Below are 57,295 nucleotides of genomic sequence, written 5' to 3' on the forward strand. Positions count from 1 at the left end.
AGTGTTTTTTCGCATCTGGCGGCCCCGCGCGGCAAATTGGGTTGTGCCGGGACGGGGCATGACGTATGTTGAAGAATAGACAGGTGTTCCGCGAGAGGGGGCGTGTGGTCCAGTGCAGCCAGAGGGGGTATGGAGGCAATGCGCAGACAGGACGGGGAGCAGCCATCCCTGCATGGCGAATCCTTATATGATCATCTCAGAACCTACGCGGAAATCGGCATGGCCCTCTCCGGCGAAAAGGACGTGTCGCGCCTGCTGGAGATGATCGTCTACGAGGCGCGCAAAATCACTGCCGCAGATGCAGGCACCCTCTACATGGTCAGCGACGACGGCTCCCACCTCAACTTTGTCATCCTGCAAAACGACACCATGAAAACGCGCATGGGCGGCACATCCGGCGTTCCCATCAATCTGCCGCCTGTGCCCCTTACCGTGGACGGCGCGCCAAACCACGCCAATGTGTCGTCCCATGTGGCGCTGGAAGGCGACATCGTCAACATCCGCGACGTGTACACGTCCGAGGCCTTCGACTTTACCGGCCCCAGAAAATACGACGAGGCCACGGGCTACCGCTCCAAGTCCATGCTGGTCATCCCCCTGCGGAATCACGAGAGTGAAATCATTGGCGTGTTGCAACTGCTCAACGCCATGGACCAATCGCAGGACGACGGCATTGGGGAGTTTACGGACGACCGGGTCATGCTGGTGGCGTCCCTTGCCTCGCAGGCCGCAGCGGCCCTGACCAAGACCCAGCTCATTCAGGATCTGAAGGACCTGTTGTACGCCTTCATCAAAAGCATCGCGAACGCCATTGAAGAAAAGTCCCCCTACACGGGTGGGCACATTAACCGCGTGGTGGACATCACCATGATGATTGCCCGCGAAATCAACGAGATGGACGACGGCCCCTTCAAGGACGTCTTCTTTACCGAAGACGAACTGGAAGAACTCAAGCTGTCGGCGTGGCTGCACGATATCGGCAAAATCATCACCCCCGAATATGTGGTGGACAAGGCCTCCAAGCTGGAGACCATCTTTGACCGTGTGGAGCTTGTAAAGCTGCGTTTCGAGCTTATTGAGACCGCGCTGGAGCTGGAATTTCAGCGGCGCAAGGACGAACTGCGCGCGGCGGGTGCGGCCAGTGCTGCGGCCATGAGCGCCCTTGCCGATGAGCACGACGCCGCCATTGCCGAAGTGCGCGGGGACCGGGACTTCGCCCTCTCCTGCAACGAGCCGGGGGAGTTTATGAGTGACGACCGGGTCGAGCGCCTGAAGACCGTTGCCGCCAAAACATACTCCATCAATGGCGAGGAGCGCCCCTACCTGACGGATGACGAGGTGGAAAACCTGTGCATCCGCAAGGGCACGCTCACCGGGCGCGAGCGGGGCGTCATTGAAAACCACGCCCGTATGACGGGAAAAATGCTGGGGGAGCTTCCGTTCCCAAAAAAACTCTCGCGCGTGCCGGAGTTTGCCAGCGGCCACCATGAAAAAATGGACGGCACAGGCTACCCCGAGGGCCTTTCCGGCGAGCACTTGGCCCTGCAATCGCGCATCATGGCCGTGGCCGATATTTTCGAGGCCCTCACCGCCAAGGACCGCCCGTACAAGAAGCCCATGCCCCTATCGCAGGCCGTGAAAATCCTCGGCTTTATGCGCAAGGACAACCACATTGATTCCAACGTCCACGACCTGTTCCTCTCCTCCGGGCTGTTCCGCCGCTACGCCGAAAGCGAACTCAACCCCGACCAGTTTGATGACGTGGTGGTGAACCCCACCCTCACCGAGCGGCGGGTGTTGCTGGCCGGGACGGCTGGGATGGAGGATATGAGCGCGCTGCTTGGCGAGTGGGGCGCGCGCATTGAGCATGTGGACGACGGGGAACAGGCGCTGGATATGCTGCGGCAGGCGTGGCACGACGGCTCGCCCTACACCTTTGCCGTGCTGGATGCGGACTTGCCGGAGCGCGGCGGATTCGATGTTGCCAAAATTCTGTCGCATGTTGCGGGGTTTCCGGTGTGGCGGCTGGCCGTGAGTGCGGCGCGGCATGCCCCGGGCAACGCCAGCCTTGCCGTGGCCCTTGGACTGGCCGGCTACGTCACCTCGCCTGTGGAGGCGGACGACCTGCGAAAGCTCCTCTTTGGCGTGGAGCACCGCAGCCGCGAGGCCCGCACGGCGGCCCGCGCGCGTCTGTGCCGGGTGCCGGAGGCGGACAAGCCGGAACGCCCCTCCCTGCTGGTGGTGGAGGACGCGGCCAACGCCCGTATGCTGGTGTCCTATTACCTCAAGGACATGGACGTGGACATGGACTTTGCCGAAAACGGCCGACAGGGGGTGCTGGCCCTGCGCAAGCGGCGCTACTCCGTGGTGCTGACGGGAACGCACCTTGCGGACATGAGCGGCGCGGCATTCATCCGTACCGTGCGCGAATTGGAGCGCGAGGCCGGAGTGTGTGAAACGCCCTTTGTGGGCCTTGTGCCGCACTTTGTGGTCGGCGCGGGAGAGGAGTGCTTACAAAGCGGATTCAATAGCTACCTGACCAAACCCATCAGCAAGCAGGAACTGGTGGGCACGCTGTCCGAGTACCTGCGCGCGTGACGCAATCATACTGACGGGGCGGCGACGGCCAGCCCGGGAAGCCAGCTTATGGATATCAATTCCTCCACCAAGTACAGAACGCTGCACAAGGGGCACATCGTCTACCGCGAGGGGCAAAAGGGCACCGTGGCCTATATGCTCAAGAAGGGCCTTGTCACGCTGTACAAGACCCAGAGCAACAAGCGGCTTATCCTCGCGCGCATCCGCCCCGGTGAGGTGTTTGGCGAGGACGGCCTGTTCACCGCCGGGGCGCGCATTTCCTCCGCCGTGGCAGAGGAGCCGTCGGAAATCATCGTCATTGATCAGGATGTGTTCAAGACGATGCTCCTCAAAAGTCCGGGACCGGTGCAGCGGCTGATGCGTTCGCTTATGGCGCAGGTGTCGGCCATGAAGGACAAGCTGGCCGTGGGCGTGAGCGGCAACGTGTTCCTCAGCGTCTGCGCGGTGCTGGAACTGATGCACCGCGTGCACTGCGCCAAACTGCAGGCGCGGCAGGAGGGGGAGAGTCTGCCGCTGGGCGTGAGCTATGCGGAGTTCTCGCGCGAGTGCAAGGACATCGTCCTCGTCTCGCAGTTGGAGATTGACGAAATCATCACCCGCCTTGCCAAGTTGCAGATTCTTTCCGTTGCCGACGTGCGCGAGCCCATCATGAAGCGCGACGCCCTTGGCCGCCTGCGCCGCAAGTCGGACTTCCTCAAGGACCGCGCCATCACCATTCCGGAGCCGGAAAAGTTTCTGTCCGTGGTGCGCAGCCTGTCGCAGGAGCTAGGCCCGGTGCGCGCGCCCTTTACGGAGTGCCTTGAATTTGTGGACGTGTACGACTTTGCCCGCAGTGTGGACGCGGACCCGGAAATCATCTTCCGCAAGATGAGCTACAAGGAAATTCCCGAAACCATGTTCTTTTTCCACAAGCCCACGGTGGAGGAATGGGCCAAGGACATGGGCGACGAATTCTTCCGCCGCGTCAAACGCAAACGCGTCTCGCCCGAGGACCTTGAAACCGTGGACGACATCGTTCACGTGGACAACGCCACGCTGCAGGAGGCGTTTTCGCGCCTTGGGTACCACAAGCTTGCCGTGCTGGCGGCCATGGCCGGGGAGGAGGCCAAGGAGCGCCTCTACGGCAGCCTGTCCCAAAAGATTGCGGGCGTGGTACGCGACCAGGCCGGAAGCCTTGAAGGCGTGGACGAAATGGAGGCCGCGGACATCGAGGAGGAGCTCATTGACACCATCAAGGACATTAAGGGGATAGGGCGGTGAACGTCGCCACCATCATCGGCATAGTCATCGGCATGGCGGTGCTGGGCTTTGCCACGTGGTTTTCCACGGCCAGCGCCCTTGTGTTCCTCAACCTGCCGGGGCTGGCTATCGTCCTTGGCGGCACGGCGGCGGCCACCTTTATCTGCTACCCCCTCAAGGAAGTGGCGCGCGTGCTGCAAATCTTTCTCATCGCCCTTGGGCGGGAGGAGCTCCCCATCGGCGAGTACATCGGCGCGCTGCATTCCTTTGCGGATGTGGCCTCGCGCGGCGGGACCATGCGGCTGGAGAAAAAGCTCCCCGGCATTGAAAACGAATTCCTCAAGGACGCCATGCAGATGGTGGTGGACGGCTACCCGCGCGAGGAAATCCGCGAGATTTTGGATACCCGCATCCTGCAGGCCTACGAGCAGGAAATGTCCGCCGCGGGCATTTACCGCACCATGTCGCGCCTTGCTCCGGCCTTTGGCATTATCGGTACGCTCATCGGGCTGATTGGCATGATGCAGGCCATGGGCGCGGACCTGCGTGAAATCGGCCCGGCCATGGCCACGGCGCTGACCACCACCCTGTATGGCATTTTGCTGGCGAACATGGTGTTTTTGCCCATCGCTGTGAAGGTGGAAAAGCGCATTGAGGAGCGGGCCATTCTCATGTCCGTCATCCGCGACGGGGTTTTGCTTATCAAGGACCGCACGCCGGCGCTCATCGTGCTGGATAAGCTGAAGGCCTACTTGCCGCCACGGCGCTGGGGGTCCATTACCGTGCAGCGCAAGGCCGCGCCGCCGCGTCCGGGGAAGGAGCGGTCATGATACGCTTTTCGCGCCGCCGCGCACGCCTGAACGCCGAGGGCGGCGGGTGGGAACTCTCCTTTGCGGACATGATGACCTTGATTCTGTGCTTCTTCATCCTTGTGGTCTCCGTGAGCGAGGTGGACGACTCCCACTACGAAACCGTGGCGCGCTCCCTGGGCGAGGCCATGAGCGCCCCGCCGCCAGAGGGCGAAGCGACCATGCCTGATGAGGTTCGCGTGCGCCTGCGCACGCTGCGGCAAATCCATGCGGACCTTGCCCGGCGCGTTGGCCCGGCCAACGCCGTGGTGGAACTGAGCCGCCGTGATGACGCTGTGGCCGTGAACCTGCACGGCGCGGTACTCTTTGATTCCGGCAGCGCGGAACTCACGCCCCTTGCCCTGCGGGCGCTGGAGAATGTGGCCCCGGTGCTGGTGGGCATCCCCTACCGGGTGACCGTGGAGGGGCACACCGACGACAACCCCATCCGCTCGCAGGAATTTCCGTCCAACTGGGAGCTGTCCGCCGCGCGGGCGTCCGCCGTGGCGCGCTACCTTATTGGCAAGGGCTTTCCCAAGGACAAGTTGCAGGTGAAGGGGCTTGCGGATACGCGCCCCGTGGCGCCCAACCGCGACGCGCAGGGCCGCGCCATTGAGGAAAACCAAATGCGCAACCGGCGCATTGTCATCCTCGTTGCCCCGGCGGCGGGGGAGCGGAACGCGCCAAAGGGATAACACGGTGGATGGATGACGCGCGGCCAGACGGTGCACCGGCCAGACGACACAAAAAAAGGGCGCGCGGCAAATGCCGCGCGCCCTGAATGCGTTCTGTGTGGCTAGGCGTAGCGGGGTTCTTCTTCCCGGACCACCTGAAAGCCCTTGCTGCCTTTCACCCGGCCGGGCAGGCCGTAGAATTTCTTCACGCCCTCCACCTCGGCGGTGAGGAGTTCCTCCGTGTCCGTATTCAGGAGCAGGATGTCCCCCACGTCAAGGTTCAGGAGCTGGCGGCCCGTAATTTTAGTCTGCCCCAGTTCTATGACCATTTCTACCGGCGTTTCAAGCAGGCGCTCCTTGAAGCGGGCAATCCACGCGTGGTCCACTTCCAGCCGTTCGGACTGGAAGGAGGCGTGCAGCTTGGAGCGGATAGGCTCCAGCGTCGCGTAGGGCAGGCACACGATAAGCGAGCCGATGGCGTTCTCCAGCTCCACCTCAAAGGTGACAACGATAACCACGTCCGAGGGCGGCACGATGGCCGCAAACTGCGGGTTAATCTCGGAGCGGGTCTGCTCAATGTGCACGTCGTGCACCGGGCGCCATGCGTCCTCTAGGTTGGAGAGGGCAATCTTGACCACGCGGTCCACAATGGCTTGTTCAATGGCCGTAAAATCGCGGCCCTCCACCTTGGGCTGACTGCCAGCGCCGCCAAAGAAATTTTCCACGAGGGCGAAAACGAGCCGGGAGTCCACCACAAGCAGCGCGTTGCCGCGCAGCGGGTCCATCTTGAAGATGTTAATGGACGTGGGCACCGGCAGGGAGCGCATAAAGTCGCCGAACTTCGACATGTCGATGGAGATCGGGTTCAGGTCCACGCGTTTGCGCATGGCGTTGGCCAGTGCATTGGTGCACAGCCGCGCAAAGCGGTCGTTCACGATCTCCAGAACCGGCATCCGGCCACGGATGATTCGGTCCTGATTGGCCAGGTCGAACGAGACGACCCCGGTATCGTCCTCGGGGATTTCCGCCTCCGCTTCGATTTCGCCTCCTGAAAGGCCTCGGAGTAACGCGTCGACTTCGTCCTGATCGAGAATCTTGCTCATAATATCGCCTGTAGGGTTCTTGCGGCGGCAAAAAACGCCGCCTGCTGAGATTCGGTGTCTAAGTACAATACGCCGCGCCGCGTCATGGCGCAAGGCCCCGGGCCTGTGGTGAAGCCGGTGCACGGCGCATTTTGAGGCCGTGCCCGCTGCCGCCGGATGTGCCATATCCAGCGCCGGCGCGGGGTTTCCCGTAAGTATGCAAATGCCGAACCACTTTTTTTACATCTCCTTGTGCCGCGCCCGGAGCGGGGACGGCAGGCGGCCTGTCCTATGGCCCGGCATAAAGAGTGACATGATTTTGACAGGTTGCACGTGTGGCGCACGCGGCGGGCGGCGCGTGGGCAGCGGGAGTGCGCCCGGCTCCAGCGTGCAGGGGACGGCATCTTCTCCCCCGAAATGTTGCCAAATGCGGGCCAGCCATCTACAAAAGAAAGAGTGTCCCCCTGTGCGGCATGTGGCTGGCGCGTCCCCTGCGCCGCTACGGCTGAGGCCGGTTCAGGTTGGGGCCGCATGGACGATGAACGGCTAGCCGAGGAGAACCTGTGGGGTCATCGCTTGGTCATGTTGCCATTCTGTCCGCAGTGGACGACCATCTGCGGCGGGATAAGCAAACCATGCAGCGCTTCCGCCCGAGGCGCATTTATGCCTTTGCCAAGGGGGGCGAGGGCTTGACCCGCCTCAGTGAGGCGGAGGTGGACCTTGTCATCAGCGACATGGAACTTGGCGACATGGACGGCGTGCGCTTTGTGCGCACCCTGCGCCAGTACGCCCAGTTTCGCAAGGTTCCCGTCATAATGGTCACCCTCGTCAATTCCAAGAACGAAGTGCTGGACGCCATTTCCGCCGGGTGCACGGGCTACGTGCTGCGGCCCTATTCCTTCGAGACCTTCCAGCGCCATATCGTCATGGCCCAGCAGCTCCAGCGCTTTAGCGAAATTGAGGAAGAACAGCTCAACGCCGCCAAGGAGATGGTCAACCAAGGCGACTTTGACGACGCCATCGAGGAGTTTGAGGAAATCCTGTCCCTGCAGGATGAGGCGCAGAAATATTATGATATGGGCTGCGACTATCTGCTGCGTCAGAAGTACGGCAAGGCCATTATCGCCTTCAACAAGGCCATCAAGATTAATGACCTGTATGCCGAGGCCTATCAGGGGTTGGCCGAGGCCTACAGGGGCAAGGGCGACGACCGGCGCTTTCAGAAGTACCTCCAGCGCGCGGCAGAGGTGCATGCCCAGTTTGACAGAATGGAGGAGGCCAAGAGCGTCTTCATCACCATCCTCAAGCACGATGTGCGCGCCCCCAACCCCTACAACACGCTGGGCGTCCGCCTGCGCCGCAACGGGGACTACCCCGGCGCGGTGCATGCCTACCAGCGAGCTCTGGAGCTGACGCCGGAGGACGAAAACGTCCATTACAACCTCTCCAAGGCGTTTCATTATATGGGGGAGATGGACGAAGCCAAGCGGGAAATTGCCGAGGCGCTCAACTGCAACAGCGAGTTCCCCGAGGCGCTGAAATTTTACGACGAACTGTATGGGACGCCATGGCAGGGACCAAAGCGCACCCGCCCGCCGGAAACGGTGCCCCAAACCATCAAGGACGTGTAGCGGCCAGCCCGCATGCACCAGCGCCCCGGTGGAGCCATGCTCCGCCGGGGCGCTGGTGTGTTGATGAGGGGAAAAGAGTTAGATGACGGCGTTGAACACAAAGCCAACCAGCAAAATGCCCGAGGCCACAACGCCGACGAACACGGCGATAAGCCGGGGTTTCAGGACTTTACGCAGGATAATCATCTCCGGCAGGGACAGGGCGATGACGCTCATCATAAAGGCCAGCGTGGTGCCCAGCGCCGCGCCCTTGGCAAATAGGGCGGACACGATGGGGATAATACCCGCCGCGTTGGTGTAGAGGGGCACGCCCATGATGACGGCCGCCGGGACGGACCACCATGCGCCGCTGCCCATGACCGAGGCCATGAAGCCTTCGGGCACATAGCCGTGGATGCCCGCGCCGATGGCGATGCCAATCACGACGTACAGCCACACCTTGCCCACGATGTCCCGCACGGATTCCGCGCCCATGTCGAGGCGCTGACGCCACGTCAGGGCGTGGTTCTTTTCGGCTTCTGCGGTGGCAAGGCTGACCCAGTCCTCAATGTGGTGTTCCAGCCGCAGGCGGCCAATAATCCACCCGGCAACAATGGCGACCAGTAGCCCGGTGCCAAGGTAGAGCGCGGCCACCTTGAACCCGAACAGCCCGTAGAGCATGACGAGGGCAATCTCGTTGACCATGGGCGCGGCAATAAGGAACGACAGCGTCACTCCTAGGGGGATGCCAGTGGTGATAAAGCCGATAAACAGCGGTACGGCGGAGCAGGAGCAAAAGGGCGTGACAATGCCGAGGCATGCCGCAAGGCCGTTCCCCACAAACTCGCCGCGCCCGGAGAGGATTTTCCGCGTCAGCGCCGGGGTGACGAAGGACCGGACAATGCCCACGGCAAAGACCACAATGGCCAGCAGCATGAGCACCTTTGGTCCGTCGTAGATGAAAAAGCGGACGGCTTGCCCAAGGTGCGAGCTCTCGGCAAGGCCCATGAGCTGGAAGGTGATGACATCCGCCAACCGGGGCAGATTTATGTAGAGCGCTATCCAGCCCACCAAAAGCAGGGACAGAAGCAGGGGATGCGAGAGACGGAAGTGCTGGGGAGCGGACTCGCTTTGGCACGCGCAGGGCGCGGCGCTCAGTTCGCTGACGTCCACCGTCTCCTGTTCGGAAAGGGGTTTCAGGTCAAAGGAATTCATAGGGGGGCTCCTTTGGTCAACGCGGTGGCGCGTCGCTTACTTGGTGGTGTCCGTCGTGGCGGGGTTTGTGGGGTCAGCCCCGGTGGGCGCGCCGCAGATGGTGAGCCTGTCGAGGTGCGGCAGCTGGTCCAGCACGCCGCGGATGTCCGGCGTGTCGTTCAGCCAGCCGTCCAGATTGTCGAGCATGGCCGCCGCGTAGGTGCCTGCCTCGTGGCGCAGGGCGTAGTTCACCCACTGCCCGTCCTTCTTGCGCGTCAGCAGGCCTGCGCCCTCCAGCACCTTGAGGTGCTTGGACACTGTGGGCTGGGCAAGGCCAAGGGCGCTGCGCAGTTCGCACACGCACATATCGCTGCGGTGCTGGAGCATCTTGATGATTTTGACGCGGCTTGGGTCGGCCAGCGCCTTCATAACGTCGAGGAATTCTTGCATAGGCATATCTCCATGTAGCTATATTGCTATATGGCAATATACTCACCTTTGCGGCGGTGTCAACACGCCGCGAAGGGCGGGGCGGTGGTGCGGGCAGAGACGCTGTTCGGGGGGCGGAGAGGTGTGCTGGGTGTGGTTGGGGCGAAGGGTGTACGCTGCACGTCGTGGGCCTGCGTGGCTGCGTGCCGTTGAGGCAAGGCGCGGCAGAGTGGTGCGTGGCGGAAAAGGGTGCTTCCGGGGGGCGGTGTGACGCGGCGCCGGCCGGAGTGGTGTGGGTGGCGCGGCTCTCTCTGCCACTGGGGAAGCCTTGAGCGGGCGAAGGGCGGGCGGCGATGGCGCGCAGAATGCGCCGCGCTACGGGTCGATTTCGTCTATGGCGGCGGTGTAGTCCACTACTTTGTTCCGGCCTGTGCGTTTGGCGTGGTACAGGGCGCGGTCGGCCTTGACCATGATGTCCTCAAGGGGGCGCGCTCCGGCAATTTCGGTGTGCAGGCCAATGGAAACGGTGAAGGAAATAGGCCCTTCGTCGGTCTCCACGGTGGTTGCCTCCAGCTGGGAGCGCATGCGTTCGGCCACATGCATGGCGTCGTCGCGGTCCGTTTGAATGAGCAGGGCGCCGAATTCCTCGCCGCCAAGGCGGCCAAAAACATCGTTCTCGCGCAGGATGGTGTTGCAGGTGCCGACCATAGAGCGCAGCACGTCGTCCCCGGCCGCGTGGCCGTAGGTATCGTTGACGCGTTTAAAGTGGTCGATATCCAGCATCATGATGGTCAGCGGCAGGGAGTAGCGCCGGGAGCGCTGGAGTTCCTTCTCCGCCTTGTCCAAAAACGCGCGGCGGTTGGCCGCTCCGGTCAGCGGGTCCGTGGTGGCAAGGCGTTTGAGTTCCTCCTCCAGACGGCGGCGCTCGGTGATGTCGATGACGGAGACAATAACCTTGCCCCACGATTCCTCGTACCCCGGCGCAACGCTCAGGTGGATGGTGACGTATTTGGTGTCGCTCATCAGCGTCACCTGCGGCGCCTCAAAGGTCTCGCGCAGTTTGCCCTTGGCCAGCGCAATGAGCTGCTGGCGGAACGAGACGATATTGTTGGAGGTAAAAATATTCTGAAGGCCCGGCAGAATGTCGTATTTGGTGTCCGCGTCGAAAAGGCGCAGGGTGGCCTCGTTGACCTGGAGTAGCTGCACAAGGGCGGCGCACTGCTGCACGGCTTCGTCATTACTCATGAAGTAGCGCTCGAAGTCCTCCACGCCGTTGGCGGCAAGGTCGTCGATGTAGTGGCGCACAAGGGAGAAGTCCGCCTCCCACAGGGAGATGGGCGAGTTTTCGAACAGGCCGCGGTAGCGGGCCTCGCTTTGGCTCAGGATGGCGTTGGCGCGCTTTCTGTCCGTGATGTCGCGGCAGATGGATTCCACAGCCACAGCCTCGCCGCGGTCGTAGATCATCTGCATGTTGCACTCTACGGTGATGATTTGGCCGTCCTTGCGGCGCAGGGGCAGCTCCCGCAGGCGGATTTCGCGCTTTTCGCGCAGTTCGTCGTGCAGGGTGTTGCGGCAGTCCGGATCCACGTAGATGTCCTGCACATTGAGGGCGAGGATTTCTTCGGCCGTGTAGCCCAGCAGCGTGGGCAGGGCTTTGTTGATGAGGATGGGCCAGCCTTCAAGGTCGCCAAGGTAGTAGGCGTCCTGCATGTTTTCAAAGATGCGCCGGAACTTTTCTTCGCTGAGGGCCAGTGCCTGCTGGATGCGGTTTTTTTCCGTGGTGTCGTGCACCACGGAGAAGAGCAGTTCGCGGCCCTGATACATGATGGGACCGGAGTAGACGTCCACATCGCGGATTTCGCCCGAGGCAAGGCGGTGGCGGAAGTGGAAGCGCTCGCGCGCTTCGTCTCTGGCGCGCTGCATTTCGGCGTTGATTTCCTCGCGCGTTAGGACGTTGATGTCCGCGATGTTTTTCGCCAGCAGTTCATCCTTGGAATAGCCGTAGTAGTCGCAGGCGGCGGGGTTGGCGTCGTAGATTTCGCCTGTGTCGGGCGAGATAATGAGCATGATGGAGTGGTTGTTCTGGAAGAACGTGCGGTGGTATTCCTCGCTCTGGCGCAGCAGGTGCTCGGAGCGCTTGCGGGCTGTGGTGTCCCGTATGGTGGACATCACCACGTCGCCGTCCCCGAAGTTGAGGCGGCGCAGGAAGATTTCTATGTCCAGGGTGCTGTCGTCCTTGGGCCGGCGGCCTTTCCATTCAAACAGCTGCGGCTCGCCGTCCAGCGCCTTCTCCCAAATGAGCGGCAGGAGGTTCTTGGGAATGTCGTACGACGACAGGTCATGGATGATGGACATACGCCGCGCTTCGCGGTGGGTGACGTTGAACATGTGGAGCATGGATTCGTTCACGTCCAGAATCCGGCCCTTGAGGTCATGGATGATGATGGCGTCGTGGGCACTGTCGAAAATGCGGCGGAAGCGCTCCTCTGACCGGCGCAGGGAGAGCTCCGCATCGCGAAAGCGCGTTACATCGTCCAGAATGACAACAATGGAGGAGGTGCGGTTTCCTTGCCCCGTTGTGTGGCAGTCCGCGAGGGGCAGGCAGGTGATGTCGAAACAGCGCTCGCCTTGCTTGATGGAAAAGCCCGATGATGGACGGCACACACCGGATGCAACCGGCGTGGGCAGGGCGCCGCGCAGCCACGGCAGGATGTCTTCCAGCCGGGGCGAGGCATCGGCGCTGTCGTCCTCCACATCGGGCTGGGCGTCGTGCTCCGTGTTGTACTGCTCATGCACCAGCAGGGTGGCGGCATGGTTCATATTGAGGATGTGGTGGGCCTCATCCAGCAAAAAAATGGGCGAGGGCACGTTCTCGAAGAGGTTGATGTATTCTTCGTTCTCGTGCTGCAGCTGCTGGTAGTGGCGCTGCGCCTCAACGTTCTCCGGGTCGTAGACGGTGTCGAACCATGTGCCGCACAGGGCGATTTCAAAGGCGTCGAAACAGCGCAGCACGTAGCGGACGCGGGGTTCGCAGTGGGTGGGGAATTTGTGGCGCACAAGGTCCACCAGCGACTGCCGGAACCATTTGCACAGGGTAAAGTAGCTGCGCGGCGAGCTTTGGGAATGGTGGCAGCGCCGGACTTCCTGCCGGGCAAGAGCGGAGATGGGGTCGTTGTTTGCCTCGCCGGGGGGGCGCACCAGTGGGGGCAGGGCGTCGCCGTAGCGCTCCGACGTCAGGGTAAGAACGTCAATAAACCCGTCCAGCAAGGAGCCGATGGCCGAGGCAATGGACGGCGACGGCGCCAGGTGCCCGCGCTCATCTGCAATGGAGATGAGGTGGGTGTACAGCCAGTCCCGGTCGGCGGCGATGAGTGTTGCCAGCTCCTGCATATGGAGGAATACCCGAAGTGTTTGTGCGTTGGTGTGGACTGCGCCGCGGGGCGGAGGCGTGTGGACTCCGCTGGCGGAAAAGGGATTCTCCGATCATGACAAGAATCGCAGAGAACGCGGGGTATGGCAAGGCGATGCGCAGAAAAGGGGGGAGCCCTAAGCGCCGGTGCTGCGCGCGGCATCATTGGTGATTCCGCATCCACAGGAAGGAAAGTCGAAAATGGGCGGGAAGATGCGCTCTGCTTGCCTTTACAGAGGCGAGCAGGTAATGTCGGAGACCAGTTCGCGCGGACTGTGCGCGGACGCAAAACCCACACGCCATACGGCGTATCGAGTTAAGAGAAGAATGAACATACGCATCCTTTCGCACCGGGGCGCGGCCCTTGTGCGCCTTTTTGTTGTCAGTGTCGTTATGCTGGCGTGCCTGACGCTCAGCGGCCTGCATTCTCCCGCGCAGGCGGGCGACAATTCGTCCATGATCGCTCCCAAGATGAAGGCCAAGGGCCAAGAGGTTCCAGCGTCCATCGTATCCACGGTGGAGCGCCTTATCGCCATGACCAAGGACCCCAGCGCGACCTTCCGGCAGCAGGACGCCGCGGCGCTTTTGGATTTCGTCGGCACGGAAAAGAGCTTTGACGAAACCGAACTGCCCGAGCGCGACGGCGCGCAGGGCGTTTGTGTCCGCAGTTCCATAGATGCGCCCCTGTCCCGTATTTTGCAGTACGGCTACAATCCGGACATTCCGCCTTATGTTGTCCTGCCCTCTGTGGTACGCGTCAGCAGCTGGTATCCGGACAGCGACATGCTCCGCCACCGCCCCAAGCTGTGGGAGGCCGTGGACGAAACGGAATCCCCCGTGGTGCTGCGTGGGCGCGAGTTTGAGCAAATCACCCCGGATTCGTTCAGCGGCGCGTATTACAGCTATGACCTGTCGCGCCTGCTTATCGTGACCAGCATTGACGGCCGCGCGGCCCTTATTTCCGTATCCCTGCAGGACGGTCCGTCCTCCGTGGGCAAAAAGGGCGGCATCCTCGACGACGCCACGTGGGACTACGTCTACTCCGGTGAGGAAGGCCTGACCAAGGGCGGCATCGGCTGGATGGATACCTATATGTACGACTCCGCCGCCGTCTCCGTGTACGTGGAGAATCCCGAGCCGGGCACCGGCACGTCCAGCATGGTGTTCAAGTGGCTGCGCGCGGGCTGGGCCGGGATGAACGTGGTGCGCGCCAAGCACATCATTGCGGGCTGCCACCGCTTTTCCGACGCCTTCCGCGAAATTATCGAGTCCGAGGCGCTGCCCGCGCCTACGACCATCGCCGCCAAGGTGCGGGAGTACATGGCCATGACCAACGAGGAACTGCAAGCCCTCGTGTCCGGCTATGCCCAGCGCCTTGCCCGCCGCTGGCAGGACCACCCCCTCATGGAGCGCGACATCTTTGCCCGGCTGTTCAAGAACGACCGCTTCGCCGCCGAGCTCTCCCGCGAGGAGCGCATCAGCGTGCTCATGAAGCAGTACATCCGGTCCGTCATCGAGCCCGGCCCCGTGTCCTAACCGCGGGCCTTATGCAGTTGCCAATGCGGCGTCTTCCTTCGGGGAGGCGCCGCTTTTTTGTGCAGTGCCCGTCCATTTGAAGAGGACGTGCGTTTTTCGGTGCACCTCGTGCTGTCATGGGAAAGAGCGTGCGCCCGGCAGAGGAGTGTCCGCTCTCTGCACAGCCTGAGTGCGGCGCTGTTTGTAGATGGCGCGTCATCGTGCATCTATGACTGCGTCGTGAACAAATGCCAGTTTTATGGTCAATATACTGACGTTTTGTTTGGGTTCTGCTTTTCACAAAGAATTTTATTCTTGACACATAGCTGTGAATCGAATTTCATTCTGCACATCATGGCAAAAAAGAAACTCGACGATGTAGACATCAAGATAATCAACGCGTTGCAGCAGAACGCCCGCGTTCGCAACGCCGAAATAGCGCGGCAAATCGGTATGGCTCCCTCCGCCGTGTTGGAGCGCATCCGCAAGCTGGAGACCAGCGGCGTGGTGCAGGGCTATGAGGCCCGCGTGGACCCCAAGGCCATCGGGCAGGGGCTTACCGCGTTCACCTTTGTCCGCTCCGAGGAAGGCGTCGGCTCCACCCGCGCGGGTGAGGAATTGGCCAAGATTCCCGAAGTGCTGGAGGTGCACCACACCGCCGGCCACGATTGCTATCTTTTGAAAGTGCGCGTCGCGGACACCGCCGCCCTTGGGCAGCTGCTGCGCCGTATCGGACAGGTGGACACCGTGCGCGACACGCGCTCCACCATCGTACTGACCACAGTCAAGGAGACTCTGGAACTGCCCCTTGGCGGTTCCCCCGAAGACATATAGGAGCTCGCACAACCTTTCTCTCAAGGAGCGCCACGGATGAGTACGCCTGAACTGGAACGGAAAATCATCGAACGAGGCAAGGAGTTCTTCGAGGCCATCAGCGGTGAGGCGCCGTCCATCTTCAATAAGGGATGGTGGACCGGCAAGGTCATGGATTGGAGCATGAAGGACGAGGACTTCAAAGTCAGTCTGTTCCGGTTCGTGGACGTGTTGCCCTGCCTGCACACCAGCGAGTCGCTGAACCGGCACATCCATGAGTACTTCGCCACCGAGTCCGGCGACATGCCACCGGTCATGAAGCTGGGCCTCAAGGGCGCCGGCGTCGTGGGCAAGCTGGGCGGCAACTTCATGGCCAAGGCCATCTCCAAGAACATTGAGAGAATGGGGCGGCAGTTCATCATCGGGCAGGACGCCAAGGAAGCCGTCAAAAACCTGCACAAACTGCGCAAGGATGGCTTCGCCTTCACCATCGACATCCTTGGCGAAGCCACCGTGAGCGAGGCCGAATCCGAAGCCCGCATGCAGGAGCATCTGGACCTGCTGGAGAGCCTTGCCGAGGTGCGCAAAAAGTTCACCCCCCTTGGCGAGGCGTCCGGTGAGCTTGACTGGGGCGGCGAGCCTATCATCAACCTCTCCGTGAAGCTCACTGCGTTTTATTCCCAGTCCAAGCCGCGCGACTTTGAGGGCACGGTCAACGGCATTTTGCGCCGCCTCATCCCCGTCTACCGCCGCGTGGTGGAGATGGGCGGGGCCATGTGCATCGACATGGAATCCCTCGACTACAAGGACATCACCATTGAGGTGTACAAGCGCCTGCGCAGCAGCGAGGAATTCCGCGATTACCCCCACCTCGCCCTCGTACTGCAGACCTACCTCAAGTGCACCGACGATGATGTGACGGATATGGTCGCCTGGGCGCGCACCGAAAAGCTGCCCATCACGCTGCGGCTGGTGAAGGGCGCCTATTGGGACTACGAGACCGTCCGCGCCAAGCAGCAGGGCTGGGAGGTGCCGGTCTACACCATCAAAGCCGACTCCGACGCCGCCTACGAGCGCAACGCCCGCACCGTTCTGGAAAACAGCGACATCTGCCGCCTTGCCTGTGCCTCGCACAACGTGCGCACCATCGCCGCCGTTATGGAAACTGCCAAGGAGCTTGGCGTTGCCGACGACAGGTACGAATTTCAGGTGCTCTACGGCATGGCCGAACCCGTGCGAAAGGGCCTGCTCGCCGTGGCCGGGCGCGTGCGCCTTTATTGCCCCTATGGCGAACTCATCCCCGGCATGGCCTATCTCGTCCGCCGTCTGCTCGAAAATACCTCCAACGACTCCTTTCTGCGGCAGAGCTTTGCCAATGGCGCGCAGATGGAGCGGCTGCTGGAAGACCCCGAAGTCACGGCCAAGCGCGAGCGTGAAACCTGCGCCGCGCGTCCAGCCTGCGACGACGGCGACCGCTTTGCCAACGAAGCCAACGTCGACTTCACCATCCCCGGCTCGCGCGAGGCGTTCCCCGCCGCAACGGCCCGCATCCGCGAGAATCTCGGCCGGACCTACCCGCTCTACATCGGCGGCGAGGACGTCGAGACAAGCGAGACCCTCGACTCCTACAACCCCGCCAAGACTTCGGAAATCATCGGCCACGTTTGTCAGGCCGGTACAGCCGAAGTGGACCGCGCCATCGCCGCCGCTAAGGACGTCCTGCCCGCATGGCGCGCCAAGGCTCCCGAGGAGCGCGCGGAGTATCTCTTCAAGGCCGCGCAAATCGCCCGCCAGCGCATTTTCGACCTTTCCGCGTTGCAGGTTTTGGAGGTTGGCAAGCAGTGGGATCAAGCCTACGGCGACGTCACCGAAGCTATCGATTTCCTGGAATTCTACGCCCGCGAGATGCTACGCCTTGGCCAGCCCCGCCGCGTGGGACGCGCCCCCGGCGAGGTGAACCATTACCAGTACCGGCCCAAGGGCATTGCCGCCGTCATCGCGCCGTGGAACTTCCCCCTCGCCATCTCCGTCGGCATGACCTCCGCCGCCATCGTCACCGGCAACTGCGTGCTCTACAAGCCCTCGGGCCTGTCGTCCGTCATCGGGCACGGTCTTGTGGACATCTACAAGGAAGCAGGCATTCCCCCCGGCGTCTTCAACTACGTGCCCGGCCGCAGTTCCGTCATGGGCGACCATCTCGTCGGGCATCCCGACATCGGCATGATTGCCTTTACCGGCTCCATGGAAGTTGGTCTGCACATCATGCAGCATGCCGCCAAGCCCGCCCCCGGGCAGATTCAGTGCAAGAAGGTCATCGCCGAGATGGGCGGCAAGAACGCCTGCATCATCGACGACGATGCCGAGCTGGACGAGGCCGTCTCCCACGTCATCTACTCCGCCTTCGGCTTTCAGGGGCAGAAGTGCTCGGCCTGTTCCCGCGTCATCGTATTGGAACCCATCTACGACCGGTTCGTGCAGCGTCTCGTCGAGGCCGCGCGCTCCCTCAAGCTCGGCTCCGCCGAAGACCCCGCGTGCAGTATGGGGCCCGTCGTGGACAAGGCCGCCCAGCAGTCCATTCTGGAGTACATTGAACTTGCGCGGCAGGAAGGCAACGTTCTGCTCTCCCGCATGCCCTCCGAAAAAGGCGAATCCGGCGCCAGCGTGGACGAGGGCTGCTACGTGCCCCTCACCATCGTGGACGGCATCACCCCGGAGCATCGCATTGCGCAGGAAGAGGTTTTCGGCCCCGTGCTCGCCGTCATGAAGGCCAAGGACTTCGACCAAGCCCTCGAGTGGGCCAACTCCACCAAGTTTGCCCTTACCGGCGCGCTCTTTAGCCGCAGCCCCGAGCATCTCGAAAAAGCCCGGCGCGAGTTCGCCGTCGGCAACCTCTACCTCAACCGCAACTGCACCGGCTCCCTTGTGGAACGCCAGCCCTTCGGCGGCTTCAATATGTCCGGCATTGGCTCCAAAGCCGGTGGCCCCGACTACCTCGTGCAGTTTATGGACCCCTACACCGTCACAGAAAACACCATGCGCCGAGGCTTCGCGCCCATCGAAGACGACGACGATTGGATTTAGCGCGTCGCGCGGCCCCACGCGCGCCCATGCGCCGCGTGGTTGTGATGGGACAGGACAGCAAGCCCCCGTCGTTATGGCGGGGGCTTTTTGCTTCTTTTTCTTTGTCTTTGTTTTTTTCTTTTTTGGGCCTCCGGCGGCTCAAGGAAATGATTTCCTTGAGAATCCTCAGGCTTTTCAGGGCGGAAGCCGCCCTGAAAAGAGGGGGGGTGGGCGGTGTGTGGGGGATGGGAGCGAAAGGGCATATGAGATGGTTGGGGGGCCTTGACGGCCGACACGGTGAAACGAGGTCGCTGAATTCGTGCATTGTCAAACCTGTACGTCAAAGAAGAGCGGCACTGTCTTTGCTCCACCATCAATCTTTATTTTCTGGGCGGCTTCCGCCCAGAAAATTCTAAGGATTGTTAAGGAAATTAGGTGAATTGCAATTCAAAACTGAACACAGCCCTCAAGCCCAAGCTGCTGCAGTTTTTCTATTGTCGAGCTATATCCAAACTTCTTGCGCGGTCTGTCTGCAAGCAGTCGGAGTTTATGTTTTAATTCAAATTCGCTTATTTTTCTGAAATCCATTTTGCGAGGGAAGAACTGCCGAAGTAATCCGTTTGTATTCTCATTCAGGCCACGTTCTTGTGGACACTGCGGGTGACAGAAATAGAATTTAGTCTCGTATTTCAACTGTAGGGCTTCATAGCCAAAGAACTCCGTACCTCTGTCAAGGGTCATAGTCCTTCTCAAGTCACCTGGAACATCCTTCATAAAACATTCCATAGCATGGGATACTGTAGCCTTTGACTTGTCCTTGCATCGATACGCTAAAGTAAGGCCGGTAAGGCGTTCCACAAACGTCGCAATGAAACCTGTTCCTCTTTTTCCTGATATTAGGTCGCCTTCCCAGTCACCGAACCGAGCTCTTTCATCGACTACTGATGGACGCTGTTCAATGGATGGTAAGGTGCGATTCACCTCTGCAGCGCTTCGGCTCTTGCCATGTCTAAAACTTCTTGTGCGTGCATGTTTCCGCCGGAGATATTGCTTGTAGTGGACAAAATCTGTTCGAGGCGCACCCTTTGCTGGACAAATTTTGTTGTAGATCGTTTTGAAGCTGATTCGCATTCGGTGAGCAGTCGGGAAATCTTTCCTCAAACGGCCAACAATCTGTTCTGGAGACCAGCAGAAGCTGAGTTTTTCCTTAATATACTCATACAAATCCGTATCTACAGGCTGGCGTCCTCTGTTGGCTCGAAGCCTACGTATCCGCGCTTTTTCCTGTGCCGATTTTGGAACATATCGCCCATCCTTCAAGCTGTTTCTCCGTACTTCCTGACTAATCGCTGAGGGGCTAAAGCCAAGAATGTGAGCGATGTTTCGGATGCTCATGCCCTCAGAAAGTAACCGGGCTAGTATTTCGCGCTTCTCTAACGTAAGGTGCTTCTTGCCCATGCAGTTGCGCTCCCTTGTGGAGTTTTGGTCTGGTAACCAGCAGCTAGCATGGGCTTTTTTATTTGTTCAAGTCTGAGAAGGCGGCTTCCTGCCAAGTGTTCAGTTTTGGATTACAATCTGCCTTATTTCCTTAACCCGCCAGAGGCATGCTTTTCTTCGGCCCACCCTTCACATTTCGTCCTTATATTTCCTGTAGAGGTTTCGGAACTGGTTGTAGGTCAGGCCGAGGGCTGCGGCGGCGCGGCGTTGGTTGTGGGCGGACTGGGCGAGGGCGGTTTGCAGGCGTGTGCGTTCGAGGTGACGGACGGCCTCTTTGAGGGGGAGGGTGTCAGGCGCTAAGGCGGGGCTGGATGCCTGCACGTTGTCGGGAACTGGGGCTTCTGGCGGTGCGGCGTCGGCGCGGGGCTTTGGTCTGTAGGGCGAGGCGAAGGGATCGAGGGTGATGCCGGGGATGACGCCGTTATCGGCGCGGTAGACGGCGCGTTCCACGGCGTTTTTGAGTTCGCGGACGTTTCCGGGCCAGTGGTGGGCGAGCAGGGCGTCCATGGCGTCGGCGGTGAAGGCGGGCTGTGGGGTGTGGAGTTCAATGGCCATACGCCGGGCGAAGTGCTGGGCAAGGACGGGGATGTCGTCCTTTCGGGCGCGCAGGGGCGGGATGGTGAGCACCTCGAAGCTGAGGCGGTCGAGGAGGTCGTGTTTGAACTTGCCATCTGCGGCGTGCGTGGGCAGGTCCACGTTGGTTGCGCCGATGATGCGCACGTCTACGGATACGGGCGCGGTGCCGCCGACGCGGTCGAACTGGCCGTACTCGACAACGCGGAGAATCTTCTCCTGCACGGTGAGGGGCATGTTGCCGATTTCGTCAAGGAAGAGGGTGCCGGAGTCTGCGGCCTCGAAGCGTCCCATGCGCCGCCCGGCGGCGCCGGTAAAGGCTCCGGCCTCGTGCCCGAACAGTTCGGACTCCAAAAGCGACGGCGCAAGGGCGGCGCAGTTGAGCGTGGCAAAAGGCCCCTCCCAGCGCTGGGAGAGATAATGCAGCCGCCGCGCGGCAAGCTCCTTGCCAGTGCCGCGCTCGCCCACGACGAGCACAGGGCGGTCCACGGCCGCAGCGCGGGAAAGCTGCTCCATGAAGGCGAGAAAGCTGTCGGACTGCCCGATGATTTCAAGGGACGCTGAGGCCGCCATATGTGGTCCTTTTGTGTAAAGTATGGTGTGTTTGGATAAGTTTTGCACAATTATGCCGCATAGAGTGCAGGGGGGCAAGTGGAAGAATGGTGAGTTTATACAGTGACTTATTGCGGTTTGCGGTGAATGGCACGGCCAATGCTTTATGGTGGGCAAGAAGACTGCAAGCCATAACAGGAGGACACCATGGGTGTATTCAGCAGATTTAAAGATATCGTCAGTTCCAATCTCAATTCGCTTCTGGACCGCGCCGAGGACCCGGAAAAGCTCATCCGCCTGATGGTGCAGGAGATGGAGGAGACGTTGGTGGAGCTGAAGTCGTCGTGCGCCAAGACCATGGCGGACCGTACAACGTTGCAGCGCGAGCTTGATGAAGTACGCGCCGTGGTGGAGAAGTGGACCCAGCGCGCCACCATGGCCGTGGAGAAGGGACGCGACGACCTCGCCCGCGAAGCCTTGAAGGAAAAGAATCTGTGGCAGGGCCGCCTTGATTCGCTGGAGGATGAGGCCGCGCACCTTGAGACCATGGTTGCCCAGTCCCGCGAAGATATTTCCCGCTTGGAGGATAAGCTGACCGCCGCGCGTGAGAAGCAGCGCCTGCTGGTGCAGCGCCACCAGCGCGCCACGGAGCGCAAGCGCACGGGGCATACGCTGGACCGCGCCAATAAGCAGGACACCATGGTCCGCTTTGACAAGTTCGAAAGCCGTATTGACAGGTTGGAGGCCGAAGCCGAGCTGTCCATTCCCAAGGCTCAGGTATCCCTTGAGGATGAGTTTGCAGTTTGGGAAAAAGACGATAGCATCGAGGCGGAACTGGCCCGGCTGAAACAGGCCGCACATCCGTCCGGCACGGACACTGACGAACAGCCCGGCCCGAGCGGTGCGGGAGAAAAGGAATAGACGCCAATGCATCATATCGGATTCTGGATCATCCTCTTGCCCCTTGTGGTGGTGCTGGTCATCATCTTCATCCTTGGCAAATTGTTCCACGGGGCGTTCTCGCGCAGTGAGCCGCAGGAGCAGGTGGACGAAACACGGATGATTCAGGAAATGTTCGCCAGTCTCAACCGGCTGGAGGAACGCATGGACGTACTGGAAACCCTCCTCTACGAGCAGGAGGGGCAAAGCAAGGGGAACCGCGATGCGCGCAAGGATGCATAAGAACGGCCAGGGTCGCGGCCGCGGCGGCCAAGGTGCCCGCTCCGCCGGGCGCGGATGGGATGGCTGGCGCGAACGTCCGCGGCGTGAGGCCCGGGGGCTGTATCGCTCGCGGCGGGGCATCTTTCTTGGCGTGTGCCAGGGCGTGGCAGACTACTTTGACATTTCGGTCTTTTGGCTGCGGTTCTTCACGGTGCTGACGGTGCTGTTCACGGGCTTGTGGCCCGGGGTGTTTCTGTACTTCCTTGCGGCGTTGGTGATGCGTATGGAGCCTGTTGTCCCTGTGAATTCGCCGACAGAGCGCGAGTTTTACGATTCCTATTCCCGCTCGCGGTCCCTTGCCCTGCATAGGCTGAAGGAGCAGTTCGACAGGTTGGAGCGCCGCCTCAGGCGCGCGGAGGATTACGTGACCTCGTCGGACTATCAGTGGGAACGGCGAATGCGCGAAAAATAGTGCGCCAAAGTGCGGCAGAGAACGAAGGACACCCTAGGGGTGTCCTTTTTTTTGTGCTAATATCGGGGCTGGGTGGATTTTTCGGTGTGCCGGAAACGTCGGCCCGTTGCCATTAAGGCGGCAAAATGTACGGAGAAGATGAGGGCCTTTGGCACCCGCGTGCTCCGGCACGGGTGAAGGGCACCAGCTTGGATGGGGCCGGAACGAGTGGACAGCCTGCCCGCCATGAGCGGATCGGAACGAGGAGGCGAACGTGATCGGTTTTGGGTCAATCAAAGGCAAGATCGTAATGGCGGCAGGGACCTGCCTTGTTGCGTCGTTTTTGGTGGTCATCGGCTACATGACCTACACGGCGCGGGACAGGGCGCTGCAGACAGCGGTGACCGTGGCGCGCAACCAAGCGACAATTGAATCCTTGCGCATCAAGGGGCGGTTCGACGCCGCCATTGGCGCGGCGCGGGACCTTGCGGTGTCGTTTCAGGGCGTGAAGCAAACATGGCCTGTTCCCTCGCGCGATGTGCTCAATGGCATGATTCGTAACGTTGCCGGGACGTATGATGACGTCCTTGGCGTATGGACTGTGTGGGAGCCAAACGCCCTTGATGGCATGGACGACCAGTATGTTAACGAGGGCGAGGGGCACGATAGTACAGGCCGCTTTATCCCGTATTGGAATAAGGTCGGCGGCCTGCATCTGGAGCCGTGCAGCACATACGAAGACCCCGCACACAACTCGTGGTACGCCGATCCGCTGAATTCCGGAGAGGAAACCGTGCTCCCGCCGTTTCTCTACGAGATTGGCGGCAAGCAGGTGATGGTGGTCAGCCTTGCCGTACCGGTGAAGCTGAATGGCCGTTCCGTGGCGGTTGTTGGCTCGGACTTGAGTGTGGCTTTTTTGCAGGAGATTGCGGACTCCCTGAAGATTTTGGGCGAGCCCGCTGACGTGACGCTCATCGCGCACAACGGCATGATTACCGCCAAGAGCCGCCAGCCAGATTTGGCGGGCAAGAAGCTCAGTAGCATCACCGAGGACGCCGACGCGCTCATGCAAAAGGTTCGCGAAGGCAAACCGTACCATATGTTTGACGATGGCGACCTGAACCTCGTTGTGCCCATGGCCTTTGGCAACAGCGACAGCTATTGGGCCGTCAACGTGGCGGTGCCCAAGTCGCTCATCTATGCCAAGGCGAACGCCATGGCGCGTAGCTCGTCGCTTATCGGCTTTGTGTGTTTGCTCGCCGCCCTTGCTGTGCTGTGGGTTATCGCGGGGTACCTTGCCCGGCCCATCGTTGAAACGTCGAACGTGGTCAACGGCATAGCTGAAGGCAACCTTGATGTGGAACTGCACCCGCGTGGCACGGATGAGGTCGCCGTGATGCAGGGGTCGGTGAACCTGATGGCCGCCAAACTGCGCGAGAACATTGCAGAGATTGAAAGCCAGATGAAGCTGGCGCAGGAAAAGACCGTGCAGGCGGAAAAGGCGACGGAAGAGGCCAACGCGGCCAAGGCGCAGGCCGAACGCGCCAAGGCCGAGGGCATGTTGCAGGCGGCGGACAAGCTGGAGCACGTGGTGGAGCGCATCTCCACAGCCACGGAGCAGATATCCGCCCAGTCCGACGCCATCCGGCAGGGCACGGACACCCAGCGCGAGCGCATCGCCACCACGGCTACGGCCATGGAGGAGATGAACGCCACCGTGCTGGAAGTGGCCCAAAACGCCAGCAGCGCGGCGGAGCAGGGCATGGACGCCAAGAATCAGGCCCTTGAGGGCGCGCAGGTGGTAGACCGGTCCATCGAGGCCATGTCCGTAACGCAAAAGCAAACCGAGGAACTGCGCGAGAGCATGGGGCACCTTGACGAACGCGCGCAGGACATCGGCAAGATTATGGTGGTGATTGACGACATTGCGGACCAGACGAACCTGCTGGCCCTGAACGCCGCCATCGAGGCCGCCCGCGCCGGCGAGGCGGGGCGCGGATTTGCCGTTGTGGCGGATGAAGTCCGCAAGCTGGCGGAAAAGACCATGACCGCCACCAAGGAAGTGGGCGACTCCATCCGCGCCATTCAGGAAGTGGCGGGAGCCAACGTGACCTCCATGGAACGGGCTGCGGAGGACCTAGAGCAGGCTGTGGAACTCGCCAACCAGTCCGGCAAGGCGCTCAAGGCTATTGTGGAGGGCACGGAAGCCTCAGCCGGGCAGATTCAGAGCATTGCCACGGCGGCGGAGGAGCAGTCCGCGGCCAGTGATGAAATCAGCCAGTCCATGGAGGAGATTAATCGCATCACGACAGAGACATCCGAAAATATTCAGGAATCCAGCGAGGCCCTGCGCGAGCTTGCGCAGCAGACCTCGGACCTGCTGGGGTTGATTCAGGAACTCAAGGACGACGCCACAAAGTAGCGCCCCGGTTTGGCGCAGAACAGAAAAGCCCCGCGCGAAAGGTGCGGGGCTTTTTATTTGCGGTTTGAAATCGGATTTTATATGTTGCGCGACGCGTTAGCCGTATGCAGTGCGGCTGGTGAAGGGCAGAGGGGCCTTGCCAGTTGCAAAAAGCGTATGGATTTCGCGCCATTCTTTTGACGGTGCGCCACGGCGCGCTTCGTCTTCCACAATAGTGCCAAGGCATATGCAGTATGCGGGAGGGCGTCGCCAGTGAGGGAAACGTGGTGGCGGTGCTTTTCTGTTCCACGTGGCAGTGGGGTGTGGCGGGCCGTACCCGCTACGCGGCCGGTGCCACGGCCAACAGTACTTGGGAAGGGGAAGCGGCGGCGGATGATGCTGGCGCGCTCAAAGGAATGCGGAGGAGGATGGCGGGCATGCTGGTGGAGCCGTACACCACCAGAGGGCATGCCTGCCGTTTGTCATGAGGTCTCTGTGATTGTGGGGCAGCCCACACCAGCCAAAGCGTCGCGTCTGCGCGGCGCTTGTACTTGCGCGCGTCCCCGCCACGGGCGGTGGACTCACGGCGCGGTGAAATCCGCAGTTCCCTAGGAGGACAGCGTGTTTTCGTTTCATTCTATCAAGGCTAAGATCCTCTTCTTCTCCGGCCTTTGCATGATTGCTTCCCTCATTGCGGTCATTGCCTACGCGACGTCTATGTCGCGGGGCATGGCATTTGAAAACGCCATCCACACGGCGTCCAAAGAGGCGTATATTGAGGCGCTTGGCATCAAGGGACGCATTGACACGGGACTGGACCTTGCGCGCGGGCTCGCCCAGACGCTGCAAGGCTACACTAGCTCTCCGGAAGGCCATCCCCTGCGCGGGCAGGTGGTGAGCATGCAGCGCGAGCTGCTTGTTCGAAACGATGAACTCATGGGCGTACGCTCGGCGTGGGAGCCAGATGCCTTCGACGGCATGGACGCCACGGCGGATGCGCCCGGAACGCAGCCCGGCGGGCGCTTTGCTCCGTATTGGACGCGCTCCGGCGGCGTGCACCTTGCGCCCATTAAGGGCGATTTGGAGCGCGCCAGATGGTACACCGTCACGCGCAGGCGCGCGGCGGAGACCATTGTCAATCCTGTGCGCGCCACGGTGAACGGGCAAACCACAACCATTGTGACTATTGCCGCGCCCATCAGCGTCAATGGCCGGACCATTGGCGTAGCGGGTGTGGATGTGACGGCCAACTTCCTGCAGGAACTGGCCAACTCCATCGCCATCTTTGGGCAGAAGGCCGATGTGACCTTTGTGACGCATACGGGCCTTGTGTCCGGGCGGACGGGGCAGACCGGCGTCATCGGCAGAAATTTTGCCGATGTTGAGGAGCGTGGGAGCGCCATTCTCAAGCAGACCCATGCGGGCGAGACGGTGCACTTCTTCCGCGATGGCAAGCTGCACATCTATGTCCCCGTGGAAATGGGCAAAACCGGCTCGTATTGGACCGTTGGCGTCGCCATTGATGAAGCCAGCGTCTACGCCGAGGCCAACGCCATGGCCCTGAAGACCACGCTCATTGGCGGCGGATGCCTTGCCCTTGCACTGGTTGTGCTGTGGCTGCTTGCTGGACGCCTTGCGCGTCCGCTGCACGATACGGCAACCGCCGTCAACCGCATCGCCGAGGGCGACTTGTCCACCCGCCTTGACGCCGCAACGGATTGCGAGGTGGGTCAGATGCAGAGCGCCGTGAACGCCATGGCGACAAAGATGCAGCAGAACATTGCGGACATTGAGCGCCAGATGAATGTGGCGCGCGAGAAGTCCGCGCAGGCGGAAAAGGCCATGCTTGAGGCCGAAGAAGCCCGCAAAAAGGCCGAAAGCGCCAAGTCCGAAGGGATGATGCAGGCCGCAAGCCAGCTGGAGCAGGTCGTGGAGCGCATCTCCACCGCCATGGAGGAAATCTCCGCGCAGTCCGAGGAAGTCCGCAAGGGCACGGACGTGCAGAAAAGCCGCATTCAGGCCACGGCCACGGCTATGGAGGAGATGAACGCCACGGTGCTGGAAGTCGCCCAGAATGCGGGCTTTGCGGCGGATCAGGGCAAGGATGCCCGTGAGCAGGCCAGAAAGGGACAGTCCGTGGTGACCAGCGCCATTGACGCCATGGCGACCAGCAAGCGGCAGACCGAGGCTCTGCGCGTGGCCATGAACGACCTTGACCAGCAGGCGCGTTCCATTGGCAGCATCATGAACGTTATTGAGGACATTGCGGACCAGACGAATCTGCTGGCGCTCAACGCGGCCATTGAGGCGGCGCGCGCGGGCGATGCGGGACGCGGCTTTGCCGTGGTCGCCGACGAGGTCCGCAAGCTGGCCGAAAAGACCATGAACGCCACCAAGGAAGTGGGCGCGACCATTTCGTCCATCCAGAAGGTGGCGGACAGCAACGTCGCGTCCATGGACAATGCGGAAAAGGACATCAACACAGCCGTCACCTTCGCCAACGAATCCGGCGAGGTGCTGGGCACCATTGTGGACGGTGCGGAGCGCTCTGCGGAGCAGATTCAGAGCATTGCCACGGCGGCGGAGCAGCAGTCCTCGGCCAGCGAGGAAATCAACCGCTCCATCGAGGAGGTGCACCAGATTGCGCAGGACACCGCTCAAAGCATTGAGGAAACGGTGATCGCCCTGCGCGAGATGGCGCAGCAGTCCTCGCAGCTGGCGTCCCTTATTCAGGACCTGAAAAACGATAGCGCGCAGGGCTGATAGCCCCGCGCAAGGCGTACGCAGCAGCCCCCATGGCCAAGGCCATGGGGGCTGTTTTGCGTTGTGCGGCTGTTAGGTGCCGGGCAGTGGCGCGTTCTCCGCGATGGGTTCGCGGCTGTGGCGCAGCGCGGTCATGATGCGCGAGCAGATGCTGTCCAGCAGGCGTTGCTCGGGCAGGCAGAGCGCGGACATGGTGTCGAATTGGCGGCTGGTCAGGGAGTCCAGCACCGGAAACGTGCCGACGCACGGGGGGAGTTCCGGCAAGTCCGGCTGCGCGGGCAGCACGGTGCCGGGCGCGGCGCGGTTCACGGCGAGGACAGCGTCGCTGAGGCCGTATTGCGCCGCAAAGCGGGCGATGTGTTCGGCAATGCAGAGGCTCACGCGTGATGGTTCGGTGAGGATGAGCAGGGCGTCCAGCAGGGCGCAGCGCTCGGCGCTCAGGCCGCTGACGCCGCCGGGAAGGTCCAGCAGCACAATGCGTTCTTGGGAAGGGGCGCGGAGGGCGTTCCATTCGGGAGTGGCAGGCTCTACGGCAAGGCGTGGCCGCTGCGGCTCTGCGCCATGCACCCGGGGCAGTGGGCGGCTGATGCGCCGCAGCAGGAGCGGACGGTTGGCGTCCACCAGCAGGACCTCATTGCCCTGTCTGGCAAGCCAGTCTCCAAGCCACACCGTCGCAGTGGATTTGCCTACGCCGCCTTTGCCAGCAATCGCTATTTTCATGCGGGCCTCCCGTCATGGTGGGTGGTAGAGGTGTTCTTGAAACCCTAGGCATGGGTGGAAGGCTTTGTCAAAGCATGACGGGATGTTGGGCGGCGGCTGGGGCCGATTCTGCTCTCCGCTGTATGGCGGCAGGGGGGGGCGCCGGACGCCGGAAAAGGGATTTTTTGCTGAAACGTGATATTGCCTATGCTATGGTGACGTTTGCTATGCATTCAGGTTTTTTGGAACAACGTTTGGAGGAAATAATGCGGTATCTGACTTGTGTTGGTGTGCTTTTTCTTGTGTTGGTGATGGGCGCCTTTGCGACGGCGCAGGCTGATGGCCGCAGCGTGTACGCCAAGTGCATCGGGTGCCATGGCGTGGACGGCTCCAAGGCCGCCCTTGGCGCCAGCCCGCCCGTGAAGGGCCAGTCCGCAGATGAGCTGGAAAAGAAGATGCACGGGTATTTGGATGGCTCCTATGGTGGCTCCAAAAAGGTCATCATGGTGAATATGCTCAAGAAGCTTTCTCCGGAAGAAATCCGTGAGGTTGCGGAATACATAGCGGAGTTCTGATGCACGTCTTTGTACGGATTTGCGCTACGGCGGCGGTGTGCGTGTGCCTCGCCGCCGCGCCTGCCGTTGCCGTGGACCATGGCGGTATGGACCACGGCGCGGGCGGGCATGCGGCTGAGGATATGCCCGGAAGCCATGACGGCATGACCGGCGCGCCCGCCCATGACGGCGGGGAACACATGATGGATGGGGCGTCCGGCAAGCCCATGGACGGCCACGCTCCAGACCACCAGAGCATGCCAGCAGGTGAGCACGACGGACACATGATGCCCGCCAGTGAACACGACGGGCATACGATGCCTGCAGGAAATGCCTCGGACATGCACGGCAATATGACCGGGGATATGGCTGACATGCCGGGGCACGACCATGAGGCCATGATGCAGGAGGTTATGGCCGAGGGCGAAGCCGTTCCGGACATGGACGTTGGCGTGGACGAAAAGCTGGGCGAGTACATCCCGCGCGGCATTACGCTCAAGGATTCCAACGGCCACGAGGTGGACCTGCGCGACGTGTTGACCGCGCCGTCCATCATTATGCCCGTGTACTATACCTGCCCCAGCGTATGTAACCTGATGCTGTCGTCCTTTGCGCGCATTCTGCCGGATGTGGCCCTGACGCCGGGGCAGGAGCTGCGCGTGGTGTCCATCAGCTTTGACGAGTACGACACGCCCAAGGTGGCCGCCAGCAAAAAGCGCAACTATATGGCGTCCATGCAGGGCGAGTTTCCGCCGGAGCATTGGCTGTACCTGACCGGCGATAAGCAAAACATCGACCGCGCCATGCAGGCCATTGGCTTCCGCTTTCACCGGGTGGAAAACGCCTTTGTGCATGCGGCGGTGGTGGTGGCCGTTGCGCCGGACGGCAAGATTGTCCGGTATCTCTACGGCACGGACTTTCTCCCCTTTGATGTGACCATGGCCGCCACGGAGGCGGCGCAGGGCAAGGTTGGCGTGTCCGTTAAGCGCCTGTTGTCCTTCTGCTTCGACTACGACCCCGAGGGGCGGCGCTATGTGTTCGACACCATGCGCGTTGCTGGGTTCTCCATCCTTGGGTTTGCCGTGATTCTTTTTGTCATACTGCTGGTATCCGGGCGCAAAAAGCGCGACTAGCGCCGCCTGTGGGCCACAGCCTGCCAGCTGTTTCCGTTCGTGTTGAATGCATGGATGCGCCCCTTCGCGGGCATCCGCCAACCGTGCGAGGAGAAGAGGCATGTGCGCGACCGAGGTCTATGGTCCGGGATTTCTGAATCCGGTTGAAGGCAGCGGCCTGATCCGGTCGTGGATATTTTCCACGGACCACAAGCGGATTGGACTGCTCTATCTGGGATGCATCCTCGCCATGTTTATCGTGGGCGTTATGCTGGGCCTTGCCATCCGGCTGGAGCTTATTGCCCCGGGCGAGACCATCATGGGCCCGCAGACGTACAACGCCGTGTTTACCCTGCATGGCGTGGTGATGATTTTTTTGGTGGTCATCCCCAGCGTGCCCGCGGCTTTCGGCAATATTATTCTGCCCCTGCACCTTGGGGCGGAGGACGTGGCCTTTCCGCGGCTGAACAACTTTTCGTGGTGGCTGTATATCATTGGCGCGGCGTTTGCCATTACTGCGCTGTTTAGCGGCGACGGACCGCCCGACACGGGGTGGACCTTCTATGTGCCGTTTTCCACACAGACCACGACCAATGTGGGCCTTGCCGTAACCGGGGTGTTCATCCTCGGGTTCTCGTCCATTCTGACGGGGCTGAATTTTATCGTCACCATCCACCGCCTGCGCGCACCGGGCATGACGTTCTCGCGCCTGCCGCTGTTTGTGTGGACGCTGTACTCCACGGCGTGGATACAGGTACTGGCAACGCCCATCCTTGGCATTACGCTGCTGCTCATCGCGGCGGAGCGCGTGCTGGGCATGGGCATTTTTGACCCCGCGCGCGGCGGCGACCCCATCCTGTATCAGCACCTGTTTTGGATTTATTCCCATCCGGCGGTGTACATTATGGTGCTGCCCGCCATGGGCGTGGTGTCCGAGATTATCCCGGTCTTCGCGCGCAAGAACATCTTTGGCTACAAGACCATTGCGGTCTCCAGCCTTGCCATTGCCTTTGCCGGGTCGCTGGTGTGGGCGCACCACATGTTTACCAGCGGCATGAGCGACACGGCGGTGCTCATCTTCTCCCTGCTCACCTTTGTGGTGGCTATCCCCTCGGCGGTGAAGGTCTTCAACTGGGTGGCCACCCTGTACAAGGGGGCCATACGGCTGGACCCGCCCATGACCTTTGCCATGTGCTTCATTTTCCTCTTTTCCATCGGCGGGCTGACCGGGCTGGTGCTGGGCAGCGCCGGGACGGACGTGCATGTGCACGACACCTACTTTGTGGTGGGGCACTTCCATTATGTGATCTTTGGCGGCACGGGGTTTGGGCTGTTTGGGGCCATGCATTTTTGGCTGCCCAAAGTTTTTGGCCGTTCCTACAACATGCGGCGGGCCAATATCAGCGCGCTGCTCCTGCTGCTGGGGATGAATGTGCTGTACATGCCCATGCTGGTGCTGGGGATGGAGGGCATGCCGCGGCGCTACTACGACTATCTGCCCCAGTACACGGACATGCACTTTGTCTCCACCATTGGCTCGTGGATTACGGCCGTGGCCTTGGCGCTGATGTTTTGGAACCTGTGGCAGGGCATGCGCCACGGGCCAAAGGTGGGCAAGAATCCCTGGGGCGGCGCCACGCTGGAGTGGACGCTGCCGTCTCCGCCGCCGCATCACAACTTCCCGTCGGTTCCCGTTGTGGACCGCGGACCGTACGACTTCTCGGGGGTAAAGGCTGATGACGCATGACGCCTTGAAGGACTACACCGGCGCGAAGATGGGAATGTGGCTGTTCCTGTTCACGGAGATACTGCTCTTTGGCGGGCTGTTTGTGCTGTTTGCCGTGTATTTGGCGCGCTATCCCGTTGGGTTTCATGCCGGAAGCCTGACGCTGAGCGTGCCCTTTGGCGCGGCGAATACCGTGGTGCTCATCACCAGCAGCCTGACCATGGCGCTGGCCGTGTCCGCCATTCAGTACCATCACATGAAGCGGACCATGCTCTTCCTTGGGCTGACCGTGGCCTTTGCCGGGGTGTTCCTCGTGAACAAGTACTTTGAATGGAGCGCCAAGATCCACCACGGCATCTATCCCGGCTCGGACCTGATGACGGACATGGAGCACGGCAAGGCCGTGTTTTACGCCATGTACTACACCATGACGGGGCTGCATGGCCTGCATGTGATCATCGGCATGTGCGTCATTGGCTGGGTGATGTGGCTGGTGCATGTGGGCAAGGTTACGGGGGACGACTTCGTCACGCTGGAGAATGCCGGGCTGTACTGGCATCTGGTGGACCTTGTGTGGATTTATCTGTTCCCGCTTTTCTATCTTGTCACCTAAGGACGGGAGACGCGCTATGCACTCGGAAAATGGCGATCATCATATCCTGCCGTACCGGCTGCTTGTGGGCGTATGGGCGGCCCTGCTGGTGCTGACCGCCGTCACGGTGGGGGCCGCGGAGATTAATTTTGGTTTTTTGAATGTCGTCATCGCGCTGACCATTGCCACCAGCAAGGCGCTTCTTGTGGTGCTCATCTTCATGCATCTGCGCTACGAGAACAGGACCTTTCATATCATGGTTATCACGGCGTTTGTTATTTTGGCGATATTCATCGGGTTGACGTTCTTCGACACAGCATACAGGTAGGCTGCCATGAATCCGATTGTGGACGCAGCGGCAAAGGTTGATTTTGCCTTCCTCATTATCTTCGTCATTTCCGTGGCCGTACTGGCGCTGGTGACGGGGCTGATGCTTTGGTTCTTATGGCGGTATCACCATACCCGCCATCCCGAGGCCGAAAACGTACGCGAAAGCGTGTGGCTGGAGGTGATGTGGACGCTCATCCCCACCATCCTTGCCCTTGGCATGTTTTGGTTCGGGTGGGACAGCTTCAAGGCCTTGCAGTCCGCGCCCGAGGACGCCCTTGAGGTGCGGGTGGAGGGGCGCATGTGGTCGTGGGCGTTCATTTACGACAACGGCCGCCGCAGCAACGTCCTGTACGTGCCCGTAGACACCCCGGTGAAGCTGACCATGACGTCCACAGACGTGTTGCACAGCTTCTACGTCCCGGCGTTTCGCATCAAGCGCGACACGGTCCCCGGCATGAACACCTACGCGTGGTTTCGGCCCGAAGAGGTCGGGGACTATGACATCCTGTGCGCGGAGTATTGCGGGCTGAAGCACGCCAACATGCTGAGCGTGGTGCGCGTGGTGCCCGAGGACGAATTCGGGGCGTGGTACACGGGCGAAACCGATACCAAGGCCGCGGACAAGGGCAAGGCGCTTCTTGAGGAATACGGGTGCGTCAGTTGCCACTCGCTGGATGGCAGTGACGGCGTTGGCCCAACGCTGAAGAATATCTACGGCACCACGCGGCAGGTGGTGAAGGCCGATGGCACAGAGGCCGAAGTGGTGGCGGACAAGCCGTATCTGCGCCGCGCCCTGCTGGACCCCAATGCCGAGGTGGTCAAGGGCTATCAGGCCATGATGCCCGGCTATGACGGCGTTATTCCCGAGGAGGACCTGCTGGAGATGGTCAACTGGATGGCGAACCAAGGAGCCATGACCATGCCCATGGGCCGCAGTGTGGCCGAGGGCGAGGGGTGCCTGAGTTGCCACTCCACGGACGGTTCCGAAATTGCGGGGCCGACGTTTAAGAATCTGTATGGCAGCACCGTTGCGGTCCTGCGTGATGGTGTGGAGGAGCAGACCACGGCGGACGAAGCCTACCTGCGCGAGGCCATCCTTGAGCCGGAGGCGGTGATTTCCAAGGGCTACCAGCCCATCATGCCGCCCTATGGACACCTGAGCGAGGATGACCTCAGCGCGCTGGTGGACTGGTTGAAAAGCCTGAGCGAGGCGGGCGGATGAGCACGGGCGGCAGGGCCTCGGCATGCATGGCGCTGGCGCGTCCGCGCATCAGCGCTATGGTGGCTGGAGCCGCGCTGTTTGGCTTTTTGCTTGGCTTAGAGAGTGGCGTCCCCCTTGGGGCTGGCCTTGCCGTGTGCGCGGGGTCCTTTGCCCTGTGCGGGGGATGCTCGGCGCTGAATCAGGTGCAGGAGCGCGTGCTGGACGCGCGCATGCGGCGGACTGCGTCGCGTCCTGTGCCTGCTGGCCGCATGTCGCCCCGCCTTGCCACGCTGTGGGCTGCGGCGCTTATGGCGGTTGGCCTTGCGCTATACGCTGCTGCTGGTTTCTTGGGCGCGGGGCCGCGCGGGGCCGGGGCGCTTGTCCTTGCTGGCGCGGGTGTCGTGGCCCTGTACAACGGACTGTATACCCCGCTGAAGCGCATCACGGGCCTTGCCGTGCTGGTGGGCGGCGTCCCCGGCGCCATGCCGCCCTACGTGGGCTGGCTGGCGGCTGGCGGCGCGCCTGATGCGCCGGGAATCCTCGCGGTGTGTGTGGTGGTGTATCTGTGGCAGGTGCCGCATTTTTGGATGCTGGCGGAACTGCACCATGAGGACTACGTGGCGGCGCGGCTGCCTTTGCCGCCTGTGCGCCTGCCCGTGGCCGTGTACCGTCCGCTGATGTATTTATGGGTGGTGGCGTACTTTACCACCGCATTGACGCTGCCGGTTTTTGTGGGCGCGCCGGAGGCTGCGCCGTGGATGCTGGGCATCTGCGCCGTGACCGGGGCTGGAGTTGGGCTGTGCGGCGTGTGGGGACGCTCCCGCCGCGCCATGGCTTGGCTGAATGCGTCCATGCCGCTCATTTTCGCGGCGCTGCTGTTAGGCCTGTAGACCACGCTGAACGCAAAGGGGGAACTATGCTTTGGGTGCATCCCATCGTGCAATTCCTGTGCACGCTTCTGGCCGTGTATGTGCTGGTGCTGGGCATCAAGCGCTTTATGATGTCGCACCTCAAAAAGCGCACGCGGTTCGACTGGAAGCGGCATGTGTTCTGGGGGCGGGTTGTCATCATCGTCTGGTTTGTCGCCTTTGTGTGGGGCGCGGGCATGACGCGCTACAGGTGGGGGACCTCTGACCTGACGGGCACACACTTTGTGGTGGGGCTCATCATGCTGCCGCTTCTTGTGACCGGCTACTTTACGGGTGAGGTGCTGGACAGAAAGCGCAAGCGCCGCACAGTGCTCCCCCTTGTCCATGGCGCGAACAACGCCCTGCTGCTGGCGCTGGCTATTTGGCAGATTTTCACCGGCATATGGGTGATTCGGATGTTTCTGCTGACGGGTTGAGTGGTGCCTGTCGGTGGAACGAAAAGCGGGCCGCTTTCCGAGAGGAAGGCGGCCCGCTTGAATGTGTATGCTCTGGCGCGGCGCTAAATCTGCATCACCAGCGGCATGACCACGGGGTCGCGGTCGATGACGCGACGGAAGAAGCGGCGCAGGGAGGAGCGGATGCGCTCCTTGAGCTTGCCCGTTTCGCCGGGGGGGATGTTCTCGAAGATGTCCAGCACGATGCATTTGGCGTCTTCCAGCAGGTGGCTGTACTGCTGCTCGAACACAAAGCCCTTGGACGAGATGTCTGGGCCGACAAGGATTTCGCCGGTTTCATCGTCCACCACAAGGGTGACGATGACCATGCCCTCGCCACCGAGAAGCTGGCGCTCCTTCAGCACGGTCTGGCCCACGTCGCCGACGCCTTTGCCGTCCACCAGAATCTGGTCCACGGGCACGCTGTCTTCCAGACGGATGCCGCCGTCAGCCAGCAGGGTGAGCGGGTCGCCGTTTTCCAGCACAAGGGCGCGCTCCGGGGCAACGCCGCATTCGCGCGCAAGGCGGGAGTGCTTGACCAGATGGCGGTATTCGCCGTGCACGGGCACAAAGAATTTGGGCCGCACGGTCTCCAGCATGATTTTCAGTTCCTCGCGGTGGGCGTGGCCCGATGCGTGGATGCCCTGCACGCGCTCGTACAGCACCTCGGCGCCGAGGCGGTAGAGGTTGTTGATGACCTTGGTGATGGCGCGCACGTTGCCGGGGATGAAGCGCGAGGACATGAGCACAAGGTCGCCCTCGCGGATGGAGAGCTGCCGGTGCTCGCCCGAGGCAATGCGCGACAGCGACGCCAGCGGCTCGCCCTGCGAACCCGTCACCAGCAGAACGATTTCCGAATCCGGATAGGAGGGGATGTCCTCCATGTCGATGATGGTGTCGCTTTTCACGCGCAGGTAGTCCAGCTCGCGCGCAAGGTCGATGTTGCGCAGCAGGCTGCGGCCGTTGACGGCCACCTTGCGCCCGAACTGGGCGGCAAGGTCAAAGACTTCCTGCATGCGCTGGATGTGGCTGGAGAAGAGCGTGACGATGATGCGGCCGTCGTGCCCGTCAAAAATGTCGTGCAGGGAGCTTTTGATTTCGCGCTCGGTAAGGGCGAAGCCGTCGCGTTCCACGTTGGTGGAGTCGGACAGCATCAGCTGCACCTGTCCCTCGTCGGCAAAGTGCTTAAAGCCGTCAAGGTCCGTGGCCACGCCGCCAAGGGGATTGCGGTCAATCTTAAAGTCGCCGGTGTGGACGATGCGTCCGGCCGGGGACTCGATGCCCATGCCGAATCCGCCCACGATGGAGTGGCACACGGGGAAGAACGTGACGCCAAAGTCGCCAAGCGTGATGCGGTCGTGCCCGTTGACGGTGCGCAGGTCCGCGTCGTCCAGCAGGTTATGCTCGCGCAGTTTGCTCTGCACCAAGGCGATGGTGAATTCCGAGCCGAACACCGGGGCATGGACATTCTGGAGCAGCCACGGCAGCGCGCCGATGTGGTCCTCGTGTCCGTGGGTCAGGATGATGCCTTTGAGGCGGTCTTTGTTCTGAATGAGGTAGTCGAACCGGGGGATGACCACGTCGATGCCGAAGAGGTAGTCCTCCGGAAACATCAGGCCGCAGTCGATGAGGATCATGGAGTCGCCCGTCTCCATGACCATACAGTTCATGCCAATCTCGCCCAGACCGCCAAGCGGGGTCAGGGTGACGTGTTGTTCAGCCATTATGCTGCTCCATGTAGGCCGCGTTCATGGCGCGGTACAGGTCGTCCTTGAAGAGTTCGCGCTCTTTGAGCGTGTAGCGCCCCTGTGTGGTGATTGGGGGCAGAGCCTTGACCCGGATGGTGCGGTTCTCGCCGAAGCGGATGCGGTTTTTGGGCAGGGTCTCGCCGGATCCGGTGATAACGAGCGGGACCACCGGAAGTCCCGTTTTGAGCGCGATAATCATGCCGCCGACCTTGAAGGGCTGCAGCGAGGAAAAGTCCGAGGCGCGTGTGCCTTCGGGAAAGATGACAATGTTCTGCCCGGCGCGGACTTCCTCCACCGCTTTCTCCACGCTTTTCATGGCGCGGCGGCGGTTGGTCCGGTCGATGGGAATGGTCCCGGCGTTGCGCATGGCGTTGCCGAACAGGGGGATGTCAAAAAGCGACTGCTTGGCCACAAAGCCGATGCACCAGTGGCGAAGCGATGTGTACAAAAGCGGAATGTCCAGCTGACTTTGGTGGTTGGCCATAAAGATATAGTTCTGGCTTGGGTCCAGATTCCCCAGGTCCGCCTCCACGCGGATGCCGGCAAAGCGCACGGCGCAGGCGCTCCAGAATTGGGCGCACCAGCGGGCGGTCTTGGGGATGGTAATGGCCAAAATGGTAAGCACTGCCGTCAGCGGCAGGTAGGTGGAATAAAAGAATATGGTTCTAAGCATGTTGTGGTGCGATGTCCTTGTTATCGTGTCCGGGCGCCTGCAAACATGACCCCGGCGGGGGCAATGTACTGGAAATACGGACGACAAACAAGGCGCAGATTGTCTGCCTTCGCTGTCCCCGAGCCGACACTCGGGCGCTGAAAAATCGGCGTAATACCGGCCATAGGACGAAAAACGCCGCCCCTGCGCATGCAGGGGCGGCTGTGGTGACAGGAATGTGTGGCGCGGGGCGCACGGGCCGCCAGCGCGGTGGTGGCGGGGCTTTGCCCCGACGGAAGAGGGATGCGCCCTAGGCATGGGCGGGTTCTGCGGCCTTGGCCACAACTTTGTCCACCACCTGCGGCGGCGCTTCCTCGTAGTGGTCAAACTCCATGGTAAACGTGCCCTGACCGCCCGTCATGGAGCGCAGGTCGGGCGCGTACTGGAGCACTTCCTCCATGGGGACATGGGCGCGGATTTCCGTGACGCCGCCCTGTGAGTCGGACCCAAGGACCTTGCCGCGGCGGCTGGACAGGTCGCCAATGACGTCGCCCATAAAATCGTCGGGCACAAAGACGGAGACGAGGACCACAGGCTCCAGCAAAATGGGCTTGGCTTGCTCCGCCGCCTTTTTGAAGGCGAGGGAACCGGCAATCTTGAATGCCATTTCCGAGGAGTCCACGGAGTGGTACGAGCCGTCGTAGAGGTGCACCTTGAAGTCCACCACCGGGTACCCAGCCAGCACGCCGCGCGCGGCGGCCTCCTGAATGCCCTTGTCCACAGCGGGGATGTACTGGCGCGGAATGGCGCCGCCGACGATTTCGTCAACAAATTCATAGCCTTCGCCGCGCTGCATGGGCTCCAGCCTGATGAGGCAGTCGCCAAACTGGCCGCGTCCGCCGGACTGCTTTTTGTGGCGGCCCTGTACGTCGGCCTTGCCCTTGAAGGTTTCACGGTAGGGCACCTTGGGCGTTTTGAGCAGGATATTGGTCTTGAAGCGGCGCTTGGCGCGCTCTACGGCGATTTCAATGTGCAGCTGGCCCATGCCGGAGAGCAGGATGTCGCCGGTTTCCGCATCACGCGTGAGCTTGAGGCAGAAGTCCTCCTCCAGCAGCTTGTGCACGGCGGAGTAGACCTTGTCCTCCTCGCCCTTTTCCTCGGGGGCGAGGGCGTAGGAGATGAGCGCCGGGGGCAGCGCCGGGGCGGCAAAGGTGAACTGGGCCTTTTCGTCGCACAGGGTGTTGCCGGTGTGCACGTTTTTGAGCTTGGCCACGGCCACAATGGCGCCGGGACCGGCCTCGCCCTTGAGGGGCTTTTGGGTTTTGCCCTCAACCTGCAGCAGATGGCCGATGCGTTCCTTGTCGCCGGTGCTGGTGTTGAGCACCTGTGTGTCGCCGGAAAGGGTGCCGGAGAGGATGCGCATGACGGAGAGCTGTCCGGCAAAGGGATCGGCAATGGTCTTGAAGACAAAGGCGGAGAAGGGGGCGTCCGGGCTGGACTCGCGCTGCTCGCCGTCTTCACCGGGCCAAGGGGAGCGTTCCAGGGGAGAGGGGAACAGGTCTTGCGTCAGGTTCAACAGCATGTTGCTGCCGCGGTTTTGCAGGGCGGAGCCGCAGGCCACGGGGGTCAGCTCGCCGGAGCGGACGCCCTTGCGCAGGCCGGTGGCGATGTCGTCGTCGGAGAGCTCGCCTTCCTCAAGGTATTTTTCCATGAGCTCTTCATCGCTCTCGGCGATGTTTTCGATCATGGTTTCGCGCAGGGTTTCAACGTCGGAGGCGATGTCGCCGGGGACGGCTGTTTCGGTAAAGGAGCCGTCTTCGTTGTAGATATAGGCCGTGTTCGCCAGAATGTCCGCGACGCCGCGGAAGTCTTCCTGCTGGCCGATGGGCATGTACAGCAAAACGGGCTTGGTATCGAGCATGGAGGAGATGCTGTCGAAGGCCATGTCAAAGTCGGCGCGGTCGCGGTCCATCTTGTTGATGAAGATGATGGCGGGGAGGCCAGCCTTGCGGACTTCGCCCCACAGGCGTTTGGTCAGGGGCTTTGCGCCGTCTACGGCATCGATGGTGAAGATGACGCCGTCCGCAGCGGTGAGGAGGTAGGCGATGTCGCCGACGAAGTTGTTGTCGCCGGGAGTGTCGATGAGAAAGTGTGTGTTCTTGTTCCACTCGTACGAGGCAAAGCCCGGCTGAATGGACCCACGGCGTTTGATTTCCTCGGGTTCGGTATCGAGGACGGTGGTGCCTTCCTCTATCCTGCCGAGTCGGTTGATGACGCCGGTCTGGAGCAGCAGCATTTCGGCGACCGAGGTCTTTCCGCAGCCGCCGTGTCCTACAAGTGCGTAGGTCCGTTGGGTCTTGAGCGCATCCGACATTGGTCTCTCCCTTGGCTGTGTATTAATTCCGGGTGACCGCAGCGCTAGAGCGCACCGCTGAACCCGGAAACAGGTCCGCGGATAAGAAATTTCAATGAGTTAAAGCTATACGAAGCTCCCTTCAACGTTGTCAAGCGGCGAAATGCATACTCGCGCAGGTGTTGGCCCCAGCTTGTGCGTGGCGCGCAGGCCCCGGCGCGTGCGCTAAAGCGCAGGAGTGCCAGAGTGGCGGCAGGTTGCGACGGGGCGCTGGGGCGGCCGCGGCGCGGCGCAGAATGTTGGGGCGGGGCGGGCGTGCGGCGGAGTTTTCTGCCCACACAGTGGACAATTCCGCGCCTTTTGTGGGATTCAATAAGAAGGAAGTTCCGTCATTTTGGCGGGACTGCTGGGGCGTCTGGCATAAAGCGCGACGGGCGGGTCTGATTCGTCTTTTTCTGAGTTGCGGTATGCGTCCCGCCATCAAGCCGGGGTCTGTTCATGCAGAGTAGGCGATTTTTCCAGATGATTCTGGTTGTGCTGCTATGCCTTGCGGGGCATGGGGCCAGAGCCAACGGCCTTGTGACGCCCCTCACCGAGGAGGAGCGCGACTGGCTGTGGAAAAACGCCGCGGACGTCGTCTTTGTCTACGACCAGCAATTCCCGCCGTTTGAATTCTCCGACGAGGAGGGCCGCTTTTCCGGGCTTGGCGCGGACTACCTGCACCTTGTGGAGGAGAAGCTGGGCGTCAAGTTTTCGTATAAGACCCACCCGGACTGGAACACCGTTCTCAATATGCTCCGTACCGGCGAGGGCGACGCCATCACCGCGCTGACTATTACCAAGGACCGCGAGGATTATCTTATATACACCAACTCCTATGTGGAGGTGCCGTGTGTACTGCTGGTGCGCAGTGATGACCAATCCACATCAACGCTGGAGGACCTTAGCGGCAGGCGGGTGGCCGTGGTCAACGGCTACGCGACCCATACCTTCCTCAAAAATAGCTACGCCTCGCGCTTTGAAATCGTCCCTGTTCCCACGGCGCAGGCCGGGCTGCGCGACCTCGCCTTTGAGGTGGTGGACGCTTTTGTGGTGAACCTTGGGCTTGCGGCCTACTACATCGAAAAGGACGCCCTCTCGAACATTCGGGTGGCCGGGGACGCCGTGTATACCTACCGTTTCAGCTTTGCCGTGCGCAAGGACCTGCCCATCCTGCGCGACATTCTGCAAAAGGGGCTGGACAGCATCACTGAGGAGGAAGCACAGGCTCTGCGCGACAAGTGGTACAACATGGATGGGGACCGCAAGCACACCTTGTTCCTTTTGCGTATTGGCGGGCTGACCCTGCTGGCCGCGCTGGCTATTATTGTTGTCTTTTACGCCGTGAACAGGACGCTGAAGAAGCGCGTGCGCGAGCGGACCGAGGCCCTTGAATTCGAGCTGGAGGAAAAGGAACGCATCGCCGAGGAGTTGCGCCTGAGTCAGGAGCGGTACGCGCTGGTTGTCCAGGGGGCCAACGACGGCATCTGGGACTGGGACGTGGCGTCGGATTCCATCTATTTTTCCCCGCGCTGGAAGAGCATCATCGGCTATGCCGACCACGAGATAGACAACGAGGTGCGCGAGTGGATGGAGCGCATCCATCCGGATGACAAAGACATGGTCCTGCGCGTCAACCGCGAGTGCCGCGACGGCGTGCGTAGCCAGTTCGAGATTGAATACCGCCTGCGGCACAGGGACGGCAGTTACCGCTGGATTTTGGGCCGGGGCACGGGCGTGCGTGATGACTCGGGCCGCGCTTACCGTATGGCCGGAACCCACTCGGACATCACGGGCCGCAAGCGCGCCACCAACGAGTTGGCGAGGTCCAACCGGCTGCTGCGGGCGGTGCTGCACCAAGCGCCCTTTGCCATTGTCATCGCGCAGGGCAATGCCAAGTCGTGGATTATTACGGCATCCAACAAGGAGGCCGAGCGCCTGCTGGGCATCAACGAGGAGGCCGTGGGCACCACGGGCATGGTGGACGGCGAATTTGTCAATGCCGAGACCATCCGCTTCCGCGCCTACGACTTAGACGGCTGGGAGTTGCCGCGCCATAAATTGCCGTTGGCGATGGCGATGACGCAGGAAAAAGTGTTGAGCGGGATGGAGATGGTGGTGGTGCACACCTCGGGCGAGGAATACACCGTGCTGGTCAACGCCGTACCCGTGCATGACGAGCAGGGCGAGGTGGTCGCAGGCATTGCTATCTTTTTGGACATTACCGACCGCAAGCGCGCCGAGGAGGAGCGCAGGCGGCTGCGCAATATGCTCCAGTCCATCATTGACTCCATGCCGTCGGTGCTGGTGGCCCTTGATGGCGAGGGCCGCGTGACGCAGTGGAATACCGAGGCCGAGCATATGACGGGCCTGAGTTTTGACGACGCCGAAGGCCGCGCCCTGAGTGACGTCATGCCCGAACTTGCCGGAGAGACGGCGCTTGTTGAGGCGGCACTGGCCGAGCGCAAGCCGCAGGTTTCGCCACGGCGGGCGCATATGATGGGTGAGGGCGCCATGCGCTACGAGGACCTGACCGTGTATCCGCTGGTGTTTGAGGGATTCGAGGGGGCGGTTGTGCGCATAGACGACGTGACGGAACGGGCGCGCATTGAGGAAATGATGATTCAGGCGGAGAAGATGCTGTCCGTTGGAGGGCTGGCCGCTGGCATGGCGCACGAAATCAACAACCCGCTGGGCATCATTATGCAGTGTGCGGAGAGCATCTCCCGGCGTGTGTCGCCCGAGCTTTCCGCAAACACCAAGGCTGCGGGCGAGATTGGCATCGACCTTGGGCAAATGCGGCAATACATGGATGAGCGCGGCATTTCCGGGTATATTGATGGCATCAGGGATGCCGGAAGCCGCGCCGCAAAGATTGTGCAGAATATGTTGAACTTTAGCCGCAGCAGCGAGTCGCGCATTCAGGCCTGCGATCTGAATACCCTGCTCGACTCAACCATTGAACTGGCGGCCAACGACTACGACCTTAAAAAGAAGTTCGACTTCCGGCAGATTGAGATAGAGCGGCACTATGCCGCGAATCTGCCGCACACGCTGTGCAGTTCCACGGAGATTGAGCAGGTGTTTTTGAATCTGCTCAAAAATGCCGCGCAGGCCATGGCCGAGGCGGACCCGCCGCCCGAGACGCCGCGCATTACCATCCGCACGGCGCTGCAGCGCGCGGAGATACTCATAGAATTGACGGACAATGGTCCCGGCATGCCAGAGCATGTGCGCAAGCGCGTGTTTGAACCGTTCTTCACCACAAAGTCCGTGGGCACCGGGACGGGCCTTGGGCTGTCCGTGTCGTATTTTATCATATGCACCAATCATGGCGGCCAGTTTGACGTGGAGTCGGCACCCGGCAAGGGCGCCAAGTTCACCATCCGGCTGCCGGTGAGGGAGGCCTCCGCATGAGCCGAGAAGAACCCGTCATACTTGTGATCGACGATGAAGAGTTCATCAGAGGCACACTGGTGGACTTCTTCGAGGACTGTGGATTTGAGGTCCATGCCGCCGGAAGCGGTGAGGAAGGGCTGGAGGTGCTGCGCCGCATCGGCCCGGACCTAGTCACCGTGGACATGCGCCTGCCGGGGATGGACGGCAACGACTTTATCATGAAGGCCAAAGCCGAAGCGCCGGACCTGATGGTGCTTATTTTTACCGGGTCCGCGGATTACGTGCTGCCGCAGGCGCTACGCGACATGGGCCTGACGCCGCGCCACGTGTTCAGCAAGCCCGTGCGGTCCATGGAGGCCCTTGTGGACGCGCTGGACGACCTCTACGGCGTGAAGGTTGAGTGGTAGGATGAAACGGCGGCGGGCCGGATACCCATGGGTATCCGGCCCGCCGTGCGTGCGAGTATGTCGGCTCTGGCTTACTGCCAGAGGTCCAGTTCCTCGGAAATGAGCTTATCCGCGATAAGGCGGCCGTTTGGCGAGTAGGTGCCGTTTTGGACCTGCTCCTTCAAGCGGGCGACTTTGTCCTCGCGCGTGTCTGGGGCTTCCGCCGCGACCTCGCGCGCTGTGGAGAGCAGGCGGGCGTCTCCGCTGACGGAGACGGCGTCCCGTGCTTCACCCGACGAATTTTTGACATCGGGCGAAAGCTCTTCACGTTCGCGGTCTTGCTGGATCTTCAGCTGATCGTAGGGAGTCCTTCCCGGACCGATACCCTTGATATCCACGATGTTCCCTCCCTTGAGCCTGGGCTGGTGCCTGCGGCTCCATCTCTAAAATATGCACCGGAGACCGGAGTGTCAAATGGCTCTGGCGGTGTCTGGTGGCTGCGGTGAATTCTGTGTTGAATCCTGCTGTAGATGAAATGCAGTTTTCATGCCTGAACAGATGTCAGCTCCGGTGCGTGGCAAGGGACAGCGCGGCGGTGCGGGGGAATCAGCCCCCAACCGAGGGGATGAGCTCTCCCTTGGAGTTGTACACGGGCGACGCTTCAATGGCGATAAGCCGTGAGGCCATGCCCGGGTCCGCGTACACTTCGCGCTGCAGCTTTGCCTTTTGGATGTCCTTCATGGAATTGGCAAGGGACTTCTGACGGTCCGCCGAAAGGACTTCCCAACCATTGGTCGATGCGTTTGAGATGCTTGATATGGCCATGTCGAAACCTCCATGTTTCGGGTATGGCATTCGCGACCATGCCGTCCGGTTGCTGTTACAGTCTCTATCGGCCGGGTGTGCAAAAAACTTTAGCAAAGACTGTGGCGTATGGATTGTGGGAAATATCAGGCACTCTCGGATGGTGTGCGCAGCTTGGGGCAACTGTTTTGCAAAAGACATATGGAGCATCCGCCCTGCCACGGCATGGGAGTGACCAGCGCGTAGCGCCGCTCAAGAGTCGTTTCCGATGTCCAGACAAGGCCAAAGCGGTCCGAAACCGCCGCCAGCTCCGGATTCGGCGCAGGGACCGGGGCGCAGCCGTGCTGCGCAATTTGCGGCACCAACTGCGCCGTGGCCGCCATCAGCAGGTTCAGCGCCAGCACATGCAGCAGAAAGGACGCGCGCGGCTCCGTGCTCCAGCAGCCATCAATTTCGTCCTCCACCGCTTTGTCCAGCCACGCCAGCAGGCGCGTGCCGCCGCCGGTGCGCACCGCGCACGCCGTAAGGCGCTCGGTCCAGCGGTCCCACGTGGCCGCAAGGCGCTGGGTTTCCGCCTCGCTCAGCGCAGGGGCCTCGGCAAGCTCGCAAAAGCGGGCGGGGTCAAAGGGCGGGCGGGGTGTAAAACGGGTGGAGCCGGGGGCCATACTTCTTTCTCCTCAAGCGCGCCGCTTTTGCGGCACGGGTGGATGTGTCATAAAGAAACTGCAGGCGCAGACCAGCGTCCGGCCGCGGCCCATCCTACGCCAGAATGCGGTCACCGTCAGCCCTTGGGGTGGACTTTGCGCCGCGCCGGGGGCATCATAGGAGTGTCTGGCCGCAGCCATCGTCAGGGCGGCGCGCGGCCATCCCCAGCACCGTGAGGCCCATATGCTTATTTTGTACGATTCCCAGCACGCACAAGCCTTCCGGCGGATGTTTCGCCGGTTGCCGCCCTATACGCTGTATAATTTGAAGGAGTCGCGCGCGGCCGAGATGGCCCAGCGCGAAGCCGCCCGCGCCGCAGGCTTTGCCCAGCGGACGCAGATGGGCGTCGCCCCTTCCGACCGCATGGGCATGCACCCCACCATGACCCTCGACCCCGCCGCAAACAGCCGCTTTTCCGGAAGCGAGGTGCTCCCCGAGGTGAACACCGGGCGCATCATGGTTGCCCAGTCCTAAGCCCCCACCACCGTCCATCTCTCGTTCATGAAAAAACGCCACCCGGTTCTCCCGTGGTGGCGTTTCGTTGTTGTGATGCGCTTTAGATGCCAGTAATTTTAATGGCTCCTCCGTCCCGGAGCGACGGCTTGGCCTTATGTAGCGCCTTGCGGAGCATGCGCGCTTCGTACAATTCAGGATTGATGGACAGGCTTTCCTTGAGGAGCTTCATCGCCTGATCAAATTCCTCCGCCTCAAAGTGCGCGCGGGCAATGTTGAAGAGCAGGTGGTCGTCCTCGCCCGTCAGCTCCTGCGCGCGCTTGTAGTAGCGGATGCACTCCTTGAACATGCCGTTGCGCCGCAGCCGGATGCCAAACTCGTTGAACAGGTGCTTGTGCTGCTCCGTAAAGGCCGCATCCAGCGTGACCAGCTTGTCCAGCACTGCCTGCGCCTTTTTGTTCTCGCCTCGTTCGAGGTACGTCAGCCCAATGCCGAAGTTGGCGCGGATGTGGTCCTCGTCAATCTCCAGCGCATTGGTGTACTGAAATTCCGCGCTATACAACTCGCCCTTTTCCCGGTGCTCGTCCCCTTCGTCCACGGTTTGCTCAAGCTGGCGCATGCGCGGGGCCGTGTGCGTCATGTACAGGTCCGGCTCCGGTGAATACTTCTCCAGCACGGTCTCTGGGGAGATGGGCTTGGTGCTGCCCGTTGGGATAAGGTTCTTGTTGACCGGCCGGATGGTCGTCTTGCCGTCGGCGTCGCGCTCAACAAACCACAGCGTTTTGCTGATCTTGCGCTTTTTGGTCGCGCCAAAGCCAACAGTGTTCGACTTCCTCTCCGAAAAAATCCCCGCGAACGGGGTGGGGAGGGTCTTAAAAGAGGCATCCGTGGCAAGTGGTTCTGTCATGGGCAATGCGCTTTGTTTATATGTCGTCGCCGTGGTCGAAGAGGCGGTGGACGTGGTATGCTTTCCTCAACATATTGATGGAACCACCCGCGAGAATAAAGACCCTAGAACCTTTGGTAGGGGCGGATATTCGCGATTATCGCACCAAGGGTCCGTTTTTCTCGACGAAGCGTGTGCACGCTTTCGATCAAGGAGTTGCCGTGTGTTTGCAGTGATTTGCAGCGCAAGAAAAAAGCGCCGTCTGGTCGACTTTTTCCGGAACCGTTTGATTGCCTTGGCAGTTCTTTTCACCCTTTTTTCGCCCGTCTGCGTCAATGCAGGCTATCTGGGCGGCGTGGATGCGAAGGCGCTTCAGGATATCGTGGATGATTCCACAGGCCGCGTTGTGGTGTTGTCCTTTTGGGCTACGTGGTGCCCGCCCTGTGTTCGCGAGATGCCGGACTTTATGGCCCTGCGGCGCAGCGTCCCCGATGACGAGATGCGCCTCATCGGCATTTCTCTCGATTTCGACGAAGATTCCCTCAAGACGTATGTGGATGAGAATAAGGTCAATTTTCCCATTTATCGTTCTACACCGGGCCTTGCGAAGCATTTTGAGGTGGAAGGCGTTCCGAAACTCATGGTATGGGATGCACAAGGGACCCTGCGCGTCGACCACGTAGGGTATGTGCCCGGAGACGTGCTGCGCGCCCTCGTCATGCAGTTTCTCCCCGAGCACACCGGCGACGGCCCCCAGTCCAAGGAGGAAATGAATCCGGGGAGTTGACTATGCGTCTGCTATGTCTCACCGTATTGGTAACGGCATTCGTCAGCATGCCCATTGCATCAGCGCATGCTGGCAAGCCGCAGGCCTTCGCCGCCTTCGTCACAGGCGGCAGTGTCGCCCGCGCCACGGCCGTTGTGGTTCGTCAGGCCCTGCCCGGGCTGCGCGCCGAGGTGTACGCCAGCAAAGTCGGTGAGCATGTCGTCCATTACCTGTACGTCAGCCACCCAGAGCTTGAGTACGAAGATATTTGCCGCCGCCTCGGCGGTGCCAGCTGCCCCGCACTGCGGAAAGCCGGACCACAGGCGACAAGCGCAAGGCGTAAAGGCCCTGTCCTTGAGGAACCCAACAAGGAGAAGCCAATGACAAAACAGTTTTCCTTCGTGAAGTACGAAAACGAGGTGCTGCCGGAGTACAGAAACAAGCTCAGCCTCGCGGAAACCGCAGAGGACGTGCGGACCTGCTTCGGATACACCGTCCGCGAGCTGTTCGCCAAAGCCCTGAACGGTGAAGAACTCGTGGACGAAGACGACATCATCCTCGAAGCGGAAAACGAAAAGGGGTACGAAATAAGCGAAAAAGTGCGCAACAACGAGACCGTCGCCGTCCTTTGGGAAGGCTCAGACCTCAAGCGCGTTATGAAAAACATCGCCGACTCCGCGCACAAGCGCATCATGCGCATCGACAAACACCCCGAAAAGACCGACGCCAAGATCCGCAACTAAGCCAAACACTGCACCAACATTACAACGCCCCGCCAACGCGGGGCGTTTTTTTATGGACGGCAGGAGGATACTGGGCGTTGGCGCTGTGCCGTTGTGGTGGGGGGCGCTGTGGCGTTGTGGTGGAGAGGGCGGCAGGGCTTTTTGTGCTCCGCAGGTTTAAGGGCCGTGGGCCCTTAAAAATCCCATGTGCGCACAGACCGGGTGCTCTTGGATGGGGCGGTCGTCACCCCTGACGGCTCCCGTCCGTGTGGGTGTTTTGGGAGGGCGCTGTGGTGTTGTGGTGGAGAGGACGGCTGGTTTTTTTGTGCTCCGCAGGTTTAAGGGCCGTGAGCCCTTAAAAATCCCGTGTGCGCACAGGCCGGGTGCTCTTGGATGGGGCGGTCGTCACCCCTGACGGCTCCCGTCCGTGTTTATGGGGAGAGATTTTTTTGGGGGCGTTGGTGGTGCGTGAAGAACAAAGAGAAGGCAGAAGACCCCGCCCACCCACCCTTATTTTTCGGGCGGCTTCCGCCCGAAAAATCCTGGGGATTCTCAAGGGTATCATACCCTTGAGCCGCCGGAGGCACTGCCTTTCTTTCTTTCTTTCTTTCTTCTAAACGGTCTCGCTCACGTGCAGCACGTCATTTTTACGGCGAAGTTTGGTGGTGATGTCGTTTGGTCCGGTGGTTTTGAGGAGGTAGCGCAGGTGTCCGAGGTTGGCGTCGATGGCGTTTTGATACGGGTCGTGGTCGAGGCCGAAGCGGTGGAGGAAGTGCAGTCGCATGAACCGGGTGACGGCGCCTAGGTCGTGGTCGAGGCGTGGCCGGACGACGTTGTGGTAGAAGGGCGCGGTTTTTTGGAACAGGTCGCGCTGGGTGACGTAGCCGGGGATGCGGGCTTCCTGAAATTCCTTGAAGAGGAGCGGCAGTTTTTCGAGGTACTTACGGTCGGCGAGTTGGGCGATGAGGTCGGCTGCTCCAACGATGAGGCCGGCGTCTTTGGCGTCTGGTGTTGGGAAGGCAATGTCTGCTGGTGTAAGGGCGAGGCGTGTGCAGTCGATGGCGCTGGCGATGGCGTCGCAGGTGTGGGCGGGGACGGCGTGTGTGGCGAGAAGGCTGCGCATGATGGCGATGGAGCGGTCCTCGTGCCCGATGGTGTGCTTTGCGCCGGTGCCGCTGGTGTCGGTTTCGTCCTGCAGCATGCCGGAGTCGTGGAAATAGGCGGCGACGACGGCGACTGTGAACAGATTGGCGGACACGGTGCGTGTGGTGCTGATGCCGTGCACAAGGCGCGCGGAGGCGAGCACGACGGAGAGGGTGTGCTCCAAGTCGTGGTAGGGCGCGGTGCTTTTGCGGTAGCCGGGCATATCGCCGCGGAACAGGCGCAGAATCGCGGCGTGGGTGTCCGTGATAATGCTGGGAAGATGCCCGAGGCCGCAGTCGGCGTGCAGGCGCTTGACTTCACGCAGAATGGTGGCGGTATCCGGTGCAATGGTGCTGTTACTCAGGGCCGGAGCGGTGTGCGTGTCAGTGGTCTGGGGCATGATTCTTCCAGTTCGGACGGAGGAATGAACGATGGCGGCGCTGCTGGGAGCGCCGCGGCTTCTGGCCTGAAAAACCGCCCGGAAGGCAGGTTTGTCATGTAGGTTATCCTATATCGATTGTGAATGCAAAAGGTCTTATGTGGTGGGCGTTGCGGGGGATTTTGGTGGCGCAGAAAGGGCCGCCCGCCGTGGTGGCGGGCGGGGGTTATTCGGGGAAAATGGGCGGGACGAGATGCGTGGCGGTGAGGGCCTGCTTCATGTCGTCCAGCGCTTGCGGAAGAGATATGATGAAGGCGCGAATTTCGTCCCGGACGCGGGCGTAGTGGGCGAGGGCTTCGGCTTCTGTTGCGGCGTTTTGGGCGAGCTGAGGCGGGTCGTCAAACCCGCGGTGCACAACGGTGGCCCGTCCGGGAAAGCGGGGGCATGTCTCCTTGGCGTTGCCGCAGAGGGTGATGACGTAGTCAAAATTGAGGTCCGGGAGTACCTCAAGGGTTTTGGAGGACTGCCCGGAAATATCCACTCCGGCGTCGGCCATGGCGCGGACGGCAAGGGGATTGAGGCCGTGCTTGACGATGCCTGCGCTTTGGGCGTGGATGACCGGGGCCTTGAGGTGCCGGGCAAAGCCCTCGGCCATCTGGCTGCGGCAGGAGTTGCCGGTGCAGAGGAACAAAATGCGTATGGGAAATGGTGGAACGTTCATGGGCAGGAGGGTACAGAGGCCGTGTTACGGCTTTGTGACGGGGCGGCCTTGCAAATGGAGGGAAGCTGTGCAAGCTAGGGCAAGCACACTGTGTGAGGAATCCGGAATAAGGAAGACCTGAGACATGTTTGAGATTTTTGCAGTTGCTGTAGCGCTGGCCATGGACGCCTTTGCGGTGTCCGTTGCGGCGGGGGCGGGGATGAGCACCCGGTCGTGGCGGCCTGTGGCGCGCCTTGCGTGGCACTTTGGCCTGTTTCAGGCGATGATGCCTGTTGCCGGGTGGTGGATGGGCCTTTCCGTGCGCGCGTTTGTGGAGAATTGGGCGCATTGGTGCGCCTTTGGCCTGTTGTTCCTTATTGGCGCGCATATGTTTGTGGAGGCCTTGAAGGACGAGTGCGAATGCACGGACACCGACCCGACGCGCGGGCTGTCGCTGGTGATGCTCTCTGTCGCCACCAGTATTGATGCGTTGGCGGTGGGCGCCAGTTATTCGTTGATGGGCCGTCCTATCCTGTTGCCTGCAGTGATTATTGGTGTGGTGGCGTTTGTGTTTACTGCCGCTGGCGTATGGGGCGGCCGCCTCCTTGGGCAGTCGTGCTGCCTTGGGCGCTACGCCGGTATGGTCGGCGGCGTCACCCTGATGGGCATTGGCGTGAACATCCTGCGCGAGCACGGAGTCTTCTCGGCTTTGCTGTAGCCCGCCTTTTCTTTCTTCTCCCGATTTTTGTCTTTCCCCTCTACTCCCGGCGTGGTGTTTGAGGTATGCTAGGAAGTGTGTCCGCACTGACCGGTCCTGTCTTTGCGTGAAGCGTACTGGGAGGCATACCCGTTGAGGCCCCGCGACGAATCGATTCTGGAACACGCCGCTATTCCTGCCATGATTGTGAGTGGCGAGGGCATTGTCCTGTGGGCAAATGCCGTCGCGCGGGAGCAGTACGGCCTGCGCGAGGACGACCCGGATGGCCTTGCCGGGTTTGGCGACGCCATTGTTCCGTATCCTGCCGAAGCGCTGAGCCATGTGTGGAAGAGCGGAGCCTTTGCCGTGGAGGCCCAGCACACGGTGGACTCGCGGGTCTACAACGTGGAGCTTGCCGTTTCTCCTGCCAAGTGGGGGGAGAAAAAGGCCATGCTGTGCCTGGTGCATGATATTTCCGTCCGCAAGCAGGTAGAGGCCACACTTATTGAAAGTGAGCGCCGCTGCCGCGCCATTATTGACAACGCGCAGGAAGGCGTCTTCCGCCTCGCCCCGCATGGGCGGGTGCTCCGGGCCAATCCAGCCCTTGCGCGGATTCTTGGTTTGCCATCCCCACTCAAGGTCATGGAACTGCCTGGGCTGTCGGCGATGTTCGTCCGGCCCGAGGAGTTTGACAAATTCATCGCCGCCTTGGCGCTTGATGGGGTGGTGAGCGATTATCAGTGCCAGATGCAGCGCGCGGACGGGACGCGCATTCTGGTGTCCATGGACGCGCGGGGGCTTGAGGATTCCGAGGGGCGATTCTTCTGCGCGGAGGGCTTCCTGCGGGATATCACGGAGATGGACGCCGCCGTGCGGGGGCTTGAGTACCGCATGAAGCTGGAGGCGCTGGTCTCGCAGTTGACGCGGCGCTTTGTCAGCGACAGGGGCAGCGATATCAACGCCGTCATCCGCGACGCGCTGCAACAGATTGGTGAGTTTGCGCAGGTGGACCGGTGCTGCGTGTTTCGGCTGACGCAGGATGAGCGGCACATGGTGCAGTCGTACACGTGGCGCGAAAAGCAGACCACGAAGTGCCCGGCATCCGCGCGGGACGTGGCGCTGTCCGTGATTCCGTGGTGGGTCGACACGCTTAAGGCGGGGACGCGGGTGGTGCTGGCCTCGCTGGATGATGTGCCGCAGCAGGCGCGGGGCGAACGCAAATGGCTGGAAAAACGGCAGGTGAGCGCCCTTGCCGCTGTACCGATGTTTACCGGAGGCAAATGGGTTGGCTGCATGACCTTTGAGCGGCTGACGGGCGGCGTGTTGTGGTCGGAGGGCGATTTGCGGCTGTACGAGGCCTTAGCGGACGTCATCAGTAGCGCGCAGGAGAGCCGCCGGGTGGCCGAGCAGTTGGCGCGCAGCGAGGAACGCAACCGTACTCTTGTGGAAAACATGCAGGAGGGGCTGATTATTACGGATGCGGAGCTTCGCATTACCTATGTGAACCGCCGCGTGTGCGAGATGCTGGGCAAGGCGCGGCCCGAGGTGCTGGGCGAAACGGTTTTGGAATTTTTGGATGAGGCGAATCGCGAAAAGATGCTGGAGGAGCACGAAAAACGCCAGATGGGCAGCTCCGAGAGCTTTGAGCTGACCTGGGTTGGGCCAGAGGGGCGCGAGGTGTTCTCCCTTGTGTCGCCAACGCCGCTGTTTACGGAGGAGGCGGAATTTGAGGGTGCGTTTGCCGTGGTTATGGACGTGACGGAGCGCAAAAAGCTGGAGAGCCAACTCCTGCAGGCGCAGAAGCTGGAGTCCATCGGTCAGTTGGCTGCGGGCATCGCGCATGAAATCAACACCCCGGCGCAGTATGTGAGCGACAATTTGCGCTTTGTTAAGGACGCGTTTGACGACGTCATTGGCGTGCTGTCGGCGTGCCGCGCGGCGTCCAGCACATGCACCAGCGGCACGGAACAGGAACGGGCGCAGGCCGCGGGCAAGATGATTGAAACCATGGAAGAGGCGGACGTGGACTACCTGCTGGAGGAAGTGCCCGCCGCCATTGACCAGACGCTGGACGGTGTGGACCGCATCGCCGTCATTGTGCAGTCCATGAAGAAGTTCGCCCACCCCGGCGAAAGCGGCAAGGTGGGCACGGATTTAAACGACGCCCTGCGCAATACCATTACCGTTGCCAGCAACGAGTGGAAGCAGGTGGCGGATGTGGAATACAACCTTGATGACGCCCTGCCGCCGGTGACCTGTTACGCGGCGGAGCTGAATCAGGCGTTTTTAAATTTTGTGGTGAACGCCGCTCAGGCCATAGAGGCCAAGGTGGGCGCCACCGGAGAGCGGGGGACGATATATGTGTCCTCGGCGCAGGCGGATGGCGGCGTGGAACTGCGTTTTCGCGATACGGGCACCGGCATGCCGGAAGATGTGCGCAAGCGGGTGTTTGATCCCTTCTTTACCACCAAGGAGGTAGGCAAAGGCACGGGGCAAGGGCTGGCCATGGCACACGGCATTATTGTGGAGAAGCACGGGGGCAGGCTCTCCGTGGAAAGCGAGGAGGGCCAAGGTGCGGAATTCATCATCTGGCTCCCTTTGGATGCGTAGACCGGAAGGAGACCCAGTCGTATGAGCAGACGGATTCTCTTTGTGGATGACGAGTCCAATGTCTTGCAGGGGCTGCGGCGCATGCTGCGGCCCAAGCGGCAGGAATGGGACATGGCCTTCGCTGCCAGCGGCGAGGAGGCGCTTCGTCTGTTGGACGAAAAGCACTTTGACGTGGTGGTCACGGACATGCGCATGCCCATGATGGATGGCGCGGCGCTGCTGCACGAGGTGATGGAGCGCCATCCCGGGGTGGCGCGCATTGTGCTGTCCGGCCACTCGGACCTTGACCTTGTGGTGCGCTCTGTCCTGCCTGCACATCAGTACGTCTCCAAACCCTGCTCACCGGAAAAGCTGCAGGATGTCATCTCCAAGGCGCTGGAGGTGCAGGACATCGTTTCCGTGGATACCCTGCGCGAGATGGTGTCGCGCATTGAGTCGCTCCCGTCGCTGTCCGAGGCATACCACCAGCTGACGGAGGAGATGAACAAACCCGAGCCGTCCATTGCCAAGGTGGGGGAAATTATCTCGCACGACATCTCCATGAGCGCCAAAATCCTCAAGCTGGTGAACTCGTCGTTCTTTGGGTTTGCGCGGCATATCTCCAGCCCGGAGCAGGCTGTGGCGCTCCTCGGGCTCAAGGTCATCAAGGCCCTTGTGCTGTCCGTGAATATCTTTTCGGAATTTCACAGCGAGGAGCTGCGGCAGTATTCGCTGTCCGGCCTGTGGGACCATAGCATGCGGGTGTCCACCCTGTGCCGCGACATTGCGGCGATGGAAAAAATGGACGCCAAGATGCAGGACGAATGCTTTATTGCGGGCCTGCTGCACGACGTGGGCAAGCTCATCCTCGCGTCCACATTTACGGACCGGTACAACACCATGCTCACGCAGGTGCGCGAGCAAAACCGCGTGGTGCGGTGGATGGAATTCGAGACTTTTGGCACCACGCATGCCGAGGTGGGGGCCTATCTGATGGGGCTGTGGGGCTTGCCGGATGCGGTGGTGGAATCCATCGCCTTCCATCACGCGCCCATGTATCCGGAGCGCGGTCTGAGCACCGTTGGCGTGGTGCACGCCGCCAATTGGCTGGACCATGCGTATTATGTCCTGCACAGCAACTACGCCATCCCGGAGCTGGACGAGGAATACCTGCGCGTTGCGGGTGTTGGCGACAGGATAGAGGCATGGAAGGAGCTGGTGGTGTCACCGGAAGAGAGGGAGGAGCATGGCGACGAAGAAACATAGAATCCTCTTTGTGGATGACGACACAAATCTGCTCGCCGCCTACTCGCGCCAACTGCGCAAACGCTACGACGTGGAGACGGCAAACAGTGGCGTGTTGGCGCTTCGGACCATCGCGGAGAAAGGCTCGTTCAGCGTGGTGGTGTCGGACTTTCGCATGCCCGGCATGGACGGATTGCAGTTTCTTGCCGAGGTCAAAGACATGCTTCCCGATGCTTCGCGCATTCTCCTGACGGGGTATGCGGAGCTGGACGTGGCCATCAAGGCGGTGAATGAGGGGAATATCTTTCGCCTGCTCACCAAGCCTTGCCCGCCGGAAATCCTTGTGCGGGCGCTGGCCGATGGCGCGCGGCACTACGAGCTCATTATTTCTGAGCGCGAACTGCTGGAGGAGACCCTCAAGGGCAGTGTGGCTATGCTGAGCGATGTGATGTCCGTCATCCGGCCCGATGTGTTCGGGCAGGTATCGCGCATGACGCCCTACGTGCGCAAGCTGGCCATCATGGTGGAGGACCCCAATCCGTGGCGGACGGAGACGGCGGCCATGCTTTCGCTGCTGGGCTATATCACCCTGCCGGAAAAGCTGGTGCGCCGCGTGAACCTTGGCCGCCAGCTGAACCCCGGCGAGTACGCCATGTTTTCGGAGCATACGGACATCTGCGCCCGCATTGTTACGCGCATTCCGCGTATGGAGGAGGTGGGGCGCATCATTGCCTATCAGGACAAGCTCTTTGACGGCAAAGGCCTGCCGCAGGACTCCGTGGCCGGGGAGCTTATCCCCCTTGGCTCGCGGATTATCAAAATCGTGCTTGATTTCGACAGACTCCAGCAGGCTGGGCAGGACAAGCAGGAGGCCTATTCGTCGCTGACCAAGCGTGGCGGCTGGTACGACCCCAAGATTTTGGAGGCGTTCAAGAAGCTGCTGGGTGATGAGGGGCGCTTCTGCGTGCGGCAGGTGGCGATTGATAATTTGCAGGAAAATATGGTGCTGGCCGAGGACGTCACCCTGGAGCGCAACGGCAAGTTTATCCGCGTGCTGGCGCGCGGACAGGAGATGACGCGGGTGAGCATTGCGTACCTGAAGAAGTACCACCAGAATTTTGGCATCAGCAATGTCGTCAAGGTGCTTATCCCGTGGGAGGACGAAGGCGGCGAAGGCGGCGAAAGCATGGAGGATGTGCAGGCGCCGCCCGAAGACGGCAAATGAGTGGAGGCTGGCGCGCCAGTGGCGTGCCAGCGCCGAGGGGCCATGCGCACGGGCGCGGGCTGGCGGGGGGCGTTAAAGCGGAAGGGCGCGGCGGCTGAGGGCGTGGGCCATAATGAAAGAGGCCGCACATGGCGCAGCAGAGGGCTGCCATGTGCGGCGCTGTGTATTTGAAGGGCTAAACTTCCTGAATGGGGTGGACTTCGTTGCAGTAGTCGTCCCACTCCGCGCACGTGTTTGCCAGGTCCTCCACGTGCTGTTTGCCGCAGGAGTCGCAGGTGAGCTGTACCTGCGGTGCGCGGCCTTCCAGTTCCTTGCGCGCGGGGCGTCCTTCCAGCTTGTCCTGCGTGCGGCCTGTCAGCTCTTTGTTGACGTCGTCCGGGGAGGCTTCCAGCTCTTTGAGTTCGCGGGCGGTGAGTTGCAGGGTGGCGTCCTTGCCGCACAGGGGGCAGTGGGCCTCAAGGGTATACGTCTTGGTCATACATCCTCCGCGTTGTGCGTGCCGGGCTGTTGTGGCGCGCTGTTCGCCGTGTGGCGGCCTGCTGTTTTGGGCAGGGCGCGCCGGAGCGGCCGGGTGATGGTTCTGCAAGTACGCACTCATCATTGCGGACAACGAAGGCGCGGTCAACCCTGCCAAGGGGCGGCCGCCCTTTTGCCCGCCGCGCCCCCTAACCGGGGAAAAAGCGCCATTGCGGCTGTTGCCACAGGGTGGGGGAGTGGTTACATATGGACTCTTGCGCCCAAAAATGGGCGCGTGGAGTGATAGACATGGATATGGAAACAACCGACGCCCTCCATCAGGATGGGGGGCAGCGTGAAGGCGGATTGTCCAAGGGCGTGTTGTATGTCGCCGTGGGCACCGTCTTTTTCAGTTTGGCCAGCGTCCTCGTGAAAACGACCGGACAGCGCCTGCCCTTTATTGAGATTGTTCTCGGGCGCAGCGTGTTCGGCATTATGCTGT

Annotated in this window: 49 protein-coding genes (1 of these 49 only partly in view); 31 read left to right on the forward strand and 18 right to left on the reverse strand. The window is 61.3% G+C overall.

Features of this window, described 5'->3' with window-relative positions; all coding sequences use genetic code 11:
- Positions 1-138: 138 nt before the first annotated feature.
- From ACYQ2T_RS02640 to ACYQ2T_RS02655, 4 genes are read left to right on the forward strand one after another with little or no spacing between them, the layout of a single operon-like run.
- Entirely contained in the window at positions 139-2,598 is a 2,460-nt protein-coding gene (locus ACYQ2T_RS02640) for an HD domain-containing phosphohydrolase (protein WP_459898220.1), read from the forward strand.
- A gap of 48 nt (positions 2,599-2,646) precedes the next feature.
- Positions 2,647-3,858: a Crp/Fnr family transcriptional regulator gene (locus tag ACYQ2T_RS02645; protein WP_404846025.1), complete on the forward strand. Its 1,212-nt coding sequence runs from the start codon at positions 2,647-2,649 to the stop codon at positions 3,856-3,858.
- Entirely contained in the window at positions 3,855-4,667 is an 813-nt protein-coding gene (locus ACYQ2T_RS02650; RefSeq protein ID WP_404846024.1) for a motility protein A, read from the forward strand. The genes ACYQ2T_RS02645 and ACYQ2T_RS02650 overlap by 4 nt, the downstream gene beginning before the upstream one ends.
- Complete coding sequence (locus tag ACYQ2T_RS02655) at positions 4,664-5,380, forward strand: OmpA/MotB family protein (protein WP_459898222.1); 717 nt, start codon at positions 4,664-4,666, stop codon at positions 5,378-5,380. Before ACYQ2T_RS02650 ends, ACYQ2T_RS02655 begins: the two co-directional genes overlap by 4 nt.
- 101 nt (positions 5,381-5,481) lie before the next feature.
- Here the strand turns inward: ACYQ2T_RS02655 and fliM are convergent, their stop codons facing one another.
- On the reverse strand, positions 5,482-6,462 hold the full coding sequence (gene fliM, locus ACYQ2T_RS02660; protein ID WP_404846022.1) for a flagellar motor switch protein FliM: 981 nt from the start codon (positions 6,460-6,462) through the stop codon (positions 5,482-5,484).
- A gap of 542 nt (positions 6,463-7,004) precedes the next feature.
- On the opposite strand from fliM, the gene ACYQ2T_RS02665 reads away from it, so the two are divergent.
- The gene (locus ACYQ2T_RS02665) at positions 7,005-8,072 is read left to right on the forward strand and encodes a tetratricopeptide repeat protein (RefSeq protein WP_459898224.1); all 1,068 of its coding nucleotides are present in this window, start codon (positions 7,005-7,007) and stop codon (positions 8,070-8,072) included.
- 78 nt (positions 8,073-8,150) lie between these two features.
- On the opposite strand, the gene ACYQ2T_RS02670 is transcribed toward ACYQ2T_RS02665, so the two are convergent.
- The 3 genes from ACYQ2T_RS02670 to ACYQ2T_RS02680 form a co-directional block, all read right to left on the reverse strand.
- Entirely contained in the window at positions 8,151-9,266 is a 1,116-nt protein-coding gene (locus ACYQ2T_RS02670; RefSeq protein ID WP_459898226.1) for a permease, read from the reverse strand.
- A gap of 36 nt (positions 9,267-9,302) precedes the next feature.
- On the reverse strand, positions 9,303-9,695 hold the full coding sequence (locus tag ACYQ2T_RS02675; protein WP_459898228.1) for an ArsR/SmtB family transcription factor: 393 nt from the start codon (positions 9,693-9,695) through the stop codon (positions 9,303-9,305).
- Between the two features lie 354 nt (positions 9,696-10,049).
- The gene (locus ACYQ2T_RS02680; protein WP_459898230.1) at positions 10,050-13,064 is read right to left on the reverse strand and encodes a PAS domain S-box protein; all 3,015 of its coding nucleotides are present in this window, start codon (positions 13,062-13,064) and stop codon (positions 10,050-10,052) included.
- A gap of 346 nt (positions 13,065-13,410) precedes the next feature.
- Between ACYQ2T_RS02680 and ACYQ2T_RS02685 the strand changes: the two genes are divergently transcribed.
- The 3 genes from ACYQ2T_RS02685 to pruA all read left to right on the forward strand — a co-directional run bounded on the left by ACYQ2T_RS02685 (position 13,411) and on the right by pruA (position 18,492).
- Positions 13,411-14,619 carry a hypothetical protein gene (locus ACYQ2T_RS02685; RefSeq protein ID WP_459898231.1) on the forward strand — a complete coding sequence of 403 codons (1,209 nt, stop codon included), beginning with the start codon at positions 13,411-13,413 and terminating at the stop codon, positions 14,617-14,619.
- A gap of 333 nt (positions 14,620-14,952) precedes the next feature.
- A complete protein-coding gene (locus ACYQ2T_RS02690) occupies positions 14,953-15,432 on the forward strand; it encodes an Lrp/AsnC family transcriptional regulator (RefSeq protein ID WP_404846016.1) in 480 nt (159 codons plus the stop codon).
- 36 nt (positions 15,433-15,468) lie between these two features.
- The gene (gene pruA / locus ACYQ2T_RS02695; RefSeq protein WP_459898233.1) at positions 15,469-18,492 is read left to right on the forward strand and encodes an L-glutamate gamma-semialdehyde dehydrogenase; all 3,024 of its coding nucleotides are present in this window, start codon (positions 15,469-15,471) and stop codon (positions 18,490-18,492) included.
- Between the two features lie 426 nt (positions 18,493-18,918).
- Here pruA and ACYQ2T_RS02700 read toward each other — a convergent pair whose 3' ends face one another.
- The gene (locus tag ACYQ2T_RS02700; RefSeq protein WP_459898235.1) at positions 18,919-19,929 is read right to left on the reverse strand and encodes an IS30 family transposase; all 1,011 of its coding nucleotides are present in this window, start codon (positions 19,927-19,929) and stop codon (positions 18,919-18,921) included.
- A gap of 168 nt (positions 19,930-20,097) precedes the next feature.
- Positions 20,098-21,114, reverse strand: a complete 1,017-nt coding sequence (gene pspF / locus ACYQ2T_RS02705; protein ID WP_459898237.1) for a phage shock protein operon transcriptional activator — start codon at positions 21,112-21,114, stop codon at positions 20,098-20,100.
- Between the two features lie 186 nt (positions 21,115-21,300).
- Between pspF and pspA the strand changes: the two genes are divergently transcribed.
- The 5 genes from pspA (at position 21,301) to ACYQ2T_RS02730 (ending at position 27,869) form a co-directional block, all read left to right on the forward strand.
- Positions 21,301-22,014 carry a phage shock protein PspA gene (gene pspA / locus ACYQ2T_RS02710; protein WP_404846013.1) on the forward strand — a complete coding sequence of 238 codons (714 nt, stop codon included), beginning with the start codon at positions 21,301-21,303 and terminating at the stop codon, positions 22,012-22,014.
- A 6-nt stretch (positions 22,015-22,020) separates the two neighbouring features.
- Positions 22,021-22,275, forward strand: coding sequence for a hypothetical protein (locus ACYQ2T_RS02715; RefSeq protein WP_459898239.1), 255 nt, complete (start codon positions 22,021-22,023; stop codon positions 22,273-22,275).
- Positions 22,268-22,726, forward strand: coding sequence for an envelope stress response membrane protein PspC (pspC, locus tag ACYQ2T_RS02720; protein WP_459898241.1), 459 nt, complete (start codon positions 22,268-22,270; stop codon positions 22,724-22,726). The genes ACYQ2T_RS02715 and pspC overlap by 8 nt, the downstream gene beginning before the upstream one ends.
- 253 nt (positions 22,727-22,979) lie before the next feature.
- Positions 22,980-25,127 carry a methyl-accepting chemotaxis protein gene (locus tag ACYQ2T_RS02725; RefSeq protein WP_459898243.1) on the forward strand — a complete coding sequence of 716 codons (2,148 nt, stop codon included), beginning with the start codon at positions 22,980-22,982 and terminating at the stop codon, positions 25,125-25,127.
- A 600-nt stretch (positions 25,128-25,727) separates the two neighbouring features.
- Positions 25,728-27,869, forward strand: a complete 2,142-nt coding sequence (locus ACYQ2T_RS02730) for a methyl-accepting chemotaxis protein (RefSeq protein WP_459898245.1) — start codon at positions 25,728-25,730, stop codon at positions 27,867-27,869.
- Positions 27,870-27,941: 72 nt separating this feature from the next.
- Here the strand turns inward: ACYQ2T_RS02730 and ACYQ2T_RS02735 are convergent, their stop codons facing one another.
- On the reverse strand, positions 27,942-28,589 hold the full coding sequence (locus ACYQ2T_RS02735; protein ID WP_459898246.1) for a nucleotide-binding protein: 648 nt from the start codon (positions 28,587-28,589) through the stop codon (positions 27,942-27,944).
- 245 nt (positions 28,590-28,834) lie between these two features.
- Here ACYQ2T_RS02735 and ACYQ2T_RS02740 point away from each other — a divergent pair, with 245 nt between their 5' ends.
- The 8 genes from ACYQ2T_RS02740 to ACYQ2T_RS02775 all read left to right on the forward strand — a co-directional run bounded on the left by ACYQ2T_RS02740 (position 28,835) and on the right by ACYQ2T_RS02775 (position 35,428).
- The gene (locus tag ACYQ2T_RS02740; protein ID WP_459898248.1) at positions 28,835-29,143 is read left to right on the forward strand and encodes a c-type cytochrome; all 309 of its coding nucleotides are present in this window, start codon (positions 28,835-28,837) and stop codon (positions 29,141-29,143) included.
- The gene (locus tag ACYQ2T_RS02745; RefSeq protein WP_459898250.1) at positions 29,143-30,255 is read left to right on the forward strand and encodes an SCO family protein; all 1,113 of its coding nucleotides are present in this window, start codon (positions 29,143-29,145) and stop codon (positions 30,253-30,255) included. Before ACYQ2T_RS02740 ends, ACYQ2T_RS02745 begins: the two co-directional genes overlap by 1 nt.
- A gap of 100 nt (positions 30,256-30,355) precedes the next feature.
- Positions 30,356-31,981, forward strand: coding sequence for a cytochrome c oxidase subunit I (gene ctaD / locus ACYQ2T_RS02750; protein WP_459898252.1), 1,626 nt, complete (start codon positions 30,356-30,358; stop codon positions 31,979-31,981).
- Positions 31,971-32,573: a cytochrome c oxidase subunit 3 family protein gene (locus tag ACYQ2T_RS02755; RefSeq protein ID WP_459898254.1), complete on the forward strand. Its 603-nt coding sequence runs from the start codon at positions 31,971-31,973 to the stop codon at positions 32,571-32,573. The genes ctaD and ACYQ2T_RS02755 overlap by 11 nt, the downstream gene beginning before the upstream one ends.
- 16 nt (positions 32,574-32,589) lie before the next feature.
- Positions 32,590-32,880 carry a cytochrome C oxidase subunit IV family protein gene (locus ACYQ2T_RS02760; protein WP_459898255.1) on the forward strand — a complete coding sequence of 97 codons (291 nt, stop codon included), beginning with the start codon at positions 32,590-32,592 and terminating at the stop codon, positions 32,878-32,880.
- A gap of 6 nt (positions 32,881-32,886) precedes the next feature.
- Positions 32,887-34,104, forward strand: a complete 1,218-nt coding sequence (coxB, locus tag ACYQ2T_RS02765; RefSeq protein ID WP_459898257.1) for a cytochrome c oxidase subunit II — start codon at positions 32,887-32,889, stop codon at positions 34,102-34,104.
- Entirely contained in the window at positions 34,101-34,973 is an 873-nt protein-coding gene (locus tag ACYQ2T_RS02770) for a protoheme IX farnesyltransferase (protein ID WP_459898259.1), read from the forward strand. Before coxB ends, ACYQ2T_RS02770 begins: the two co-directional genes overlap by 4 nt.
- Positions 34,974-34,999: 26 nt before the next feature.
- The gene (locus ACYQ2T_RS02775) at positions 35,000-35,428 is read left to right on the forward strand and encodes a DUF4079 family protein (RefSeq protein ID WP_459898261.1); all 429 of its coding nucleotides are present in this window, start codon (positions 35,000-35,002) and stop codon (positions 35,426-35,428) included.
- Positions 35,429-35,511: 83 nt separating this feature from the next.
- Here the strand turns inward: ACYQ2T_RS02775 and ACYQ2T_RS02780 are convergent, their stop codons facing one another.
- From ACYQ2T_RS02780 to fusA, 3 genes are all read right to left on the reverse strand, one after another.
- Positions 35,512-37,170, reverse strand: a complete 1,659-nt coding sequence (locus tag ACYQ2T_RS02780) for a ribonuclease J (protein ID WP_459898263.1) — start codon at positions 37,168-37,170, stop codon at positions 35,512-35,514.
- Positions 37,163-37,867, reverse strand: coding sequence for a lysophospholipid acyltransferase family protein (locus ACYQ2T_RS02785; protein ID WP_404845998.1), 705 nt, complete (start codon positions 37,865-37,867; stop codon positions 37,163-37,165). The genes ACYQ2T_RS02780 and ACYQ2T_RS02785 overlap by 8 nt, the downstream gene beginning before the upstream one ends.
- A 289-nt stretch (positions 37,868-38,156) precedes the next feature.
- Complete coding sequence (gene fusA, locus ACYQ2T_RS02790; RefSeq protein ID WP_459898265.1) at positions 38,157-40,220, reverse strand: elongation factor G; 2,064 nt, start codon at positions 40,218-40,220, stop codon at positions 38,157-38,159.
- A gap of 477 nt (positions 40,221-40,697) precedes the next feature.
- On the opposite strand from fusA, the gene ACYQ2T_RS02795 reads away from it, so the two are divergent.
- Complete coding sequence (locus tag ACYQ2T_RS02795; protein ID WP_459898267.1) at positions 40,698-43,655, forward strand: PAS domain S-box protein; 2,958 nt, start codon at positions 40,698-40,700, stop codon at positions 43,653-43,655.
- On the forward strand, positions 43,652-44,044 hold the full coding sequence (locus tag ACYQ2T_RS02800) for a response regulator (RefSeq protein ID WP_459898268.1): 393 nt from the start codon (positions 43,652-43,654) through the stop codon (positions 44,042-44,044). The genes ACYQ2T_RS02795 and ACYQ2T_RS02800 overlap by 4 nt, the downstream gene beginning before the upstream one ends.
- Positions 44,045-44,115: 71 nt before the next feature.
- Here the strand turns inward: ACYQ2T_RS02800 and flgM are convergent, their stop codons facing one another.
- From flgM to ACYQ2T_RS02815, 3 genes are all read right to left on the reverse strand, one after another.
- Positions 44,116-44,421 carry a flagellar biosynthesis anti-sigma factor FlgM gene (gene flgM / locus ACYQ2T_RS02805; RefSeq protein ID WP_404845994.1) on the reverse strand — a complete coding sequence of 102 codons (306 nt, stop codon included), beginning with the start codon at positions 44,419-44,421 and terminating at the stop codon, positions 44,116-44,118.
- 208 nt (positions 44,422-44,629) lie between these two features.
- On the reverse strand, positions 44,630-44,848 hold the full coding sequence (locus ACYQ2T_RS02810; RefSeq protein WP_459898270.1) for a hypothetical protein: 219 nt from the start codon (positions 44,846-44,848) through the stop codon (positions 44,630-44,632).
- Between the two features lie 125 nt (positions 44,849-44,973).
- On the reverse strand, positions 44,974-45,492 hold the full coding sequence (locus ACYQ2T_RS02815) for a hypothetical protein (protein ID WP_459898272.1): 519 nt from the start codon (positions 45,490-45,492) through the stop codon (positions 44,974-44,976).
- 223 nt (positions 45,493-45,715) lie between these two features.
- Here ACYQ2T_RS02815 and ACYQ2T_RS02820 point away from each other — a divergent pair, with 223 nt between their 5' ends.
- Entirely contained in the window at positions 45,716-46,006 is a 291-nt protein-coding gene (locus ACYQ2T_RS02820; protein WP_459898273.1) for a hypothetical protein, read from the forward strand.
- 82 nt (positions 46,007-46,088) lie between these two features.
- Here the strand turns inward: ACYQ2T_RS02820 and ACYQ2T_RS02825 are convergent, their stop codons facing one another.
- Entirely contained in the window at positions 46,089-46,892 is an 804-nt protein-coding gene (locus ACYQ2T_RS02825; RefSeq protein ID WP_459898274.1) for a tetratricopeptide repeat protein, read from the reverse strand.
- Here ACYQ2T_RS02825 and ACYQ2T_RS02830 point away from each other — a divergent pair.
- Entirely contained in the window at positions 46,891-47,658 is a 768-nt protein-coding gene (locus ACYQ2T_RS02830) for a TlpA family protein disulfide reductase (protein WP_459898276.1), read from the forward strand. The genes ACYQ2T_RS02825 and ACYQ2T_RS02830 overlap by 2 nt on opposite strands.
- Positions 47,659-47,717: 59 nt before the next feature.
- On the opposite strand, the gene ACYQ2T_RS02835 is transcribed toward ACYQ2T_RS02830, so the two are convergent.
- Positions 47,718-47,864 carry a hypothetical protein gene (locus ACYQ2T_RS02835; protein ID WP_459898278.1) on the reverse strand — a complete coding sequence of 49 codons (147 nt, stop codon included), beginning with the start codon at positions 47,862-47,864 and terminating at the stop codon, positions 47,718-47,720.
- A gap of 153 nt (positions 47,865-48,017) precedes the next feature.
- Between ACYQ2T_RS02835 and ACYQ2T_RS02840 the strand changes: the two genes are divergently transcribed.
- On the forward strand, positions 48,018-48,380 hold the full coding sequence (locus ACYQ2T_RS02840) for a hypothetical protein (protein ID WP_459898280.1): 363 nt from the start codon (positions 48,018-48,020) through the stop codon (positions 48,378-48,380).
- Between the two features lie 592 nt (positions 48,381-48,972).
- On the opposite strand, the gene ACYQ2T_RS02845 is transcribed toward ACYQ2T_RS02840, so the two are convergent.
- The gene (locus tag ACYQ2T_RS02845) at positions 48,973-49,902 is read right to left on the reverse strand and encodes a hypothetical protein (protein WP_459898281.1); all 930 of its coding nucleotides are present in this window, start codon (positions 49,900-49,902) and stop codon (positions 48,973-48,975) included.
- A 205-nt stretch (positions 49,903-50,107) separates the two neighbouring features.
- On the reverse strand, positions 50,108-50,602 hold the full coding sequence (locus ACYQ2T_RS02850; protein WP_459898283.1) for an arsenate reductase ArsC: 495 nt from the start codon (positions 50,600-50,602) through the stop codon (positions 50,108-50,110).
- A gap of 124 nt (positions 50,603-50,726) precedes the next feature.
- On the opposite strand from ACYQ2T_RS02850, the gene ACYQ2T_RS02855 reads away from it, so the two are divergent.
- The 4 genes from ACYQ2T_RS02855 to ACYQ2T_RS02870 all read left to right on the forward strand — a co-directional run bounded on the left by ACYQ2T_RS02855 (position 50,727) and on the right by ACYQ2T_RS02870 (position 56,337).
- Positions 50,727-51,299: a manganese efflux pump MntP gene (locus tag ACYQ2T_RS02855; RefSeq protein WP_459898285.1), complete on the forward strand. Its 573-nt coding sequence runs from the start codon at positions 50,727-50,729 to the stop codon at positions 51,297-51,299.
- Between the two features lie 132 nt (positions 51,300-51,431).
- Positions 51,432-53,888, forward strand: a complete 2,457-nt coding sequence (locus tag ACYQ2T_RS02860) for a PAS domain S-box protein (protein ID WP_459898286.1) — start codon at positions 51,432-51,434, stop codon at positions 53,886-53,888.
- Between the two features lie 21 nt (positions 53,889-53,909).
- The gene (locus ACYQ2T_RS02865) at positions 53,910-55,133 is read left to right on the forward strand and encodes an HDOD domain-containing protein (RefSeq protein WP_459898288.1); all 1,224 of its coding nucleotides are present in this window, start codon (positions 53,910-53,912) and stop codon (positions 55,131-55,133) included.
- Positions 55,114-56,337 (forward strand): HD domain-containing phosphohydrolase, encoded by a 1,224-nt coding sequence (locus ACYQ2T_RS02870; protein ID WP_459898290.1) that lies wholly within the window; start codon positions 55,114-55,116, stop codon positions 56,335-56,337. The genes ACYQ2T_RS02865 and ACYQ2T_RS02870 overlap by 20 nt, the downstream gene beginning before the upstream one ends.
- Before the next feature lie 175 nt (positions 56,338-56,512).
- Here ACYQ2T_RS02870 and ACYQ2T_RS02875 read toward each other — a convergent pair whose 3' ends face one another.
- A complete protein-coding gene (locus ACYQ2T_RS02875; protein ID WP_459898292.1) occupies positions 56,513-56,815 on the reverse strand; it encodes a hypothetical protein in 303 nt (100 codons plus the stop codon).
- 287 nt (positions 56,816-57,102) lie between these two features.
- Here ACYQ2T_RS02875 and ACYQ2T_RS02880 point away from each other — a divergent pair, with 287 nt between their 5' ends.
- Positions 57,103-57,295, forward strand: the 5' end (the start) of a protein-coding gene (locus tag ACYQ2T_RS02880; protein ID WP_459898294.1) for a DMT family transporter. Its footprint extends 743 nt past the window's final position; the window shows 193 of its 936 coding nt (coding positions 1-193); it begins with the start codon at positions 57,103-57,105; its stop codon lies off the right edge, out of view.

The sequence above is a fragment of the Desulfobaculum senezii genome, from assembly GCF_054657395.1.

Coding starts and splice junctions, on each gene's coding strand:
- ACYQ2T_RS02735 (WP_459898246.1), bottom strand. CDS start 28,589: ATGAAAATAGCGATTGCTGGCAAAGGCGGCGTAGGCAAATCCACTGCG.
- pspC (WP_459898241.1), top strand. CDS start 22,268: ATGCATAAGAACGGCCAGGGTCGCGGCCGCGGCGGCCAAGGTGCCCGC.
- ACYQ2T_RS02835 (WP_459898278.1), bottom strand. CDS start 47,864: ATGGACGACATGCTCACCGACTTTGCTGGCGTACACCTCGGCGCGCAG.
- ACYQ2T_RS02875 (WP_459898292.1), bottom strand. CDS start 56,815: ATGACCAAGACGTATACCCTTGAGGCCCACTGCCCCCTGTGCGGCAAG.
- ACYQ2T_RS02780 (WP_459898263.1), bottom strand. CDS start 37,170: ATGGCTGAACAACACGTCACCCTGACCCCGCTTGGCGGTCTGGGCGAG.
- ACYQ2T_RS02840 (WP_459898280.1), top strand. CDS start 48,018: ATGACAAAACAGTTTTCCTTCGTGAAGTACGAAAACGAGGTGCTGCCG.
- ACYQ2T_RS02825 (WP_459898274.1), bottom strand. CDS start 46,892: ATGACAGAACCACTTGCCACGGATGCCTCTTTTAAGACCCTCCCCACC.
- ACYQ2T_RS02740 (WP_459898248.1), top strand. CDS start 28,835: ATGCGGTATCTGACTTGTGTTGGTGTGCTTTTTCTTGTGTTGGTGATG.
- ACYQ2T_RS02770 (WP_459898259.1), top strand. CDS start 34,101: ATGAGCACGGGCGGCAGGGCCTCGGCATGCATGGCGCTGGCGCGTCCG.
- ACYQ2T_RS02810 (WP_459898270.1), bottom strand. CDS start 44,848: ATGGCCATATCAAGCATCTCAAACGCATCGACCAATGGTTGGGAAGTC.
- ACYQ2T_RS02715 (WP_459898239.1), top strand. CDS start 22,021: ATGCATCATATCGGATTCTGGATCATCCTCTTGCCCCTTGTGGTGGTG.
- ctaD (WP_459898252.1), top strand. CDS start 30,356: ATGTGCGCGACCGAGGTCTATGGTCCGGGATTTCTGAATCCGGTTGAA.
- ACYQ2T_RS02700 (WP_459898235.1), bottom strand. CDS start 19,929: ATGGGCAAGAAGCACCTTACGTTAGAGAAGCGCGAAATACTAGCCCGG.
- ACYQ2T_RS02865 (WP_459898288.1), top strand. CDS start 53,910: ATGAGCAGACGGATTCTCTTTGTGGATGACGAGTCCAATGTCTTGCAG.
- ACYQ2T_RS02775 (WP_459898261.1), top strand. CDS start 35,000: ATGCTTTGGGTGCATCCCATCGTGCAATTCCTGTGCACGCTTCTGGCC.
- pspF (WP_459898237.1), bottom strand. CDS start 21,114: ATGGCGGCCTCAGCGTCCCTTGAAATCATCGGGCAGTCCGACAGCTTT.
- ACYQ2T_RS02655 (WP_459898222.1), top strand. CDS start 4,664: ATGATACGCTTTTCGCGCCGCCGCGCACGCCTGAACGCCGAGGGCGGC.
- fusA (WP_459898265.1), bottom strand. CDS start 40,220: ATGTCGGATGCGCTCAAGACCCAACGGACCTACGCACTTGTAGGACAC.
- ACYQ2T_RS02830 (WP_459898276.1), top strand. CDS start 46,891: ATGGGCAATGCGCTTTGTTTATATGTCGTCGCCGTGGTCGAAGAGGCG.
- ACYQ2T_RS02645 (WP_404846025.1), top strand. CDS start 2,647: ATGGATATCAATTCCTCCACCAAGTACAGAACGCTGCACAAGGGGCAC.
- ACYQ2T_RS02745 (WP_459898250.1), top strand. CDS start 29,143: ATGCACGTCTTTGTACGGATTTGCGCTACGGCGGCGGTGTGCGTGTGC.
- ACYQ2T_RS02845 (WP_459898281.1), bottom strand. CDS start 49,902: ATGCCCCAGACCACTGACACGCACACCGCTCCGGCCCTGAGTAACAGC.
- ACYQ2T_RS02785 (WP_404845998.1), bottom strand. CDS start 37,867: ATGCTTAGAACCATATTCTTTTATTCCACCTACCTGCCGCTGACGGCA.
- ACYQ2T_RS02670 (WP_459898226.1), bottom strand. CDS start 9,266: ATGAATTCCTTTGACCTGAAACCCCTTTCCGAACAGGAGACGGTGGAC.
- ACYQ2T_RS02870 (WP_459898290.1), top strand. CDS start 55,114: ATGGCGACGAAGAAACATAGAATCCTCTTTGTGGATGACGACACAAAT.
- fliM (WP_404846022.1), bottom strand. CDS start 6,462: ATGAGCAAGATTCTCGATCAGGACGAAGTCGACGCGTTACTCCGAGGC.
- ACYQ2T_RS02855 (WP_459898285.1), top strand. CDS start 50,727: ATGTTTGAGATTTTTGCAGTTGCTGTAGCGCTGGCCATGGACGCCTTT.
- ACYQ2T_RS02675 (WP_459898228.1), bottom strand. CDS start 9,695: ATGCAAGAATTCCTCGACGTTATGAAGGCGCTGGCCGACCCAAGCCGC.
- ACYQ2T_RS02690 (WP_404846016.1), top strand. CDS start 14,953: ATGGCAAAAAAGAAACTCGACGATGTAGACATCAAGATAATCAACGCG.
- ACYQ2T_RS02795 (WP_459898267.1), top strand. CDS start 40,698: ATGCAGAGTAGGCGATTTTTCCAGATGATTCTGGTTGTGCTGCTATGC.
- ACYQ2T_RS02685 (WP_459898231.1), top strand. CDS start 13,411: ATGAACATACGCATCCTTTCGCACCGGGGCGCGGCCCTTGTGCGCCTT.
- ACYQ2T_RS02755 (WP_459898254.1), top strand. CDS start 31,971: ATGACGCATGACGCCTTGAAGGACTACACCGGCGCGAAGATGGGAATG.
- coxB (WP_459898257.1), top strand. CDS start 32,887: ATGAATCCGATTGTGGACGCAGCGGCAAAGGTTGATTTTGCCTTCCTC.
- ACYQ2T_RS02800 (WP_459898268.1), top strand. CDS start 43,652: ATGAGCCGAGAAGAACCCGTCATACTTGTGATCGACGATGAAGAGTTC.
- ACYQ2T_RS02815 (WP_459898272.1), bottom strand. CDS start 45,492: ATGGCCCCCGGCTCCACCCGTTTTACACCCCGCCCGCCCTTTGACCCC.
- ACYQ2T_RS02850 (WP_459898283.1), bottom strand. CDS start 50,602: ATGAACGTTCCACCATTTCCCATACGCATTTTGTTCCTCTGCACCGGC.
- ACYQ2T_RS02760 (WP_459898255.1), top strand. CDS start 32,590: ATGCACTCGGAAAATGGCGATCATCATATCCTGCCGTACCGGCTGCTT.
- pruA (WP_459898233.1), top strand. CDS start 15,469: ATGAGTACGCCTGAACTGGAACGGAAAATCATCGAACGAGGCAAGGAG.
- ACYQ2T_RS02680 (WP_459898230.1), bottom strand. CDS start 13,064: ATGCAGGAGCTGGCAACACTCATCGCCGCCGACCGGGACTGGCTGTAC.
- ACYQ2T_RS02640 (WP_459898220.1), top strand. CDS start 139: ATGCGCAGACAGGACGGGGAGCAGCCATCCCTGCATGGCGAATCCTTA.
- ACYQ2T_RS02820 (WP_459898273.1), top strand. CDS start 45,716: ATGCTTATTTTGTACGATTCCCAGCACGCACAAGCCTTCCGGCGGATG.
- pspA (WP_404846013.1), top strand. CDS start 21,301: ATGGGTGTATTCAGCAGATTTAAAGATATCGTCAGTTCCAATCTCAAT.